Raw genomic sequence first — 55,457 nt, 5'->3', positions numbered from 1 at the left:
TCATAGACCAGGCGGGCGACGATCTGGCCGTGTTCCAGCATGAAGGGGGTGTCGTGGGTGCGGACCTCGAGCACGCCCTTGGAGCCCGCGCCGTGCGCTTCGTCGGTGCCGAAGCCGGGGTCGAAGAAGCCGGCATAGTGGACGCGGAACTCGCCGACCGAGGGGTCGATGGGGGTCATTTCGGCGGCCTGGTCGACCGGGATCTCGACGGCTTCGCGTGAGGCGAGGATGTAGAATTCGCCGGGGTCCAGCATCAGCTCGCCGCGCTGGGCGCGCAGCGGCTCCCAGAAGTCGGCGGGGTCGTGGCCGGCAACCTTGTCCAGGTCGATCAGGCCGGCGTGGCGACGCCCGCGATAGCCGACGATGCCGCCGTCCTTCTCGAAGGCCAGATCCACGCCGACGCTGCGGGTTTCCAGACGCGGCGGCTCGCCCGCCTTGAGGCGCAGCTGGTTCAGCCGGGTGCCGGGCCGGACGAGGACCGAGAAGGTCTGGGGCGCGATTTCCAGATAGAGCGGCCCGTCGTAGCCCTCGGCCACATCGTCAAAGGTGGCGCCCCGGTCGGTCATCAGGCGCACGAACACATCGACCCGGCCGGTCGAGCTTTTCGGATTGGCGCGGGCGACCACACCCCTGGGCAGGTTCAGCCGCTCCTGCAGCTTGACGATATAGACGCAGCCCTTTTCCAGCACCGCCCCGCCCGCAAGGTCGATGGTGTGCATGACCACGTCCTGGATGCGGGTCTCGACCGTGCGCTCGCCCGGCAGGAAGGAGGCGCGCACCCGCCAGCCCCGGTCGGACAGGCGCAGGTCCAGACTGGCGGGCTGGACCTGATCGGCGTCGAAGGGCGTGTCCGAGGTCACGGCGCCTGCGGCGATCAGGGTGTCGATGGCCTGGCAGGGCAGGATGCCGGGGCGGGGGGCGTCAAAGGTCATGGCCCCAGTCTTCCACGGATTTACGGGCGAGTCGTCAAGCCGAAACAGGCTTGCGGCGCGCGCGCGGCGGGGCGAGCATGGGGGCATGTATGAGAGTGCCGCCTATACCGCCGAAACCCGGGGCGTCCGCGTCAAGGTCCAGCCCAGTTATCTGGCCGGGCGCTCGAACCCCGATGAGGGCCTGTGGGTCTGGGCCTATCAGATCGAGATCGTCAATCTGACCGGGGTGCCGGTGCAGCTGTTGTCGCGCCACTGGATCATCACCGATGCCGCGGGCCGCGAGGAGGTGGTGATCGGCGACGGCGTGGTCGGCGAACAGCCGGTCATCGCGCCCGGCGACAGCCACAGCTATGCCTCGGGCTGCCCGCTGCCGACGCCCTCGGGCGCCATGCGCGGCACCTATGTGATGGAGACGCCCGACGGCGAACGGTTCGAGGCGGAAATCCCCGCCTTCAGCCTGGACGTGCCGGGGGCAAGGACGTTGAACTGACCTGCGCTCAAGCAGCGAGCCGCCGCGCGGCGAGCGTTAGCGCCCAAAATTTCGAGGCCGGGGCTGCGTCAACCCGGAGAACCGCAGCCCCGCCCCCCGAAGGCTCGCCCGGCGCGAATGCCCGGCGAGGGGGTGGTGGCCCACAAGGGGCGATCGTGAAAGCCTCAGGAGTGACGAGTGGCGAGTGGCGTGTGACGAGTAGTCAGACGCAGTCGGCGGCGAAGGCAGACCTCGCCACTCGCCACCCGTCACTCGCCACCCGTCACTCGCCACCCGTCACTCGCCACTCAGATATACCGTCGCAGCGAACGCGCCAGATCGGAGCTGCCGTCCTTGCCGCCGCGCTTGACCTGGGGCTGGTAGGCGACCCGGGCGTGTTCGACGCAATAGACGCCTTCCGAGGCGCGACGGCCGCAGAAGCTGAACTCGGTCGAGGACGGATCGCCGATCGGCCATTTGCACATATGGGCGCCCAGCGTCATGACCGTGGCCGTGCCGGGCATTTCCGGGGTCGGATCGGGACGGGTCGGCGGCACGGGGCGAGACTGGGCGGCCTCGATGCGGCGCGGGGCCGACGGCTGGGCCGGGGCGGGGGCCGCCGCGCGCGGGCGGGTGGGGCGATAGGTGGTGCGCGCCGGCTGGCTGGGCGCAGCCCGGCCCGACAGGCCCAGACGGTGCACCTTGCCGATCACGGCGTTGCGGGTCACGCCACCGCCCAGAGCCTTGGCAATCTGGCTGGCCGACTGGCCTTCAAGCCAGAGCTTGGTCAGTGCGCCAACGCGATCCTCGGTCCAGCCTGCGGTCATGCCATCCTCCCGGTTTGGTCGATTCAATATCTTGCGTCGGGAGCCCCTGCTGGCGCGCCTGACCCACAACCAGTCGTAAACCTCTCGTTAACAGACGCAAGATGTGCGATTCGGAGTGTCCACAGAAACCACATCTTGAATCAGTGTTCGCTGAAGGCCCCGGGGCCGCTGTGGCTTGAACCGGAGCCTCATCGGGCGCATCTGGCCGGACATGACCGAACACACGCCCTCGACCCTCGCCGACCTCGCCACCGCCGATGCGGCCAAGGGTCCGCCCGTGCCGCGCCGCTATGTCGGGATCAACGGCATCGGGGTCTGGACGCTGTATCTGCGCGAGGTCCGCCGCTTCTGGAAGGTGGGGGCCCAGACGGTCGCCGCCCCGGTGGTGACGACCCTGCTGTACATGCTGGTGTTCGTGGTGGCGTTCGAGGGTGGGCGTCCGCCGCTGCACGGCACGCCCTTTGCCGAATTCGTCGCGCCCGGCCTGATCATGATGGCCATGCTGAACAATGCCTTTGCCAACTCCTCTTCCAGCCTGATCCAGGCCAAGATCATGGGCACGGCCACCGACTTTCTCACGCCGCCGCTCAGCCCGCTGGAGCTGACCATCGGCTTTACGCTCGGCGCCGCCACGCGCGGCCTGGTCGTCGGCCTGGTGACCGCCCTGTGCGTGCTGCCGTTCGCCCAGCTTGAGATCCAGAACCTGGGCCTGATCCTGTGGTTCGGCCTGTGTGCCAGCCTGCTGATGGGCATGGTCGGGGTGCTGGCCGGCCTGTGGAGCGAGAAGTTCGACCAGCTGTCGGCCGTACAGAATTTCGTGGTCATGCCGCTGACCTTCCTGTCGGGGGCCTTCTATCTGGTCGAGCGCCTGCCCGAGCCGTTCGCCACCTTCAGCCGCTTCAACCCCTTCTTCTATCTGATCGACGGCTTCAGGGCCGGCTTCATCGGTCAGGCCGAGAGCAATCTGCTGATCGGCGGCGCGGCGGCGGGCGTGCTGACGGTCGTCTTTGCCGTCACCTGCTGGGCCGTGTTCCGCTCGGGCTGGCGGCTGAAGAGCTGATTGCAGCGCCACCGCCCGGTGTTGACTAAGCGGGGGCGGAGTCCGACAAGGCCAGACGTCTGTTTCATCGGTCCCGGTGCCGTTCTCGCGCCGGGGCTTTCGCGTTCTGGAGGTCCGATCCCGTGTCCAGCCATCTGATGGGTGTCTACAACCGCGCGCCGCTCGCTGTCGATCATGGCAAGGGGCCGCGCCTGTATGCGACCGACGGCACCGTCTATCTGGACTGCGTCTCGGGCATTTCGACCAATGCCCTGGGCCACGCCCACCCGCGACTGGTGCAGGCGGTCAAGGACCAGGCCGAAAAGCTGTGGCACGTCTCGAACATCTTCCAGATCCCGGGTCAGGAAGAACTGGCCGACCGGCTGTGCGCCGACAGTTTTGCCGATGCGGTGTTCTTCACCAATTCGGGCTCGGAAGCGGTCGAATGCGCGCTCAAGACCGCCCGCAAATATCATCACGCCAACGGCCAGCCCGAGCGGATCGAGATCTACGGCTTTGACGGCTCGTTCCACGGCCGCACCTATGGCGCCATCAATGCGGCGGGCAATCCCAACTATGTTGAGGGCTTCGGTCCGCGCCTGCCCGGCTATTCGCAGCTGACCTTCGGCGACCACGAGGCGATCAAGGCGGCCATCGCCCGGCCCGACACCGCAGCCATCATCCTCGAACCCGTGCAGGGCGAGGGCGGCGCGCGCTCGGTGCCCGAGGTCTGCCTGCGCGGCCTGCGCGAGCTGTGCGACGCGCACGGTGTGCTGATCATCTTCGACGAGGTCCAGTGCGGCATGGGCCGGACGGGCAAGCTGTGGGCCCACGAATGGGCCGGCATGGCGCCCGACATCATGGCCATCGCCAAGGCGCTGGGCGGCGGCTTCCCGGTCGGGGCGTGCCTGGCCTCGGAAAAGGCGGCCAAGGGCATGACGGTCGGCGTGCACGGCTCGACCTTCGGCGGCAATCCGCTGGCCATGGCCGTCGGCCTGGCCGCCTATGACGAGATTTCGAAGCCCGAGACGCTTGAGAATGTGCGCGAAATCGCCGGCTATCTGAAGCAGCAGCTGGCCGGCCTGCAGGAACGCTTCCCCGATGTGATCGAGGACGTGCGCGGCAAGGGCCTGCTGATCGGGATCAAGCTCAAGCCCAACAACCGCGAATTCATGGGCTGGGCCCGCGACGAAAACCAGCTGCTGGTGGCCGGCGGCGGCGACAACTGCGTGCGCATGCTGCCGCCCCTGAACTTCACCCGCGAAGACGCCGCCGAGGCCATCGAACGGTTCGAGAAGACCTGCGAGTTTGCGAGGGGTAAAATCGCGGGCTGACGGGTGAGGCAGGTTCGGTTCTTCACGGAGGACACGGTGGATGCACGGAGAGCACAGAGATCGCGAGCCGATCCCCGCCGCTGTGAACGACGTCGGCACCGCCGTTTTGAAGGCAGCCTTCTCTGTTCATGACTCTCTTGGGCCGGGCCTTCTCGAGTCAGTCTACGAGCATTGCCTGGTAGAAGAATTGCAGAGCGCGGGCTTGGCGACGGAGCGACAGGTAGGCGTACCCGTCAGCTATCGTGATGCTCGACTTGATGTGGGATTTCGCATCGATGTTCTGGTCGAGCGTTCGGTCGTCGTTGAAATCAAGGCGATCGACGCCCTGGCGTCGATCCATTCGGCTCAGGTTCTGACCTACCTTAGATTTTCAGGAGTGCGTCTCGGCTATCTGGTAAACTTCAACTCCGTGCGACTTAAGGACGGCATCCGCAGGCTCGTCCTTTGAGGTCGAGCGATACCTCCTTCAGTGCTCTCAGTGCCTCCTCGGTGTTCTCTGTGATGAACCCCTTCTACGACGCCCCCCTCCCTCTCGCTCGTGACCGCCCATGACCCGACACTTCCTCGACATCTCCCGGCTGCCGGCTGAAGACCTGCGGGGCATTCTGGATGATGCCCATGCCCGCAAGGCGGCGCGTCAGGGCAAGCCGAAGGGCTGGGTCGATGCCGATGCGCCGGCGCGCGATCATGTGCTGGCCATGATCTTCGAGAAGAACTCGACCCGCACGCGGTTCAGCTTTGATGCGGCCATCCGTCAGCTGGGGGGATCGTCGATCATCGCCACGGCGTCGGACATGCAGCTCGGCCGGGGTGAACCGGTCGAGGATACGGCGCGGGTGCTGTCGCGCATGGTTGATGCGGTGATGATCCGCGCCAATGATCACGAGGACGTCGAGCGCTTTGCCCGATTTTCAACGGTGCCGGTCATCAACGGCCTGACCGACCGCAGCCACCCCTGTCAGATCCTGGCCGATCTGATGACCATCGAGGAGCATCGGGGGCCGATTGCCGGCAAGACCGTGGCCTGGGTCGGGGACGGCAACAATGTCTGCCACAGCTTCATGCACGCCGCGCAAAAGCTGGGCTTTCACCTGAACGTCGCCTGCCCGCCGGAATACCATCCGGACCTGCGTGACCTGACCGTCGGCGGGCCGTCGGTGACGCTGACCGCCAATCCGCATGAGGCGGTGCGCGGCGCCGACGTGGTGGTCACCGACACCTGGGTGTCGATGGGCGATCAGGACTATGAAGAGCGGCTGGAGGCGTTCGAAGGCTATACGGTCGACGACGCCCTGATGACCGAGGCCGCGTCGGACGCCGTCTTTCTGCACTGCCTGCCGGCCCACCGGGGCGAGGAGGTCACCGATGCGGTGATCGATGGCCCCCGTTCGCTGGTCTGGGACGAGGCCGAGAACCGCATCCACGCGCAGAAGGCCGTGTTGGCCTGGTGCCTGGCGGGCTAGGCCCGCGGCTCATCCGGCGGGCCGCGGCGCTTGCTGAAGGCGCCCTTGTGCCAGGCGAGGATGCCGAGATAGCCGACGATGGCGCCGACGATCAGCCCGACAAGGCCGTCGAGGACCGCTGACCCGATCAGGGCGGCGGCAATCAGCAGCAGCCAGTCGACGGTGCGGAATGCCTTGAGGTGGGCGCGGATTTCGTCCATCAGCGCGTGCCCCCAAGATCGACGTCGGCGACGCCGCCGCTGTCGGGGGTGGTCTTGGTCAGATTGGCCTTGAGGATTTCATAGGCGAAGCCGAAGGCGCCCTTGTCGGCGACCCAGATGCGGCCGTCGCCGGGCGTGAACTGCAAGAGCACCAGATGGGGGTCGTCCTTGCCGTCCGGGTACCAGGCGGCGACGACCGGATTCCACCAGCGGTCGACCTTTTCGCGGTCATTGTGGCGCATCAGGGTGCCGTGGATACAGGCGAAGACATGCTGGTCCTTGGCCGCATAGGTGAACATGGCCGAGGCGCCGGTGCCGACATCATGGACCAGGTCGGTGTCGTCACGCGTGAAGAACCAGATGGTGTCCGTCTCCTCGTCGCGGAAGGCGGTCATCGGCTGGCTGTGATAGCCGGGCCGGTCCAGACCCAGCATGCCGGTGTTGGATTTCTTGAGATGTTTCCAGAACTCGGTTTCGGCTTCGGCGGGGCTGAGACGGGTATCGGCCATGAGGGGCTCCTGTTTCGGGGGGTTACCCGAAAGAACAGGGGAGGGCCGGGTCGGGTTCCGCTCAACCCGCGGGCGCGCCCGCGACCAATCGCACCAGGTGGACGATCAGGGCCAGGGCCACGGCGGCGGCCGCAATCATCAGGAACCGCCAGGGCACCAGGCGGGGCCCCCGGATCAGGTCGGGCGGACGCGCGCCGCGCCAGCCGGCAAACAGGCCAAAGCCGATCAGGACGGCCAGCGCAATGAGAGTCGGGATCAGGGGCATGACGGCCCGGTCCTTGCCAGAGGGTTAATCTTTACGAGGCGTTAACCGTGTCTGTTCACTAAATCACGTGCAGGAGGGCCCGCCGGGCCGGATGTCCACAGGAAGATGGCGTGATCGCTATATCTTGGGGTTAACCACACGTTTACACCCCTGATCTGGATCAGTAGCGTCAATGTCTAGAGGTCGGGAGGCGAATCAGTGAGCGCAGCCGCGCCGTGGAGCGTAAAGGGGATAGACCCCAAGGCTCGCGAAGTCGCCAAGGACCTTGCCCGCCGTTCAGGGATGACCCTGGGCGAGTGGCTCAATTCCATGATCATGGAAGGCGATGACGAGGACGGGATCGTCCCGCTGCCCCGCCGTGCGCATGTCGCCGACACCTATGAGCGCCGCAGCCGCAGCCGCCGTCTGGACGACGCCTATGGGCTGGGCGGCGACGACCCGGTCCAGCGTCTGTCGGCCACGGTCGAGATGATGGCCGAACGGCTGGAGGCGGCCGAGCGTCGCTCCACCATCGCCATTCAGGGTGTCGATCAGGCCGTCGCCGGTCTGGTGCGGCGTCTGGATGCCCAGGACGGACGCGACAACGGCGTGGTCCGCCGCATCGACGACATCGCCGAGGAGCTGCGCGAGGGCCACCGCCGCCTGCGCCGCTTCGAGCAGGAGACCGGGCCGAGCACCGCCGAGGGTTTCGCCAAGACCGAGACCGCCATCGGCGCCCTGTCCAGCCGCCTCTATGACATCGAGGAACGCCAGCGGATCGGCACCCATGAGCTGCGCCAGCGGCTGGATGCGGTCGAGAAAACCGCCGAGGCCAATCGCGGCGTCGAGATTCTGGACCACGTCGGTCGCCGGCTGGATGCCGCCCAGGCCCAGACGGGCGAGGCCCTGCGCGGTCTGGAGCGGGCCTTCTCTGAACTCGACCGGCGGCTGGGCCTGACCGAGGCGCGTGCCGAGGCACGCGGTCGCGGCCCGGATCCCGCCGAGCGCTATGAGGGCAAGCTGGAGAAGCTGGCCGAAGCCCTGACCCGTCAGGTCGAGGCCAGCCGCACCGAAATGCTGCACCGGCTGGACACGGCCCAGTCCGAAAACCGCATGGAGCGGATGGAGCGCGCGGTCGCCGCCCTGGGCGATCAGGTGCGTCAGGCCGAGCGCGGGTCGGCCCAGGCGGTCGAGGCCATGGGCCGCGAGGTGCTGCGCATCGCCCAGAACCTGAACGGCCGCGTCCAGAAGATGGAGGTCGACAGCCCGGCCCGCATGGACCGGCTGGAGCGGGATCTGGAGATCAAGACCCAGGGCGTCGAGCGTCGTCTGGTCGCCAGCGAGGATCGCCACGCGCTGGCGCTGGAGAAGCTGGGCACCGAGATCGGCCGGATTTCCGACCGCCTCAGCGAACGCATCGCCGAGTCCGAGCGCCGGTCCAGCCAGGCGCTGGACGAAATCGGGCAGAAGCTGACCGACAGCTCCTCTCGCATTGAACAGCACTATGACCGTGCCTCGGGCGAGCTGGCCGAGCGCATGCGCCAGAGCGAGGAACGCACCGCCCGCCTGCTGGCCGAGGCGCGCGAGAGCATGGCCCGCCGGGGCGAGCCGGAAGCGGCCAAGCCCGAACCGGTCGCAAGGCCTGAGCCCGTCGCCGAGCCCGAGCCGGCTGCCCCCGCCGCTGACTGGCGCGCCGGAGCCTTCGGCGTGGCGGCCATGGCCGATGATCCGATCTGGTCCAGCGATCCGCTGGACGGCCCGGCCGACCCGTTCCCGACCGGCGGCGCGACCGCCTCGGCCCCCGAACCCGCGGTAACCGTCCCGGACCCCGAGCCGCAGGACGAGCTGCAGACTCCCCGGTTCAGCACGCCGCGCGCCGAATCGGCCCCGTTCGGCAGTCCCGCAGCCGCCAATCCGGCCCCGGTGGCCCGTGCCCCGCAGGACTTCGGCGGGGCCGATGTCTCGGATGCCCTGGCGGCCACGGCCCCGGAAGACGACGAGTTTTCGGGCGATACCGATTTCGTCGACCCGCGCACCCTGCGGGCAGCGGCCGCCGCCGGCCGGGCATCCAGCTCGACGCGCGGCGCGGTCGAAGCGGCGCGCGCCGCCATGGCGACCCCGGAACCGGAACCGACCCGCTCGGCCTTTGGCCTGAAGCGCGGGGGCAAGTCGCGCCTGCAGGAGCGGATGGATCGTCAGGCCAGCCGCGATGGCTCGACGATGAAGAAGGCGCTGGGCGCCTCGGCGGTCGCGGTCACCCTGATGGGCGGCCTCTATGCCTTTACCGAACTGACCGGCCAGGCCATGCCCTGGGCCCCGGCCGACCCGAGCGATGCGGCGAGCGGGACGCCTCTGGTGGCCCTGGCGACGACCGCGGCGCCCCTGTCGGCCGAGACCGTCGCCCAGGCGACCGATCTGTTCGAACGTGCCATCACCGCCATCGAGGAAGACGATCCCGCAGGTCTCGATCTGCTGACCCAGTCGGCCGAGCTGGGCTATGGCCCGGCGCAGCTGATGCTGTCGGGGCTGTATGAAACGGGCGAGGCCGGGGCCCCGGTGGACATGGCCGAGAGCGTGACCTGGGCCCGGCGGTCGGCCGAGAGCGGCTATCCGCGCGGCATGTTCGCCTATGGCATGCGCCTGTTCGAAGGGACCGACGGCACGCCCGACCGGCCCATGGGTCTGGACTGGATCGAGCGCGCGGCGAAGGCGGGTCTGGTCGACGCGCAGTTCAACGCCGCCGTCATCCACGAGCGCGGCGAAGGCGGCATGCCGGTCAGCCCTGTCCAGGCCTATGCCTGGTACCGGGTCGCGGCCCGCTCGGGCGATGAACAGGCGGCCGCTTCGGTGACCCGCGTCGGCGCGCTTCTGAGCGAGGCCGAGCGCATCCGCGCCGAGGATATGGCCCAGGATTTCCTGCCGGGGACCCCGCCGGACGCCAGCTGATCCCCGGCCCCGCAAGGGGTTGGTCTTCACCTGTCGCGTTCATGCACTGGCCACGGTCGGTGCGCGGGTCTAAGCCCGGACGGTCACGCCGATTCCGGGTCCTGTTCCAGCCGAAGGTCGCCCTTTGGATATCTATCTGCCGATCGCCGAGGTTTCGGTGAACTGGCCTGTCCTGGTTCTTCTGGGAGGGGTGGTCGGCTTTGTCTCGGGCCTGTTCGGCATCGGCGGCGGATTCCTGATGGCGCCGATCCTGGTGTTCCTCGGCATCCCCCCGACCGTGGCGGTGGCCAGCCAGGCCAGCCACGTCGTCGCTTCCTCGACCTCGGGCGTGATCAGCTATTCCTCGCGCGGGGCGGTCGACTTCCGCATGGGCGGAATCATGGCCGGGGGCGGTATCCTGGGCGCCTTCGTCGGCGTCGAAATGTTCCGCTGGCTGCGCCTGATGGGTCAGGCCGATCTGGTGGTGGCCCTGGCCTATCTGCTCTTCCTCGGCGTTATCGGCACCCTGATGCTGAAGGAAAGTCTGGAGCAGATCCTGCGGCGCAGGCGGGGTCAGCCGGCACCCCGCAAACAGCGCCGCCGCCCGATGTGGCTTTACGGCCTGCCGTGGCGGATGAAATTCCCCAAGTCCGGCCTCTATATTTCGGCCATTCCGCCGATCGCCCTGGGCGGCGGGGTCGGCATCCTGTCGGCCATCATGGGCGTGGGCGGTGGCTTCATCCTGCTGCCCGTCATGCTCTACGTCCTGCGGATGAAGGCCTCGGTGGTCGTCGGCACCAGCCTGTTCCAGATCATCATCACCACGGCCATGACCACGGTGCTGCAGGCCGGCCGCAACCAGACGGTCGACATCGTCCTGTCGTCCCTGCTGCTGTTCGGCGGGGTCATCGGAGCCCAGTACGGGGCGCGTCTGTCGGGCCGCTTCCGGGGTGAGGAGCTGCGCGCCATGCTGGGGCTGATCGTGCTGGGCGTCGGCATCTATATGGGGCTGGAACTGTTCGTCCGGCCCAGCGACATGTTCGCCATCGCGCCGGGGGTCCCGGAATGATGATGCAGGACCTGCCCCCTCCGCCCCCCGCCGTGGTCGCCGAGGCGCCTGCCCCGGTGCAGGCGCGTGACCCCTCGGTCGCGACCGGCCGCATCCTGCGTATCTCGGCCGCCCTGACCGACACCGAGGTCCAGGTCGACTCGCGCTTCACCGGGGCGTCGATCGTCCTGTACGGGGCCGTGTTCAATCCGACCGACACGCCCGCCGATGTGGTCGTCGTGGTGCGCGGCCCGGATGCGCCCGTGCGCCTGGTGCGCAAGTCGCAGACGGCGGGCGTCTGGCTGAACAGCCGGCCCGTGCTGTTCGAGGGCGCCCCCGGCTTCTACATGACGTCGTCCACACGCCCGCTCAGCGACATCGCCAATTTCGGCCAGCTGCGGCGGCTGGGGGTGGGGCTGGACCATCTGCGCATCGCCGCCCCGGAAGAGCGCCGCACCGTCACCCGCTATGGCGTGCGCGACGTCGTGGTCAGCCGGTTGGGCGAGGACTATCTGGACTGGCGCCGGGCCGTCATCCGCCTGCGCGAGGACGAGGGCCTCTATGCCGCCGATCCGCAGGGCGTGCGCTTCGTCGACGACGGCCTGTTCCGGGCCGAGGTGGTGCTGCCGACCAGCGCGCCGACCGGCACCTATCACGCCGAGGTCTGGCTGTTTCAGGACGGCGAGCCGGTCTCCAGCGCCGAGCTGGAACTGACCGTCGAAAAGGTCGGCATCGAGCGCGGCATCTATGAGTTCGCCCACGGCCGGCCGTGGACCTACGGCATCCTGTGCGTGATCCTCGCCGCCTTCACCGGCTGGGGCGCCAGCCGGGTGTTCCGACGCAACTAGGGCCTAGCGCCGGAACGAGTTGGCGATATCGACAGGCGTGCCCGGCAAGGCGCGGCCGCGAGGGGAGGCCCCGTCACAGCCTATGGCTTGAGCCTCGGCACTGGGAGAGTCCGGGTAAATCGTTCGCCATTCATCGCCCGGCTCATACCTGCCCAGGAACGAGCCATCGGGCCCGAACCCGACCATGGTCGTTGTTAGCGTCGTGCCGTCGGCGCAGTTGATCTGAGATCGCACAGCCATATGCGAGAGGCCGTCCTCCACATCCTTGTAAGACCAGAAGGCCGTTACCCAAACGATGTCGTCATTATCCCTGTGTGGACGGAATGCGCCATTGGCGAGGTACATAACCATGGCTTCGTCCTCGTGCAGCAGGGTGTAGGGGCCACTCATCGGTGGCGCTCTCCTGCTGGGGTCAGACGTAACGGGAACGGGCGGGGGAGGGTAAACTGGCAGCTCAGAAGACCGAGCTTCTTGCGCTGAGGCGAGATCAGCGCCGAAGGAGGACATAGCCAGGGCAACCAATAGGGCGCAGGCGGCTCGACGCATGATGGCCTCCGTAGGGGTCCGAGGTGAATATTTGGATAGTCTACCGACGCATGCGTCATCGCCTTCGGTGCAGCCGAACCGGACGATGCGCCAACGGGCCATGGTCTCTACCCGCAGCCGCCGCGGCTGTTGACCGGGCCGACTTCGTGGCGGGCGCTGGTGGCATAGGCGGACTGATAGGCAATCACGCTCGTCTGGCCCGACGGCACGATCACCCACGGGTGTCCCGCGACACGGGCGCAGATGGACTGGCTGTGGGGGTTATAGGCCCGGTGCACGATCTGGGGATTGCCCAGAATGGCATCCTCCTCGCGATCCGTCATGAAGGCGACGCCCTGCATCTCGTGATAGTCGAGGCGCTGGGACATCATGGTGGCTTCGCAGCCGGACATCAGGGTCGCCGTCGCCAGGGCGGCAGCCAGAAACACGCGCTTGTACATGGAACCTCTCCTCCTTCGGGTCCCAGATTAGCCGGGACATCGGGGGGGGCAAGTCTCTGGCGTCGGTGCCGGGGCCCAAACCCTGGCTCGCCGCGAACTCGCTGAGGGCGTCGATGACGGCGCGGTCGCTGACCTATCTTGCGTCGCGCGGGGGCAAGGTGGTCGGCAGGGGCTCATCGCGCTCGCCGCGCTTGTTCCTCATGCGGTATTTGCTCTGATACTCGCGCCGCTGTTTGGCGATTTCGTAGAGGACGATGCCTGAGCTGGTCCCGAGATTCAGGCTTTCGATCATACCGAACATGGGAATCGAGACGCACATCTCTGAGCGCTCGACCGCCAGGTCGCTGATCCCGGTATTTTCACGCCCAAACCATACGGCTAGCTTCGGATAGGCGGTGTAATCGCCCTCGTTGAGAAAGATGCTGGCCTTGCCCTTCACGTGTGGCGACGTGACAATCGACCTGAAATTCTTTGCCTCGAGGTAGTCGAAACACGCTTCCGTGCTGTCGAAGCGTTTCACGAAGGTCCATTTGACCGCCGAGACGGACGTTTTCGAGATTGACCGGCGTTCCCGCAAGTCCTGCCAATCGTCCGGCAGCGAACGACGGGGGTCCACGACATAGACCTTCTCGACGCCCAGCGCGTTCACATTCCGGATGATCGTGCCGATGTTGGCAATGTCGGTCGGGTCCTCGATCACTGCGATCAGGTTCTTGCAGCGGAACGGCTTGATCTCATCCGCGCGCTGACGGACAGACCGCTTAGATTTCGGTTCGTCTTCCATGGCTATCAGCTCGCCGCGAACTCGCTCAGGGCGTCCATGACGGCGCGGTTCTGGTCGTCGGTGCCGATGGTGATGCGGAGGGCCTCGGGCAGGCCATAGCCGCCGACCGGGCGGACGATGATCCCCTTGGTGTTCAGATAGGCGTTTGCGGCCTGGCACTGGTCGACGTCCTTGAAGCGGACCAGCACGAAATTGCCGGCGCTGGGCAGGACCTGAAAGCCGAAGCCGCGGATGGCCTGGGTCAGGCGGGGACGCCAGGTCTGGATCAGCTCGCGCGAAGCCTGCTGGTGCGCTTCATCGCCCAGGGCCGCGACCGCCGCCTCGATCCCGGCGACCGAGACATTGAACGGCAGGCGGATGCGGTCGACCGCATCGGCCACCTTCAGCGGGGCATAACCGTAGCCGATGCGCAGGCCGCCGAGGCCGTGGATCTTGGAGAAGGTGCGGGTGACGACGATGTTGCCGCTGTCGCGGGCCAGGTCGAAACTGCTCTGCCAGTCCGGCTCGGTGACATATTCGGCATAGGCCTCGTCGATCACCAGAATGATGTCGGGCGACAGGGCGGCGTGCAACTGGCGGATTTCCTCGGCGGTATTGTAGCTGCCGGTCGGGTTGGACGGGCTGGAGACATAGACGATGCGGGTGCGGTCATCGACCTGGGCGAGGATGGCCTCGGGCGTGAGCTTGTAGTCAGGCTCAGCCGCCAGCTTGACCTCGGCCTGGTTGGCCCTGGCCGAGATGCGATAGGCGAGGAAGCCGTACTGGCCCGAGACGATATTGTCGCCGGGCGTCAGATAGGTCTGGTTCAGAAGCGCAAACACCTCGTCCGAACCGTTGCCGAAGATCAGCCGCTCGGGCTCGAGGCCCATCTTGTCGGCCACCGCCGAGCGCAGCCTGGCCGCCCGGCCATCGGGATAGATGTGGATGCCGCTGACCGCATTGGCATAGGCCTCGCGCGCCTTTTCACCGGCGCCCAGCATGTTCTCGTTCGAGGACAGCTTCATCGGCTGGGCCACGCCGTCGATGTTGGACTTGCCGCCGACATAGGGGGCGATGTCGAGAATGCCGGGCTTGGGGGCGGGGGCCTTGGAGTCGGTCATGGGGTCCTCGCGGGGTCAGAATTTCAGAAGAGGGGAGCAGCGCCGATGACGCCGGTCAGGGTGCCGGGCAGGCCGTCCAGCCGCCCGTCGTCGGCCTGCACATAGCCTGCGATCATCATCAGCTTCAAGCCGCCGGTTGCGATCAGCGGCGCGGCGGCGAGGCCGTTCAGGCCCAGAACCTCGACCAGGCGGGTCTCGGGCAGGGGCGAGTCCGTGACCCAGAAGGTGCGGTCGTCGCCGGTCGGCTCGGGGGTGCCACGCCCGATCATCAGGGCCTGGGGCAGGCGGGCGGCCGTGTCGGGCAGGGCGCCGATCACGCGAGCGTCGGGTGTGGCCAGCAGCCGGCCCCACCAGGCCGTGACCCCGGCCAGATCCATCAGCACCCGGGCACCGGCGGCGGCCTGCTTCAATCCATCCTCGGCCTTCGCCACGCGCTCGAAGCCCAGGCCGAACCGGTCGGCGGCCAGCAGGGCCGACAGCCCGCCGTGCACATGAAGGGGGCCGGACGCCGCACGATCCAGACGCCCCAGCACGGCGCGAACCGTGGTCTTCTGATCGGCGGGCAGGGCAGTCAGGGCGCGGCGCAGGTCCGCAATGGCCTCGCCGTCGGCGGACGGGGGCGTCAGGTCCGAGAGGGCCTGCACCAGTCGCGTGAGGTCGTTCCCGTCCATCAGAACAGCCGGGGCGCGGGCGCCAGGGTGAAGGGCCCCAGCCAGGTGCGCCCCTCGCGGAACTCCAGCGTCAGCGAGACCGGCGCGCGTTCGGCCACGGCGGCGGCCCCCGCAGCGGCGGTGGCCTGGGCCCGGTCGACCATACTGTCCTCGGTGGTCGCCAGACCGGCCAGCGCCGGCGCGGCGCGTTCGGCCCGCACGCTCAGACTGCCGTTCAGCCGGCCGCCCTCATCGGCGACCAGCGGCCCGCCGGTCAGCAGGGCGCGGCTGTCGCCGGACTGCAGCTCGACCCGCACATTGGCAAAGCGCCCCCCGGCCTGCGTCCAGGTGTCGAAGACCCCGGCGCTGTCCATGCCGGTCAGGGCGCTGGCGCGTTCCAGGGTGACCTCGGTGCGTACGCTCAGCCGGCCCTCGCCGGTCAACCGGTCGACGGGGCCATCGGTGCGGCCACGGCCCTCGACCATCTGGAACAGCACGTCCAGGTCATCGGCGGCAGGGGCCGGCGCCCCGGCGTCCCGGGGCCGGGCCGTTGCCGGGCGCGCCTCCAGCGTCAGGCGTTCGGCGGCGGAAATCGGGAAGGCCTCGGCGTCCCGCTCGGCGCGGAAGGTGGGTTCGATCAGCTCGAGTGCCATCTGCGGCCAGGCCTCGGAGACGTCGCGCACGCTCATGCGGATGGCCTCGGCGCGCACGAACACCCGGCCCTTGTCGCCGCGCAGCATCGTCAGGCCGTCGGGGGCGATGACCACCCAGTGCAGCGGGGCATAGGCATTGGCCTCGGCCACCAGTTCCGGCGCGCGGGCCCCGTGACCCGACGGGGCCACCACCTCGACATCGCGCAGGGCCAGCCGGGCACGGAAGGGCCAGCCGTCGATCTCGATCCGGCCATGCTGGATGGTCCACCCGGACTCGCGCAGGCCTTCGGCGCGGGCCAGAACCTCCTGCTCGATCCTCTGGGTCAGCACGAACCACCAGCCGGTCCAGGCGACCAGCAGGGCCAGCACCACGATCAGCGGAAGGAACAGGCCCCGGCGGCTGTGGCGACGGGCGGGCGTGTCAGCGGTCATACAGACGTCCTGTGATCTTCGGGGCCGAGGAACCGGGAAAGGGTGGCGACCGCTTCGGCCAGCTCCATACGCTCGACCTCTACACCGGGGGGCAGGCCGCCGAAAAGCCGCGTGGGACAGGCCGCATCCAGCATGACGAACACCCCCTTGTCGTCGGCGCGCCGGATCAACCGGCCAAAGGCCTGGGCCATGCGCCCGCGCGCCAGCGCATCGTCATAGGTCCGGCCCCCGCCTGAACCGTCGAGGCTGGCGAACCGTTCCCGCCGCGCCCGGTGCAGCAGGTCCGGCCGGGGCCAGGGCACGCGGTCAAACACCAGCAGCCGCAGCGACCGGCCGGGCACATCGACGCCGTCGCGGATGGCGTCGGTGCCCAGCAGACAGCTGTCGCGCTCGGTGCGGAACACATCGACCAGTGCCCCCACATCCAGCGGGTCGATATGCTGGGCATAGAGCGGCAGGCCGGCGCGGCCCAGCTCGGGCCCCAGTAGGCCATAGACCGCCTTCAGCCGGCGGATGGCGGTGAACAGGCCGAGCGCCCCGCCGCCCGAGGCCAGGAAGAGCGCCCGCATGGCCGCCGCCGTGCGGCGCGGATCGTCGCGCGGCACGTCGGTGACCACGATCACCTTCGACTGGCTGGCATAGTCGAACGGGCTTTCGACCTTCAGGGTGCGGACCGGGGTCTCCAGCCGCCCGGTGGCCGAGCGCAGCCGCGCCAGATGGAAGGGGTCGGCGCCGAAATCCGGATCGGTCAGGGTGGCCGAGGTGACCAGCACCCCGTGCGAGGGGCGGATCACGGTCGCTTCCAGCGGCTGGGTCGGATCGACCCAATGGCGGCGCAACGACACATCGGACAGCCGGCCAAAGGCGCTCTCGGCCGACAGCCAGTCGACAAATTCGGGATCGCCGGCCGCATCACCCGACGCCAGATCATTCAGCATGGCCCGCCACGACGGCAGGGTCATGCGCGCCCGCCGGTCCAGCCCGCGCAGCGCCCCCTCGATCCGCGCCCGGGCCCCGCCGTCCAGCGTCTCGGCCTCTTCGGTCAGCACATCCTCGAGATGCCGCGACAGGGCGAGCAGCGGCGCCTCGACCGCGGCCAGGGCCTCGGCGGCCTTTGCGGCGGCGGTGATCAGGTCGGGGATGGCGGGGCGGGCGGCGCACTCCATGCCCTGATCTTCCGAGCCCCCGCGCGGGTCGGCCCGCGCGCGCAGCTGGTCCAGGGCCGCCGCCAGAAACACCTCGACCGGCCCGGTCGGCGCCCCCGACTCCGAGCCCCGCAGGATGCGGCCTTGAGCCCCCTCGCCCGGCAGGCGGGTGGCCGCCGCCAGCACATCGCCCATCGCCTTGCGCGCCGGGCTGTCGTCGCCGATCAGATCGCCCAGCCGCTGCTCCAGCCCGCGCCCGCGTCGCGCCCGCGTCTCCGGCCCCCGGATCCAGCGGCGCAGCTCGGCGGCCTCCTGACCGGACAGGCTGGAGGAAAAGGCGCTGTCGGCGGCTTCGAACAGATGATGGCCCTCGTCAAAGACGATGCGCTTCAGGGCGGCGGTCTCGCTGTCGCCGGCGGGCTGGCGGGCGGCGCGCGCCCCGTCAAAGGCGGCCTGCACCATGACCAGGGCGTGGTTGGCGATCACCACATCGGCGTGGCGCGCAGCCCGCACCGTCTTTTCCACGAAACAGCGGCGATAGTGGGGACAGGCGGCATGGATACATTCGCCGCGCCGGTCGACCAGATTGGCGGGCGTCGGCTGGTGCGCGGCCGGCGCAGCATAGAGCCCCGGCAGCCAGGCCGGAAAGTCGCCGCCCGTCATGTCGCCATCGGCACAGGCCCCGGCCCAGCGCGCCGTCAGGCCAAGCCCCACGACATCGCCCGCGCCCAGCTGGGCCTGCTGCACCATCTCCTGCAGGTTCAGCAGGCAGAGGTAGTTTTCGCGCCCCTTCCTGACCACCACCCGCCGCCGCGTCTGCCCCTCATGGTCGGGCAGGGCCAGACCCTCGCGCGCGATCTGGCGCTGCAGGGCGCGGGTATAGGTCGAGACCCAGACGGTGCCGTGGTTGCGCTCGGCCCACAGGCCGGCGGGCGCCAGATAGCCCAGCGTCTTGCCCGTGCCGGTGCCCGCCTCGGCCAGCAGGGCGCGCGGCTGGTCCTTGTGATCGCGCGGGGAAAAGGCAAAGGCGGCCTCGGCGGCGTAATCGGACTGGGTGGGGCGCGCCTCGTCCAGCCCCAGCCCTTTCAGCATATGGTCCAGCCGGATGCGCGCGCTCTCGCTGTCGACCGGGTGCGAGCCCGCCTCGCCGCGCGGCGCGACCTCTTCCCACTCGGACAGTCGGTTCCAGACATCCAGCCCGGTGCCCGGTTCGCGCCGGTCGCGGGGATTGCGCCCCGCTGCCAGAAGCCCGGCCCGCAGGGCCTGATCAACCCGCTCGCCCCAGCTCCAGCCCGCGCGGGCCAGCGTCCCGTTCAGCGTCAGCGCCGCTTCAAGGTCGGGATAGTCTGCCGCCGAGAGCTCGGCCAGCAACCGCCCGGCGACCGCGCGCAGGGCCTCGGCCTGGGCCACCGCGCCGACCGGCTCGTCCAGCCCCAGCGCAATGGCCAGCCCCGTGGGCGTCGGCGCACAGAAGCGCGCGGGCCGCACAAAGACGAACAGCTCCAGCACATCCAGCAGGTGCGGTGCCCGCGCCGGTGCCTCCAGCCCCAGCCGCCGCGCCGTCAACCCGGCATGGGCGACCAGCACCGGCGCGGGGCCACAGAACAGCCCCTCGGCCGCCCCCCGCCCGATGGCCCGTGCGCCCTCGGCATCCGCCACCGCCCCCGCGCCCGGTGGCGTGGCCAGTGCAGGCGGCAGGTCGAGGATCAGCGACGAAGGAGGAGCAGCAACGAGGGACACCCCCTCTCATACCCGCGCGCGCGTCGAAACGGAACGGGAACAGGGCACAGTTCTCGTCATCCTCTGGCTTGACCAGAGGATCGGTCGGGGCAGGCCGTTTCGGTCGGAACATGCAGAGGGTGACACCGACCCTCGGATCAAGTCCGAGGGTGACGAGGGAGAGGGGGTGAACCGCACGCCCTCGCTGTGTCCTTTGTGGCTTTTCTTCGCTGTGTTCTCTGTGATGAACCCTGGACCGACAACCTCACCCCTTCGGCATCAGGGCGTCGTCGATTTCGCTGGCGCGCAGATAGGCCGGGCGGGCGCGCAGGCGGTCGGCATAGGCGACGAAGGCCGGGCGGTCGGGGATGCTCTTGAACATCAGGCCCCAGTTGATCTGCGAGCCGACATAGACGTCCGCGGCGCTGAACCGGTCGCCAAGGATCCTCGGTCCGTCGCCGGAAACCGCGCCCTCCAGGGCGTCGATGGCGGCCTCGAAGGTGCCATAGCCCAGCGTCCCGGCCTTGTCGGCGGGGGCCAGCAGGTTCATCGATTTGGCGGTGACCGCGGCCTCCAGCGGGCCGGCGGCAAAGAACATCCAGCGCAGGAATGTGCCGCGCCCGGCCTCCTGCGGGCCGGGGGCCAGTCCGGCCTCGGGAAAGCGGTCGGCGAGGAAGGTGCAGATGGCGGCGCATTCGGTGACCACCTCGCCGTCACAGACGATGGCCGGCACCTTGCCCATCGGGTTGATGGCCAGATAGTCGGCGCCCTTCATGGTGGTGCCATAGTCCAGCAACTCGGTGCGGTAGGGGCGACCCACCTCTTCCAGCATCCAGCGCACGATGCGCCCGCGCGACATGGGGTTGGTGTAGAAGGTGATGTCGTCGGCCATGGTGTCCTCCCGGGTTTTCCGCAGACTAATGCGGGATCGTGACGCGCGTCACGCAACTGTGGTTTCGCGATACGGCAAAGTCGGGGATAGTCGGCGGATGACTCGTCCCGACAGGCCACTGGCGCTCGGTCGCCTCGAAATCTGGCGTCACCCCTGGCCGGTGCGGCTGACCCATTGGGTGAACGTGGTCTGTCTGGTCTTCCTGCTGATGACCGGCCTGCAGATCCTGAAGGCGCACCCGCATCTGTACTGGGGGCTGGACTCGACCTTCGATGACGCCTGGCTCAGCTTCGGCACCATCCCCGGCTGGATGACCCTGCCCGGCTATCGCGATCTGGCGGCGGGCCGGAACTGGCATTTCTTCTTTGCCTGGATCTTCGTCGCCAACGGCATGATCTATCTGCTGTACATCCTGTTCTCGGGGCGGCTGGCCCGGATGATAGAGCCCAGCCGCGAGGAGCTGGCCCACCTCCCCGACAGTGTGATCGAGCATGCCCGGCTGAAGTTTCCGGAGGGCGAGGCGGCCCGCACCTACAATGTCATCCAGAAGCTGACCTATCTGGTCGTGCTGCTGGTGCTGCTGCCGATGATGCTGGTCACGGGGCTGGGCATGTCGCCGATGATGAATGCCGCCATCCCCGAACTGCTGCCGGTCCTGGGCGGGCGCCAGTCGGCCCGGACCCTGCATTTCATCGCCGCCATGGGCATCACCGCCTTTGCCGTCGTCCATGTGCTGCTGGTGTTCCTCAGCGGGCCGGTGAACAATCTCAGGGCCATGATCACCGGCTGGTATGTGATCCGCACCGAGCCCGAACCGCCGAAGGAGACGCCCGATGACCGTGATCCGTCCTGATCGCCGTCACCTGCTGCTGGCCGGCGGGGCGCTGGCCCTGTCGGGCTGTGACAGTCTGGTCCGCAATGCCCAGGCCCAGTGCACGGTGAAGAAGGCCGAGCAGGTGTCAAAGCGCACCCAGCGCGCCCTGGCCCGCGATGCCCTGGCCCCCGAATACGAGGAAAAGGACATCTCAAAGGACTTTCGGGCCAATGGCTCGGTCGATCCGTCCGCCGCCGAATACCGGGCGCTCAAGGCCAATAATTTCCGCGACTATCAGCTGATCGTCGACGGCCTGGTCGAGACCCCGCTGGCCCTGTCGCTGGCCGAGCTCAAGCGCCTGCCCTCGCGCACCCAGATCACCAAGCACGACTGCGTCGAGGGCTGGACCTCGATCGGCAAGTGGAAGGGGGCGCGCCTGTCGGCCGTGCTGGACCGCGCGCGTCTGAAGCCCGAGGCGAAGTTCGTGGTCTTCCACTGTTTCGACGCCCTGGATCAGACCGAGAACGGCGAGCGCTATTACACCTCGGTCGACATCCGCGAGGCGTACCATGAGCAGACCATTCTTGCGTACGAGATGAACGACGAGACCCTGCCCATCAAGCACGGCGCGCCGATCCGCCTCAGGCTGGAGCGCCAGCTGGGCTACAAGATGGCGAAGTACATCAAGCGGATCGAGGCCGTCGAGAGCTTCGCCCACATCGGCCGGGGCAAGGGCGGCTATTGGGAAGACCGCGGCTATGAATGGTATGCGGGGATCTAGGATGCAGGGTGCGGGGATCGCCGCGGGGATCGCCGCCGTGATTGCCCTCGGGCCGACCGCGCTGTGGGCCCAGACGCCCGCCGGAGCGCCGCCACAACCGCCGCTGTGCGAGGGTACCGCAAGCCGCCTCGGCCCCGCTGCTCGCCCCGCGCCCGCGCCGGAGCTGTGGCCGGCCTCGACCTTCGAGGCGACCGGGCGGGAAGATGAAGCCCTCGATGATGTGCTGATGCGGGCATCGGGCGCCATGGGGGCAGACTCGGTGGGGGCCGCCGTGCTGGACGCCGACGGCCTGTGGTCCGGCCGGACCGGGGCGGAGGACGCCCCCCTGTTCTGGTGGGCCAGCGCGGGCAAGCTGGCGGTCGCCGTCGCCGTGCTGCAACTGGTCGAGGAAGGGGCGGTGGCGCTCGACGACCCGGTCTCGCGCTGGGTCGAGGACGTGCCGCTGGGTGAGCGCATTACCCTTGGCATGCTGCTGGACCACACCTCGGGCCTCTACAGTTCCAATGAGGCGGCGTCGGTCCGGGCCGATCCCCGCTTCCGCACGCTCGACGAACTGGTCGCCGTCGCGCGCGACGAGGGCAGCCTGTTCTGTCCCGGGCAGGGCTGGCGCTATTCCAACACCAACTACTGGCTGCTGGGCGCGGTACTGGAGGCGGTCGAGGGGCAGCCGCTGGACCAGATCCTGACCCGGCGGATCGTCGACCGGGCCGGCCTGTCCGGCGTGCGGTTCGTGACACCGGACGATGCCCTTTCGGAGATGCAGCCCCTGCCGCCGCCGGACGAGGCCCGGGGCGAGGTGGAGGTCCACCCGGCCTGGGTGGGGGCCGCCGGGCCGATGCTGGCGACGCCCGAGGGGGCCGTGGGCCTGCTGCAGGCGGTCCTGACCGGACGTCTGCTACCGTCGGAGCGGGTGCGGAGCATGCTCGACCAGCCCTGGCCCATGTTCGACCAGCCGATGGCCTATGGGCGCGGCCTGATGCTCTACGAGGTGCCGGAGCCGGGCCGACCGCTGACCTGGATCGGCCATTCGGGCGGCGCCAGCGGGGTCAAGGCGGCCCTGGTCTGGTCGCCGGTGGATCGGGCCTATGTGGCGGTGGTGCTGACGGGACCGGGGTCGGCCGAGGCCGCGGCCAATGCCCTGCTGCGCGCGCGGGGACGCCGCTGACGCCGCCTCCGGGCCGTTGCAAGGCAACCGGAATTCCCCTCTAGATGCGTCAGGCGATCGGGGGATCGCGAGGGGGATCGGAACATGCGCAGGATCGGAACGCGGTTGCTGGTACTCGCGGGGCTGCTCGCCCTGGCGGCCTGCGAGATGGGGCCGGAGATCACGCCGGCCAAGATGGTCCAGACGCCCGATGCGGAGCGGATCCGCGCGGCCTATCCCACCTTTGCCCGGATCGCGCAGATCGAGGGCAAGGTCTGGATGCGCTGTGCCTATACGCTGGATGGCCTGGTGGAGCGCTGTCGCAAGCGGGGCGTCGCGCCGGAAGGCCTGAACTTCGACAAGGGGATTCCCGGCCTGCTGGCCGACTATATCGTCGAACCGCAGACGATTAACGGCCGGCGGGCGCCCGGGGAGATCGACTTCCTCATCCACTTCGCGCCACCCTCCGCCCCGCCGACCTGGGAGGGTGAACCGGTCACCGATGATGAGAGGCGGGCGGCCCGTCGCCTGGTGACGGCGCAGCTGGGATTGGTCGACCGCTATGGCGACCGCGGCAATGCCCACCGGACGGTGGCCATTGATCGCTATCAGGCGGTGGCGGACATGCTGGACCAGGCCTTCGCGGCGGAGGGCGACGCCCGCAACGAAGCCATGGCGTACGCGCTCATCCAGGCCATGACTCCCGAGGAACGCCGCGCTTTCCGGCGGGGTGGATTCGGGGGCGCCTCGACCTATGAGATGGAGGCCGTCAGCCCCGAGCTGTTCGCCGTCAACGCCCGTATCGCCAAGCGGATTCGCGACGAATACTGCGCGGCCTACCCTTGCGCGGCGACCCGGCCGGGGACCTAGAGCCTGATCGGTTGAGGTGGAATCGCCTCGCGATTCCGCCGATGCCGTGAATCAGGCTCCCGCATAATACTGGACCGAAATCCGAGCCCGGTCGGACATGCGTCCGACTGAACCGACTTCAGTCTAGTCCTCGACCGTTTCCTTGCGGCGTTTGACCATCAGGTCGAAGCTGTCCCAGACGCCGTCGGCGCCGTGCCAGGCGCCCTTGGTCGCGGCCTTGGAGTATTCCGTGGCGCGGGCCTCGAAGAAGTTGGCGTGCTCGACGCCCGACAGCAGGGACTGCAGCCACGGCAGGGGGTTTTCGCGCTGGCCGCCGAACAGCTCGGGCAGCTGCAGCTGGCGTAGGCGCCAGTCGGCAATGAAGCGGATGTAGGCCTTGATGTCATCGGGCGTCATGCCGTGTACCGGACCCATCTCGAAGGCCAGGTCGATGAACTTGTCCTCCATCTGCACCACGGTGCGGCAGCATTCGACGATATCGTCAGCCACGGCCTTGGTGACCGCGCCGGTCTCCTTGTTGAAGGCGTGGTACAGCTTGATGATGCCTTCGCAGTGCAGGCTCTCGTCGCGCACCGACCAGCTGACGATCTGGCCCATGCCCTTCATCTTGTTCTGGCGGGGGAAGTTCATCAGCATGGCGAAGCTGGCGAACAGCTGAAGCCCCTCGGAGAAGCCGCCGAACATGGCCAGCGTCCGGGCGACGTCGGCGTCGGTCTCGACCCCGAACTGGCCCATATAGTCGTGCTTGTCCCGCATGGCCTCATATTCCATGAAGGCGCCGAACTCGCTCTCGGGCATGCCGATGGTCTCGAGCAGCAGGGCATAGGCCGCGATATGGATGGTCTCCATGTTGGCGAAGGACGCCAGCATCATCTTGACCTCGGTCGGTTTGAACACCCGACCGTATTTCTCCATGTAATTGTCCTGCACCTCGATGTCCGCCTGGGTGAAGAAGCGGAAGATCTGGGTCAGCAGATTGCGCTCGGCGCTGGTCAGATTGGCCGCCCAATCCTTGCAGTCCTCGCCCAGCGGCACCTCCTCGGGCATCCAGTGGACCTGCTGCTGCTTCTTCCACATGTCGAAGGCCCACGGATAGCGGAACGGCTTGTAGGCGGCCGAGGGCGTCAGCAGGCCGGGCAGGCTGCCGGCAGACTTGGCGGGCGTGATCGGGCTGTGGGCGTTCATGCGCGTCTCGTGAACTGGAGGGGTCATCGCTGAAGGGCGAGCCCTCACAATGCGCGGACATCAGCCCCCTGCCAAGGGGGTGCGGCGCTGGATATTGTGATTGTGATCGTCTCTGCCCCCAAATCTTGTGGTTAATCGCCGCAGGGCTGGGGACGAATGAGGGGGCGGGTGCTTCTCCTTTCGGGAGAGAATGTCCGAAGTCCACTATCTTCGCTAGAATTTTCGAGAACCGACGTTATAGTTCGCGTGTGGGGGGAAAACGTCCCGGCACGCTTGGCCGAGGTCTCCCCGCGTTATGGACGCATCGTCCGAACAGGGAGGCTAACGATATGAAGCGACTGAAACTCCTGGCCCTCGGGGCCACAGCGGCCCTCGGCCTCAATGCGGCCGTCAGTGCGCCGGTGCTGGCCCAGGCTGCCGAACCCTTCGTGGGGCAACTGGTGCTGTTTCCGATGAACTGGTGTCCGCGTAACTGGGCCAAGGCCAACGGGGCCATACTGCCGATCGCCCAGTATCAGGCCCTCTACTCGCTGTACGGCACGACCTATGGGGGCGACGGCCGGCAGACCTTCGGCCTGCCCAACCTGGAGGGCCGGGCCCCCGTCAGCTATTCCAGCAACATGCCTCTCGGAATGATGACGGGAAGCTCGACGGCGACGCTGACGGTCAACCAGATGCCGGCGCACAACCACATGATCCTGGCCGCATCCACCGGGCCGACCAGCAACAATCCCGCGGGCGGAAGCCTGGCGACCTTCCCGGACGGCTCGCCCATCTATGCGTCATCCGCCGAGGTTCCCTCGGTGGCGATGCACCCGAATGTCGTGACGCCGACCGGCAATAATCAGCCCTTCTCGACCCAGAGCCCGATCCTGGCCATGAACTGGTGTGTGTCCCTGCAGGGCATCTACCCGTCGCGGTCATAAAGGGATGAAGCGCATGACCAAGACAGGAAAACTGGCGGCCCTGGTCGCCGGTGTCGCGCTGGCGGGCAGCTTTGCCTCGTCTGCGACGGCACAGGACAACTTCGTGGGTGAACTCCAGCAGTTTGCCACCAACTGGTGTCCGGACGGATGGCATCGGGCGGATGGCAGCCTGATGGCCATTGCCCAGTACGAGGTGCTCTTCAGCCTGATCGGCACGACCTATGGCGGCAATGGCATCCAGACCTTTGGCCTGCCGGACCTGCGTACCCGGATGCCGGTCGGCTACGACAATCAGTTGCCGATCGGGGCCATGACCGGCACCTCCTCGACCACCCTGCTGCAGTTCAACCTGCCGAGCCACAGCCACAATCTGCAGGGCGATGAGACCGGTCCGGTGAGCAACAGCCCCGCGGGAGCCATGCTCGGCACCTTCCCGGCGTCGTCACCCATCTACAGCAGTGGTGCGGGCGCATTTCCCCTGAACATACGCGTGGTGGAGCTTGCGGGCGGCAATCAGCCGGTTCAGATCCAGAGCCCGATCCTGGCGACCAACTGGTGCATCGCCCTGTACGGGATCTACCCCTCGCGCCCCGACTAGGATTCCGTCAGCGAGACCTTCGCCCCGCCGGACAGCGTCCGGCGGGGCTTTTTTCGACTCAGTCGAACAGGATGACGGCCAGCCCCGTCAGGGCAAAGCCCAGCGCGGCCGCGATGCGGATCCAGGTCATGGGCAGGCGGGTAGCCGCCTTCTCGCCGAGGAAGACGGCCGGCGTATTGGCCAGCATCATGCCCAACGTCGAGCCGATCACGACCGGGATCAGGGCTTCGAACCGAACGGCCAGGGCGGCCGTCGCGATCTGGGTCTTGTCGCCCATTTCGAGAATGAAGAAGGCCGCCGTGGTCGTCAGGAAGATGCCGCGCCAGGTGGTCTCCTTCGGGGCGGGGCGCTCCTCCAGACGGTCGGGAATCAGGGTCCAGGCGCCAAAGGCCAGAAAGGTCAGGCCGATGACCCATTTGACCCAGGGCCCTTCGGCAAAGCTGGCGAGGACGGAGCCGGCGATCGCCGCCACCGCATGATTGGCGATCGTCGCCACCAGTATGCCGGCCAGGATGGGCACGGGCCGCCGCCAGGCCGCCGCCAGCAGAACGGCCAGCAGCATGGTCTTGTCGCCGATCTCGGCCAGGGCCACCAGCCCGGTCGATACAGCCAGGGCCTCCCAGAAGGGGCCGTCCGCAAAAGGAATCACAACAGGTCACTCGGGCGGGGGCGACGGGCGAACCGACGGTCATCGCGAACGCCCCCGCATGGATGCGCCCCGCGATGCCAGCGGTCTTGTCAAACAGCTCCGCGACCCTGAGGTCTGCCGGAGCCCCGCACGCGCCATTCCCTCCGGGCGAGGGAAAGTGTGTTGACGCGCGCCCCACTTTTGCGTGGGCGACTACTCCCCGATGACGAGGGGGTCGCTTTACGCCGGAGGGGCCTGTCGCGCAAGCCGGGCCTCGCGGTGCCGCCCGTATCGTTCCAGCGCCCAGGCGGCCAGCCACAGGCTCATGGCCCACGCCGCCCCCACGCACCAGCCGGCCAGAACGTCCGACAGCCAGTGCGCGCCCAGATAGACCCGGGTCAGGCCGACGGTCAGGGCCAGCAGCACGGCGGCCCCCAGCACCCAGATCTTTTCCCGTCGCCGCGTCAGCCCCTGCGCCACCAGCGTCCCCAGGCTCAGGTAGAAGACCGTGGCCAGCAAGGCGTGGCCCGAGGGAAAGCTGGCATTCAGGGTCTCGACCGCCTGATAGGCGACGGGTGGCCGCTCGCGCTCGAAGACGGACTTCAGGCCTTCGCTGAGGCCGACGGCGCCGATCAGGCCCAGAACCAGCCGCAGGGCGGCCCCCCGGTGGCGCTGCAGCAGCAGATGGGTAACGGCCAGCAGGGTGAACAGCGACAGGACCGATATGCCGCCGAGCGAGGTCAGGTCGGCGGCGGCCTCCTCGACCCACCAGGGGCCGATCGGGTTGCCGACGTCGCCCGGCACGCGCAGCGCCTCCAGCACCTGATAGTCCAGGCCCCGGTCGCCCTGTTCGGCCATCTCCTCGGCCAGATCGAGGAACAGAAGCCCGCTCATGGCCATCACCAGAAAGGCCCCGAGCGCCGCCGCCTCGGTCCGCGCCAGCCTGAGTGTGCGCACCGCCAGAGGGGGCAGGAATTCGGTCAGTCGATGGCGGAGCCCGGCGAAGGTCATCGCCCCGAAACGGCCAAGGTTGGACGGCGTTCCGACGGGCCGGCCGGGCGATCACGTTTCCGTGATCGGACCCCTGGTGTCATCCCGCTGTCACGGGCCTTTCCACAGTCTGGACCGGCTTGCCCCCGGCTTTGTGAAGAATGTGATCGCCAGCCCCGTTGACGGGTCGTTAGGTATCTGTGCCCCATATGTGGCGTCGGGACCTGCTTCGGCCACTAGATCATGTGGTCGTGCAGGAGGCGCTGTTGCATTGGCATTCGGGGATTATCGAGCATTATGGCTGGCGTGGAAGCAATGAAAGCGGCGGAAATGAAGACGGCTGAGACGTCCGGGACGTCTGTGGGCGCGACCGCTGAACGACCGCATCTGAAGGTGGTGCCCTCCATCATTCTGGATCGCTCGCGGGACGCGCTGCTGACCGAATTCGGCAAGAAGACGCTGGAAGACCGCTATCTGCTGGCGGGCGAAAGCTATCAGGACATGTTCGCGCGGGTCGCCAATGCCTTCGCCGACGACGCCGAACATGCCCAGCGCATCTATGACTATATGAGCCAGCTGTGGTTCATGCCGGCGACGCCGGTGCTGTCGAACGGCGGCGCCAATCGCGGCCTGCCGATTTCCTGCTTCCTGAACGCGGTCGGCGACAGCCTGGACGGCATCCAGTCGGTCTGGAACGAGAACGTCGCCCTGGCCTCGAACGGCGGCGGCATCGGCACCTACTGGGGCGGCGTCCGCTCCATCGGCGAAAAGGTCAAGGGCGCGGGCCAGACCTCGGGCATCATCCCCTTCATCCGCGTGATGGACAGTCTGACGCTGGCGATCTCGCAGGGCTCGCTGCGCCGGGGCTCGGCCGCCGTCTATCTGGACGTGCACCACCCCGAGATCGAGGAGTTCCTCGAGATTCGCAAACCGTCGGGCGACTTCAACCGCAAGTCCCTGAACCTGCACCACGGCATCAACATCACCGACGCCTTCATGGAGGCGGTCCGCGACGGCAAGACCTTCGACCTGCTGTCGCCCAAGGATCAGGCGGTCATGAAGACCGTCGACGCCCGCGGCCTGTGGCAGAAGATCCTCGAGATCCGCCTGCAGACCGGTGAGCCCTATCTCATCTTCTCGGACACGGTGAACCGCCAGATGCCGCGTCACCAGCGCGAGCTGGGCCTGTCGGTCAAACAGTCGAACCTGTGCTCGGAAATCATGCTGCACACCGGCCGCGACCATCTGGGCGTCGACCGGACGGCGGTCTGCTGCCTGTCGTCGGTCAATGCCGAGACCTTCCTCGAGTGGAAGGACGAGCCGCGCTTCATCGAGGACGTCATGCGCTTCCTCGACAATGTGCTGGAAGACTTCATCCGCCGCGCGCCGCCGGAAATGTCGGCCGCCGTCTATTCGGCCAAGCGCGAGCGGTCGGTGGGTCTGGGCCTGATGGGCTTCCACTCCTTCCTGCAGGCCCAGGGCGTGGCCTTTGAATCGGCCATGGCCAAGTCGTGGAACATGCGGCTGTTCAAGCACCTGCGCCGCGAGGCCGACAAGGCCAGCCGCCTGCTGGCCGAGGAAAAGGGCGCCTGCCCCGACGCCGAGGAGCGCGGCATCATGGAGCGCTTCAGCCACAAGCTGGCCATCGCCCCGACCGCCTCGATCTCGATCATCTGTGGCGGCACCTCGGCAGGCATCGAGCCGATCCCGGCCAACATCTATACGCACAAGACCCTGTCGGGCTCGTTCGCGGTCAAGAACCCCTACCTGGAGCAAATCCTGGACGGAAAGGGTCTGAACACCGACGCCATCTGGAACTCGATCCTCGAGAACGAAGGCTCGGTCCAGCATCTGGACGAGCTGACCGAGGACGAGAAGGCCATCTTCAAGACCGCCTTTGAACTGGACCAGCGCTGGGTGGTCGAGCTGGCCGCCGACCGCACCCCCGAGATCTGCCAGGCCCAGTCGGTCAATCTGTTCATTCCCGGCGATGTCGAGAAATGGGACCTGCACATGCTGCACTGGTCGGCGTGGGAGCGGGGCCTGAAGTCACTGTATTACCTGCGGTCCAAGTCGGTGCAGCGCGCATCGTTCGCCGGTTCCGAGGACAAGGCCGAGGCGGAAATCGATCCCAACCAGCCTGATCTGTTCTCGGTGGCGCGCACCGACTACGACGAGTGTCTGGCCTGCCAGTAGGGCAGGGCCCCGGCGAGAGGGAACGCGGGACACTGTCTGTCCGTTAGGAGGACAGAGCCGCGTCGCCGAAAAGTCATTTGTCGGACGCGGGCGAATGTAGCATGCTCAAGCGCATAACGCTGCGTAAGGGCACGGTGAGGGGCCTGTGAAGCGATCGACGTCCATACTGGTCGGGTGTGTCCTGGCCACCGGTTTCGGGGGAGCTGCCTTTGCACAGGCGGGCCCGTCGACGACGGCGTCGCTCAACTCTGCCGACCCGTGGGAAGACAGCTGGGAAGCCCAGCGGCGCGACCGCGAAATCACCACCCGCCTGAATGCCGACACCACCTATACCGCCCGGGTCCAGACCGTGGCCGGTCCGGCCTATGTGCCGGACAGCCGGACTGTCGAGGTCCGCCCCGCCGAGGTTGAGCGGGGCTCACCCTGGGTGGCGACCAGCCGCGAGGTCTGGCGCGAGACGGATGCCTATACCGAAAGCCTGAGGGTCGACAGCGTCGGAACCCTGCGCCGGGCCGACGGCGGCCCCCTGCCGCCGGGTGCCGGTGACGCCGTGGCGGTCGAGGACCAGCGCTATGGCCTCAGCTATCGCCGGGGGTGGCCCTCCACGCTCGGTTATACGGCTTCGGGCCTCGAAGTGACCCTGACGCCCCACGCCGGTGTCGGCCTGACCCCGCTGGGCCCTGTGGCCGAGGCCGGGGCGACCCTGTCGATCGGCTCGGACGTCGACCGCATGGTGCCCGAGGGCCAGGAGGTCTTTGGCGACCGGGCGCGCTGGTATCTGTTTGCCGCAGGATCCGGCCGCGCGGTGGGCTATAATTTCGCCCGCACCCGCGACGGCAACTACGCCCGCTCGGGCTATAGCCACGATTCCGGGGCCTTTCTCGGCGATGCCTCGATCGGTGTCGCCTACCGCCGCGGCGACGTCCACAGCTCGGTCGGCCTGGTCTATCGCGAGATCGAGCCCGGCGGCATGCGCGACATGAGCGACGGCATCGAGGCCGATGTGACCGAAGGCATGGTGGCCTTCCAGTTCTCGATCAAGCCCGACTGGTAAGTCCCTAGCGGGTTGCGACCACGCCCTCGCGCCGATCGTCAGCCCCGCCGTCCCAGGCCCAGCCGTCCGGCCCCAGCCGCCACAGGCCGCCGTGCAGGCCCGAGTTCTCGCTGGCGTTCGGCCGCAGCCGCAGACCCCGCTCCGCCAGGGCCGCCTGGAGCTCCGGCGAGAACCGTTCGGTGTCCGCCCCCAATCCCGACCCGCGCGCCACCAGATTGGGCAGGTCAAAGGCGTCCTGCACGCCCAGCCCCCAGTCGAGCGTGCCGATCAGCGCCTTGGCGTTATAGGCCAGGATCGACGATCCGCCCGGTGAGCCCAGCCCGCCGACCAGCCGACCCTCGCGGTCGAAGATCAGCACCGGCGACATCGAGGACCGGGGCCGCTTGCCGCCCGCCACCGCATTGGCCACCGGCCGTCCCAGATCATCGACCGGCTCGAACGAGAAATCGGTCAGCTGGTTGTTCAGGAAGAAGCCGCCGCTCATCCGGCCCGAGCCGAACACGCTCTCGACCGTGGTGGTCATGCTGACGGCATTGCCCCACGGGTCGACGATGAAGAAATGCGAGGTGCCGGCGGGCTCGGTCGTGGCATCGGTGCCGACAGCGACGATCCCGGGGGGGCTCCCGGCCTCTGCGGCCCCGGTCAGGCCGGGCACCAGGGCGGCGCGTTCGGCCACATAGGCCGGGTCCAGCAGGCCCGCGACCGGGACAGAGACAAAGTCCGCATCCGCCACATAGCGATCGCGGTCGGCATACATCAGCCGCTGCAGACGGGCGAAGGCGACCCAGGCCCCCGCGTCATCCGGTCCGGCCGAGACCGCCGGCACATGCTCGGCCATGGCCAGCAGCTGCAACAAGGACACGCCGCTGGAGGGCGGCGGCGGCACACAGACCACATAGATCCGGTAGGGGCGGCACAGGGCCTCGCGCACCTTCGGCTGATAGCCGGCCATGTCCTCCAGCGTCAGCGCGCCCGGGCGCGGCGCGGCGCCGACCGTTTCGACAATCCCTTCGGCGATCGGGCCTTCATACAGGGCCCGCGCCCCGCCGGCGACCAGTCTCCGCACCGTCTCGGCATAGGCCGGATTGGTCAGCACATCGCCGGTCTCGAGACGCTCCCCGTCGGCCCCGGTGAAATAGGTATTGGCCCAGTCGCTGCGGGCCTGTCCGCGGGTCGAGGCGATGAAACCGCCCAGCCGGGGGCTGATCTCGAACCCGTCCTCGGCCAGCCGCTCGGCGTCGTTGAAAAGCTCTGACCAGGCCAGCCGACCGTGCCGCGCCTGCGCCAGACCCAGCATGGCCACCGCCCCCGGCACGCCGGTCGAGCGCCCCGACATCACGGCATCGGCAAAGCCCAGTGGCTTGCCGTCCTGCCAGAACAGTTCGGGCGTGGCGGCGGCCGGCGCCGTCTCGCGCCCGTCATAAACGGTGACCTCGCCGCTTTCGGCATCGAACCACATCATGAAGGCGCCGCCGCCGAGCCCCGACGACTGGGGCTCGACCAGGCCCAGGACCGCCTGCACCGCCACCGCCGCATCGGCGGCCGTGCCGCCCCGCTCGAGCACCGCCATGCCCGCCGCAACCGCATGGGGATTGGCGGCCGAGACAAAGGGACCGACCGCCCGAGGGACCTCGGCTGCGACCGGCGCCGCCGCGTCGACCGGCCGGGCCTCCGGCTGCATCGCACAGGCGGCACTGACCAACATCAGTCCGGTCAGGGCGCCGGCAGGCAGGAAGCGCAGGAGGTTCGACACAGGCATGGGAAGGGCAGGTCCGTCGCGACGTCTCGGGGAGTTTGATCCGGCCTAGCCCATTTTGGCCCGCCGTTCGACGATGACGTGCCCGCCCGACAATTTCTCGCCCCTTCCGGTGCCCGCAGGCCTTGCGCCCGCGAAATCCAGCGGCTAGAGAACCGCCCCTGTCCCGCAAGGGTCAGATCCGCACCCGTAGCTCAGCTGGATAGAGCACCAGACTACGAATCTGGGGGTCGGGCGTTCGAATCGCTCCGGGTGCGCCATTTTTTGTCTGATGTCCCAACAAGTTGGACCCCGACAGGGAACACCGGACCTGACGGCCGTCGTGGTGGCCAGCGGGTCTGACGGTTGAGCGCCGGCGACTGAAGCGAATGGCCTACCGACTCGCACTTTTCGATTTCGACGGGGTTCTCGCTGACAGCGCAGCGTGGTTCATCGATCAGCTTCCCGACCTTGCCCGGCGACATAAATTCCTGGCGCCGGACGCCGCCGAGATCGCGCGGCTTCGGCGGCTCCCGACCCGCGAGGTCGTGAAGGCGCTGGGTGTTTCACCGCTCCGGTTGCCCGGGATCGCGACGGACCTGCGAAAACGCATGGCGTCGGACGCAGGGCAGATTCAGCTGTTTGACGGCGTGCCCGCGATGCTGCGGCGACTGCATGACCACGGCACTCGCATCGCCGTCGTCAGTTCGAACAGCGAGTCAAACGTTCGTGCGGTCCTGGGACCCCATGCGTCGATTGTTTCGTCCTTCAGCTGCGGTTCGTCGCTGTTCGGCAAGAGCCAGCGCTTCGTTTCACTGCTGAAGGCGCTGAAACTTGAGCCGGCACAGGCCTGCGCCATTGGGGATGAGGTCCGGGACGTCGAAGCGGCACGCAAGGCGGGGATCGCTGCGGTGGCGGTTTCGTGGGGCTATGGCGCCACCGAAGCCCTCTCCGGCGCCGGCCCGGATTTCGTCGCCCGAACGCCTGCTGACGTCGCTGATTTCATTGTCGGCGAGGCGGCTCCGCGCCACTAGCGGACATTGGCGCCCACCTGTGACCGGACGGTCCGGCGCGCCCGTCCGCGGATTTGATCCATCTCAATGCGCGGTGGGGGCGGGCAGGGGCATGTCGGCGCCATGACCTGTGTGCTTTCTCCTGACCGCCTGCGGGCGCCCACGCCGCGCTACACCAGCTATCCGACGGCCGTGCATTTCAACAGCGAGGTCGGTCCGGACCAGAGCGGGGCGTGGATCGCCGGCCTGCCGGAGGATGCAGCCCTGTCGCTGTATGTGCACATCCCCTTCTGTCGCGCCCTGTGCTGGTACTGCGGGTGCGCGACGACGGTGGTGAACACCCCGGCGCCGATCGCCGGCTATCTCGCGGCGCTGGAGGCCGAGATCGGGGCGGTCGCCGACCTGCTCGGAACGCGACGGCGGGTGACGCATCTGCACTGGGGCGGCGGCTCTCCCAACAGCCTGTCGCCGGAGCAGATCCTGGCTTTGGCCCAGCGCCTGCGGGCGCGCTTTGACCTGGCCGAGGATGCGGAGTTCGCCGTCGAGATCGATCCGCGCTTCATGGATGCAGCCCGGGCCGACGCCTTTGCGCAGGCAGGCGTCAACCGGGTGTCGATCGGCGTCCAGGACTTCAGCCCCGAGGTGCAGGCCGCCATCAACCGGCAGCAGTCGTTCGACACCACGCGGCGGGTGGTCGAGGATCTGCGCCGGGCGGGCATCGGGGCGCTCAACGTCGATCTGGTCTATGGCCTGCCGCATCAGACAGAGGCGCGGCTGTCCGACACCCTGGACCAGGCGCTCGCGCTTCGGCCGGACCGGCTGGCGGTGTTCGGCTATGCCCATCTGCCGGAGCGGATCCGCCATCAGCGGCTGATCCCCGACGCCGCCCTGCCGGGGTTCGAGGCGCGGCTGCGTCTGGCGGAGCTGGCCACCCGGCGGCTGGTGGACGCAGGCTATGTGCGCATCGGGCTGGACCATTTCGCCCGTCCGGACGACCCCCTGGCCCGGGCTCCGGCGCATCGCAATTTTCAGGGCTATACGACCGACCGGTCGGACGCGCTGATCGGGCTGGGCGCCTCGGCCATCAGTCGTCTGCCGCAGGGCTATGCCCAGAACGCGACAGGCGTTGCCGACTATCGGGCGCGGGTCGCCGCAGAAGGCCGGGCGACGGCGCGCGGCGTGGCCCTGAGCGACGACGACCGACTGCGGGCCCATGTCATCGAGCGCCTGATGTGCGACCTCACCTATTCGGATGCCGGCCTGCGCCGGCGTTTCGGCGACCGGGCCCGGTCGCTGGCCGGGATCGTGGCCGGCATGGACGACCTCGAGGCCGAGGGCCTGATCGAACGGACGGCGGACGGCTTTCGCATCCCCGAAGCCGCCGCGCCCTTTGTCCGGACCGTCTGTACGCGCTTCGACGCCTGGCTGGCCCGGACCGACGCGACCCACGCCCCGGCCGTCTGACCGGGGTCAGGTGCCCGGCTGGATATAGGGGATGCGGGCGAACCAGGCGCGTTCGGCGCCGCGGGGGTCGTTCTCCATCCGCGGCGGCCAGTCGATCATCAGGGTCTCGCGCCGCGCCAGCGAATAGGGCGTCCAGTCCGGCAGACCCGCGCCATTGGGGTCGCCGCTCGCGGCATAGCGGGCGACGAAGCCGCTCATCAGATCGGCAACGCCCTGGGCCTCCGGCCCGATGGCGCCGGATCCCTCGGCCGCCAGGGTGTCGAACACCAAGGGAATGTCCGAGGTGTGAAAGGCCCCGGTCCGGCCATTGGCGAGGCGGGCGGGCCAGTCCAGCTGATAGACCCGGGCGGGGCTGCCCTGCCGCGCGCGTTCCTCGGCCTCGATCACCGCGGCGCGCCAGGATCGACCTGCGGTGGTGGCCCGGATCAGCACCTCGTCGGGCGACATCTGCGGATAGAGGCCGCGGTAAAAGGCGATGACCTGTTCCGGGGCCACATCGATCCGCAACTGGGCGGGAGTCAGCCGCGCGGGCAGGCTGTCCCACGTCAGGTCGCGATTGGCGGGGTCATTGCCGAGGAAGGCCAGCGTCTCCTCGCGCGTATTGCCGATGATCATGGGGATGTCGGCCGACAGCGCAGGCGCGTCGGGATAGAAGGGGTGGCGCGTCAGCACCCGGTCATCCAGCACCGGTCCGAAATAGAGGCTGCCGCCCAGGACGGGGTCCTCGGCCCGTGTGGCCTCGATCAGCCGTTCGGCGGGCAGGGTGCGCAGCTGGCCGATCTGGTGCGGGGCGAGGCCCAGGGCGTCCAGCCAGACCTCGGCCCGGCGGGTGGCGTTCAGCGGGCCCGCGGCGGTGACCTGCTGGCCGCTCATGGTCATGACCCGGTGGAACAGCCCGCGCGCCTGGGGCATGGCCATCAGGGTGGCGATCTTGGCCCCGCCGCCCGACTGCCCGACCAGGGTCACGCGCGCGGGGTCGCCACCGAAGGCCGCGATACTGTCGCGCACCCATTCCAGTGCCAGCACCAGATCCAGCTGGCCCAGATTGCCGCTGTCCTCAAAGCCGGCGATCCCCTGACCCGCCGCCAGCCGCGCCAGATAGCCATAGCCCAGCGCATTCAGCCGGTGATTGACCGTCACGACGACCAGACCCTGTCGACGCGCCAGGCGCGCCCCGTCGGTCAGGGGACTGGAGCCCGAGCCGGTCGCATAGGCCCCGCCGTGGATATAGACGACGACCGGGCGCGGTTCCTCGGCGCGCGCCGGTGTCCAGACGTTCAGGCGAAGGCAGTCCTCTGACGTCACTCCCGCCTCGGCCCGCTGCGGGGCCGAGGGGCCATAGGCGGTGGCCTCGAAGGGTGTGGTCCAGGGCGCGGGCGGGACCGGCGGGGCGAACCGCCGGGGGCCGGTATCGGCGCCGTAAGGGATGCCGAGGAAGGCGCGCACATCCTGATCGACAAAGCCCCGCACCGGACCATGCCGGGTCTGAACCGTCGGATGATCGCCTGGGTGGGCAGCGGCCATCCCGGGCACGGCGGCCACCAATCCCGCGCCGATCAGTACGCCCCGGCGCGAGGTCCAGGGTCCGCCCCGATATGCCATTCCGTATCCCTCCACCGGTCGAAGGCGGAGGCTGTCACGGCTTCACACCGGCATCAATCGATCTGTGGTCGGATGCGTCAGTTGCCGGCGCAGGCGGCGCGGTTGCCGCGTTCACAGGCCGCGACCTGATCGCGCCAGCGGGCCTGACGGGCTTCGGCGGCGGCCACCTCGGCGCGGTATTCGGCCATGCGGGTCTCATAGGCGGCCCGTTCGCGGGCGGCCTCGGCCTCTATTTCGGCGATCCGGGCCTCGCGCTCGGCGACGGCGGCCTCATAGGCAGCGCGTCCCTGGGCCTCGATGGCGTCCGCGCCCTCAAGCTGGGTCAGAACCCGGGCGTTCAGCCGGTGGGTTTCGTCATTGCCCGAGTCCTGCGCGACGACGGGGTCCTGCACCGGCGGGCGCGCGGGATCCTGAACCACGGGGTTGCCCAGCAGCAGGACGGCGGAAACGGTCAGAAGCGAAATCATGGGATCCTCCGAAGGAACACACATAGCCCATACCGAACGGTCAAGCCTGTGAAAGTTTCCTCATGCGGACTCAGGCGTTCAGCACCAGTTCGAACACCGTGCCCTGCGGCCCGGTCGAGACCAGCCCCAGCGTGCCGCCCTGGGCCTCGGCCAGTTCGCGCGAAATGGTCAGGCCCAGCCCGGATCCCTCGCGCCCGGCCCCCGAGACAAAGGCCTGGAACAGACGCTCTTCGACCCGGGGCGGAATGCCCGGACCATTGTCTTCCAGCCGGATGTGGACCCGCGTGCCCCGGGCCTCGGCCGCGATCTTCAGGCGCGGCGGTCGGGTGCCGCTGACGGCCTCGGGCGTGTCACTCAGGGCCTGACGGGCATTGCGCATCAGATTGACCAGGATGCGGTGCAGCTGGTCCGGGTCGGCGGTCACGGTCAGCCGGGCGGGCAGGGCGCGCACCAGTTTGATGTCGCTGTGCTCCAGCCCCGCATCCTGGACAGCGGCGGTCACGGCGGGGCCCAGGGTCACCCGGCGCAACTGGGGCTCGGGCTCTTCGGTCTTGCCATAGTCCAGCACATTACGGGTCAGGGCCGTGGCCCGGCCCAGCGCCCGCTCCAGCCGCGGCAGGGCGCGCGCCACCGCCGGATCGGCGGAATCGGCCATCCGGTCCGAGGCGATCTGGGCGGCGCTGAGCATATTTCTCAGGTCGTGATTGATCTTGGCCACCGCCTCGCCCAGCGCCGCCAGACGGGCGCGGGACCGCAGGGCCAGCCGCACCTCGCCCTGCATGCGGGCCAGTTCGCGCTCGACCTGACCGATCTCGTCACGGCGGTTGGACGGGGGTTCCGGATCGGACTCGGGATCCCCGGCAAAGCGCTCGATCGAGCGCGTCACGCGATTGAGCGGTCGCAACACCAGCACCGCCAGGGCCGCATACAGCAACAGGCCCGCGAGCCCCGCGACCAGCACGGCGGTGATCAGACTGTTGACCAGGGTGGCGCGCAGTTCCTGCTTGAGCGGCTCGGCGGGGGCGAGGATTTCCACATAGTCGCCGGAGCGATAGCGCGGCCGGGCCTGCACCCGGATCGACCGGTCGGGGTGTCCGAACAGGGTGCGCCAGGGCTCGACCACGCGCGCCCAGGTGCCGCGCCCCCTCAGGTCGATGACATCCGGCGTCCGCGGCAGATTGGGGGCCTGCAGCAACAGGCGGCGCACGCCCTGGTCCCCGACCACCACGGCCTGCACCCCGCCGATGGTCATCAGCTGCTCGGCGACCTCATCGTCGACCATGCTGTAAGGCAGGGCCTCGACCGCCGTGGAGGCCAGCTCGGCCGCCTGCAGCCGGTCGCGCAGCCAGCGCTCGTGAAAGCTGGCAGCATTGGGCACGATGATCAGGGCGCCGACGGCAAAGGTGAAGATGACCGTCAGCAGCAGCAGGCGGAAGGCCAGCCCCGAGATGATCCGCGGTCCGGCGTGCGCCACGGCAGGCGCATCGGCGCGCGCCTTCAGGGCCGTCAGGGGCTTTACCGCCCAGCGATAGACCCTGTCCGCGGTCGCCGTCATGCCATCCTCTTCTGCCGGCTCTTGTACCACGCCTGACCGCCCTTGATCAGGATGGGCAGAAGGATTGACAGGAAGGCGACCCCCATCAAGGGCCAGAAGAATTTCGAGACCAGCATGTTCAGGTCCGGCTGAACCCCCTGCTGCAACAGATCACCCAGCCCCGATCCGATCCAGGTATAGATGTAGGTGGAGGGCAACAGGCCCAGAAAGGTCGCGACGATATAGGGGCGCAGCGGGGCGGCGACCATGCCGGCCGTGGCATTGATCAGCACGAACGGCACACTGGGGATCAGCCGCAGGGTCAACAGGGTGACAAAGGCATTGCGGTCGATGCCGGTGGCGATCTTGTGCATCATGCCGGCGTCCGCCTCGAACTTGGCGCGCAGCCAGGTGCCGATGGCGCTGCGATACAACATATAGATGGCGATCGAGCCGAGGGTCGCTCCGGTCGCCTGGGCCAGGGCCCCGACCAGCGGCCCGAACATCATGCCCCCCAGCAGCGTCAGGAACACCGGCCCCGGAATGGTGCTGGCGGTGGCTAGGGCATAGACGGCGATGAAGATGATCAGCGCCAGCAGGAACTGTTCGGCGGCAAAGGCCTGAAGATTCAGCCCGTGCTCGCGCAGCAGCTCCATCGACAGATATTTGTTCCAGCCCATGGCAAAGGCCAGGATGACCAGCCCCGCCAGCGCCAGGATGGGCGACAGGCGCAGGGCCCAGTCGCGCGCCGAGCGGGGTGTGTGACTGCTCACCGCCGCCTCGGCCACCGGTGGAAGGGCCGGGTCCATCCCCGGGTCGGCCTCGGGATCGGCAGGAATTCGGGGCTCGGTCATGGCTCCACGGTCTCTTTCTGGGGCCCGGTAGCACGCCGACGGCGTTGACACCCGCGCCCCGGGGTCTTATACGCCCGCCCTCCTGCGGTGGACGCCATCAAGTCTGCCGCTTCACTGCTAGATATATGGAGCCGACCGTGAAGCGGACCTATCAGCCGTCGCGACTCGTACGCAAGCGCCGTCACGGTTTCCGTTCGCGGATGGCCACGAAGAACGGTCAGAAGATCGTTCGACGCCGTCGCGCCAAGGGCCGTAAGCGCCTGACCGCCTGATGCGTCGGGTCTCTCCGTCCGGAGAGACCGTGTGGCTATGACCCGCATTGAACGCCTTACTTCGCGGCCCCAGTTTCTGGCGGCCGCGAAAGGCATGTCTGAAGCCCGGGGCGGAGTCGTCGTCCAGCGACGCGACCGGGGCGACGGTGATCCGCTGATCGGTGTGGGCTTTACGGCGACGCGCAAGGTCGGCGGGGCCGTGGTCCGCAACCGCGCGAAGCGCCGTCTGCGCGAGGCGGCGCGCCTGCTGATCCCCGAACTGGGACGGCCCGGATCCGACTATGTATTGATCGCGCGCATGGGCACGGTGGACCGCGCCTGGCCACGTTTGCTTGACGATGTGAAATGGGCCCTTACAAGGCTCGCGACCCCGCGCCCGCCGCGGCCGGATGCGCCCGTCGGGCCTTCGGCTTCGCCCGAGCCCTGATTTCTCCGCCAGACCAGGCCAGGACTGCCGATCCATGAACCTCGACAACAATCGGAACACGATCATCTTCATCGTGGTCACGGTGATCTTCCTGTTCGCCTATCAGGCCTTTGTGCTCCAGCCCCAGGCGGACCAGCGCAAGGCGGCCCTCGATGCCCAGCGCGAAACGGTGGCCGAGCAGAGCCAGCCGGGCGTCGCCCTGCCGACCGATTCCGCCGACATCCCGGCCAATCCGCCCGTCTTCATCACCGACCGCCAGGCGGCCCTCGCCGGGGCCAGCCGCGTCGCCATCGAAACCGACACGCTGACGGGCTCCCTGTCGCTGGACGGCGGCAAGATCGATGACCTGTTCCTGCTGGGCTATGACCAGACGCTGGGCTCGGACCAGCCGGTCGAGCTGTTCCGGCCGCAGGGCATGGAGTTTGCCTATTTCGCCCAGTTCGGCTGGCTGGGCACCAATGTCGCCGGCGGCGTGCCCGGGATCAACACGCCCTGGCGTCTGACGTCGGGCGATACCCTGACACCCGCAACGCCCGTCACCCTGACCTGGGACAACGGCCAGGGCCTGCGCTTCACCCGCGTCATCTCCATCGACGAGCAATATCTGTTCACCATCACCGACACGGTCGCCAACTTCAGCGCCCAGCCGATCACGGTGGCGCCGTACGGGTCGGTCCAACGCCAGGGCGTGCCGCCGACGCTGGGCCGCGAGATGATCTCGCACGAGGGGGCCATCGGCACCTTTGGCGAGAACGGCGGCTATTCCACCGAACAGCACAAATACAAGGACTGGGCCAAGAAGCCGCCGATCCGCAAGGAATCCACCGGGGGCTGGCTGGGCATCACCGACAAATTCTGGCTGGCCGCGCTGATCCCGGATCAGGACGAGGCCATCGAGGCCGAGTTCCGCACCCGCGAGCAGGGCAATGTCACGTCCATGCAGGCCAATATGCTGGGCGAGGCGGTGACCATCCAGCCGGGCTTCCAGATCAAGGAAACCCGCCATCTGTTCGCCGGGGCCAAGCGCAACGAAATCCTCAAGAGCTACGAGGAGCAGCTGGACCTGCCGCGCTTCATCTATGCGATCGACTGGGGCTTCCTGTTCTTCCTGACCCGCCCGATCTTCCTGATCGTCGACTTCTTCTATGGCGTGCTGGGCAATTTCGGTCTGGCCATCCTGGCCCTGACCGTGGTCGTCAAGCTGGTCATGTTCCCGCTGGCCAACAAGGCCTATGAGAGCATGTCCAAGATGCGCAAGCTCCAGCCCAAGATGGAGGAGATCAAGAAGAAGCACGAAGGCGACGTGCAGAAGCAGCAGCAGGAAACCATGGCGCTGTACCAGCGCGAAAAGATCAATCCGCTGGCGGGCTGTATCCCGATCCTGATCCAGATCCCGGTCTTCTATGCCCTGTACAAGGTGCTGTTCGTCACCATCGAGATGCGCCACGCGCCCTTCTTTGGCTGGATCCAGGACCTGTCCTCGCGCGATCCCACGAACATCTGGACCCTGTTCGGCCTGATCCCGTGGGATCCGGGCAGCCTGCCCCTGCTGGGCGGTCTGCTGGTCGGCACGCTGGGCCTCGGTATCCTGCCGATCTTCTACGGCCTGACCATGTGGCTGCAGATGGCCATGAACCCGCCGCCGCCCGACCCCATGCAGCGCAAGATCTTTGCCTTCCTGCCGTTCGTCTTCACCTTCATCATGGCGCCGTTCGCGGCCGGCCTGCTGGTCTACTGGGCGTGGAATAACATCCTGTCGATCATCCAGCAGTACATCATCATGCACCGCTTCAAGGCCGAGAACCCGATCGACAGCTTCATCGATCGCTACTTCAAGAAGAAGGCCGCGTGACCGACTTCACCGAGGAAGAGCTGGAGGCCGCGCGGGTGCTGTTTGCGCGGCCCGCCACCTTCATCATGGGCTGCGCCAAGATCGAGCAGCTGCCGCCGCCCGACTGGCCCGAGATCGCCTTTGCCGGCCGCTCCAACGTCGGCAAGTCCAGCCTGATCAATGCCCTCGTCGGCATGAAGGGGCTGGCCCGCGCTTCGAACGAGCCGGGCCGCACGCGCGAGGTCAATTTCTTCGAACTTGATGGGCGCATGCGTCTGGTCGACCTGCCCGGCTATGGCTGGGCCAAGGCGTCCAAGGGCGAGGTCAAACGCTTCCAGAACCTCGGCCGCGACTACCTCCGGGGTCGGGTGACCCTGAAGCGGGTCTATCTGCTCATCGATGCGCGCCACGGGCTGAAGGCGGTCGATACCGAGGCGCTCGACGCCCTGGACCTGGCCGCCGTCAGCTATCAGATCGTGCTGACAAAGGCCGACAAGCTGAAATCCGGCGAGGGCGAAAAGCGGGTCGCGGAAACGCTCAAGGCCATTGCCAAACGGCCGGCCGCCTATCCGCACGTGGCCCTGACCTCGTCGGAAAAGGGCACTGGCATGGCCGAGCTGCGCGCCTTCGCCATGACCGCCGCCGAGGTTACGCCCTAAGCGTCCGTGGGAAGCGACAGGGCCAGATCGATCAGCTCGACCAGCGTGCCCTCCGCCCCCTCCAGCGCCGCGTCCAGACGTGTACAGGCCACCAGCACCCGCGACGCCTCGCGCACCTCTGCGACCTCATGCGCCTCGCCCAGCCGGTCCCGCTCCAGATAGCGCCAGCCACTGTCCGGCGCATGGGCCCGGATCAGGTCCCAGCGTGCCCCGGCGTCCAGGTCATCGGCCAGCCGCGTCCAGCGCTTGGCGCGGGGCCCCTTGCGGTAAAAGCCGGCCTTTGTCGGCAGGTCATGCGTCCGATAGACCGCCAGTGCCGACGCCCTCAGCGCCGCCAGCCGCGCGGCTGCGGGACTGTCAGTCAAGGTTGAGGGCGCTGGTGACCGAGACGTCATAGACCACCCGCGTCACGCTCTGGACCAGCTCGAAGAACTCGCGCAGCTCGGTCGATCCCGCGCGCGGCACAAACACCAGATCATCCGGCCTGATCTCGAAATCCGAGGCGACGAACATCCCATAGGGCCCCGACAGATCGAGCCGATAGACGACCGGCACCCCGCGCGGGCTGGGCGGCTGGTTTACGCCCAGCGCCCGGGCAACTGCCGGGCTCTCGAAACGGAACACCAGCACCGACCGGGCATCGGCGGTATTCGGATTGGGCCCCCCGGCGCGGGCCAGCGCCGCCGCCAGCGTCAGCGAGCCCGGTCCCATCTCGGCCTGCGACACCGCCCCCAGCGCGCCCATGACGCTGTAGCGGCGCGGCCGGTATTCCAGGCTGACCCGGTCGCCCGGGGCCAGCCGCACATTCTGGTCAAAGCGGGTCGTCACGGCGGTGTAGGGCGCGCGCCAGGTCGTCCGGCCCCGGCTGACGGCCACCTCGATTTCCTCGGGGCTGCGCGACGACCCGCCGCTGGCGGCGATCACATCCAGCAGACGATCGCGGCTGACCGACAGGGGCACACGGCCCGGCGTGCGGACCTCGCCCAGTACCGTCACCCCGGTCGAGGGGGCTTCGGCGCGTGTCACCGTCACCTGCGGATTGCCGACCCGCCCGATCAGGGCGCGGCGCACGGCGGCCCCGGCCTCGGCGGCGGTCAGGCCCTCGACGGCGACGGCCCCGGCAAAGGGAATCTGGATGGTGCCGCTGTCGGCGACCACAGCCGGGGGCAGGGTCTGGCTGGCACCCTGCACCGTGCCGCCGCCGCCGCGCGCGCCGAACAGGGCCCCGCTGGGTTCATAGATCGAGACCGACAGCGTATCGCCGACCCCGATCCGGTCGAGCGGGGCGGTGCTCTCGGCTCCGGCCAGCGAGGCGCCGGCCTCGACCGGCACGGCCCGCAGCATCTGGCTGACCCCTGCGTCCAGCTCGACCACGGCATAGGTCTGGCCGCCCGCCTGTCCGGTCACATCGCGCGCCGACGGTCCCTCGACCGGCAGGGTGGAGCAGGCGGCCAGCGCCAGGGCGGTCAAAAGGGCGGGGAGGGCAAGACGGTGGACCATGCCCCAGACTTACCGGCCTTTCAGCAGGCGCGCCAGTCACGCCCCACGGTCAGATGCCGGGCTTCATCGCCAGCGCTTCGGCCACGATCTGGAAATGGGTGCGCCAGCTCGGCGGCTTGTAGGGCGGGGGCTGCACGTCGCCGCGCGCCGCCCGGTCCAGCGCCTTCAGCCAGCCGGGGCCGTCCAGCGGGTCGATCAATCTGGCCTTGGGCACCAGCTCGCGGTGAGCCGCAATGTCCGAGGCGATCAGCGGCACGCCCATGGCCATGGCCTCGACCGCCGGCAGGTCGAAGCCCTCCACTGCCGAGGGGGCCACGACGCCGCGCGAGGCTCGCATCAGGCGCGACAGGGCCGCATCCGGCAGTTCCGACGCCTGATGCACCAGTCCCTGCAGCGGGGGCGACCGCTCCAGATGGTCCATGACGGACTCATTCTCCCAGCCGCTTCGCCCGATCAGCACCAGGGCCGGGGTTTCGGCGCCCCTCAGTTCTTCCAGCCGCCGCCACAGGGTCAGCAGGAAGGTCAGGTTCTTGCGCGCCTCGACCGTGCCGACATGGACGAAATAGGGCCGCTCGGCGGGCCGCCAGCCGGGTTCCGCGAATGCCGGCTCCAGCCCCAGATGGGCGACCACGACGGTGGGGGGCGCCAGCCCCTCCCGCCCGGCAAACGCCTTGAGCACCTCGGCGGTCGTTTCCGAATTCACGACCAGCACCGACCCCTGTTTCAGGGCCAGCCGCATGCGCGTCCGGTGCCGCGCCGCCTCGCCCGGGCGGCAGTATTCCGGATGGGTGATGGGGATCAGGTCATGGACCATCAGCACCGACCGGGCCCCGTCCTCCGCCAGCTTCGACAGCAGGCGCGGGCTGGTCAGGCCGCTGTGGCCGACATTGACGTACAGGGTGTCGCGGGTGACGTCGGGCAGGGCGCGGGACATCAACAGCCGCGTCATCGCCTGTCGCCGGGGCTCGCGTTCGCGGCTGATCGGCCCGGAGAGCGAGCGCGCGCCGCGTGGCCGGGCCAGCAGGTCGGTCAGGGTCTTTTCGGCCTCGCCCACGCCATTGCCGGTCCAGCGCTCGCGCAGGGAGGCCGCCAGCTCACCGAACCATTTCCGGTCCAGGGCCCTCAGGTTGTCGCCCCGGCTGCGAACCGGGACGAAGCGCACATCGGGATGCCCCATCAGCCATTCGGCATAGGCCAGGCAGACCCGGTCCACCCCGGTCGGAGTGGTGCGCCCGCTCCGCTGCAACAGGCGCCCGGCATCGAACAGGACGGTTCGGGTCATGCCGTCAGGCCAGTTTGGCGTACATGGTGCGCAGGCGTTCCTGATAAGCCTCGGGGCTGAACTTCGCGGCCTGCACCCGCCCCCGGGCCGACAGTTCGGCGCACAGGTCATCGTCCGACGCCAGGGCGAGGATATGCCGGGTCATGGCGTGGACATCATAGGGGTCGACCATCAGGGCAGCGTCGCCGGCAACCTCGGGCAGGGAGGAGACGTTCGAGGTCATGACCGGCGTGCCCAGAACCATCGACTCAAGAACCGGCAAACCAAACCCCTCATACAGCGACGGGAACAGGGTGCCGCGTGCCCCCCGGATCAGCGAGACCAGCACCGAAAAGGGCAGATACTGGAAGAATTTCAGCTTCTTCTTGCGGACCTTCTTGTCCTGCCGCGCCTGGTGCATCAGCTGCACCTCGTCTTCTTCCAGCCAGGCCCGGCCTCCGACGATCACCAACGGCATGTCGATATTGGCGGCCAGATAGGCCTCCACGACGCGCGCCAGGTTCTTCTTCGGCTCGAGGGCACCGAACCACAGGAAATAGCCCTTCCACGGCAGACGGAAGACGCCCTCCAGCTCGCGCGCGACCTCTTCCTCGGTGCGGGCCAGATGTTTCGGCGGCACGGAGACGGCTTGCCAGGTGTTGGTCACCCGGTCCTCCGGCACCCCCAGCAGGGTGATGACGTCGCGGCGCGTCGCTTCGGATACGACGGCGATATGGTCGGCACGGCGGGCAATGTCACGAGCGATCCGCAGGAAGCGACGTTTGTTGTCCAGCGTGGCGTGAGGCAGCTTGAGCGGGATCAGGTCGTGGATGGTGTAGAGATTGGCTACGCCGCGCGCCCGCAAGGGCATGACGGTGGTCCAGTGCATGATGTCGGGAACCCGGGTCTCGCCGGATCCCTGGAAGCTGACGGGGGTGAAGCCCTTGGTCAGGCCCCACCACTGGTCCGCCCGTCCGAACAGTCGCGGGGCGCTCCAGAAGTCCTGGACCTTGGGACGTCCGCCGCCGCGCACGGGCCAGACGACATTCTCGGAGATCGGGACGGGCCGCGCAGTGGCACCAAGGGGGGTGAGGATCAGCTCGCGTCGGTCCCGCCACTTCTTGCCCTTGGCGGCGACCGGATCGACCAGGGCGATCTCGTTCAGGATCGGTCGCTTGGCATAGTTATGGCCGGGGCCATACAGGATCTGGCTCTCGAAGCCGGCCCCGTTCAGGCCTTCGATCAGATTGCGGCCGTAGGTGGCAATGCCTGAGCCCTTGGCCAGGCCGATGTTCATGGCGTCAATGCAAACACGGGTCATGTCAGGAGACGTAGCCCGCCTGCATCAGTTCGGCGAGGTGGATAATCGCCACCGGCCGGTGGTCCTCGACCACCAGCAGGGTCGAAATGCGGTTCTGGGTCAGGATGTCGACGGCATCGCTCATCCGGGCATCGGGCGACACCTGTTTGGGGCTGGCGCTCATCAGATCGCCGGCGGTCAGGTCCTTCAGCGAGGTCGGCTCGCGGCCGAAGGCGCGGCGCACATCGCCGTCGGTGACGATTCCCGCCAGCCGTCCGTCGGCCTCGACCACGGCGGTGGCGCCCTTCATCCCCTCGGTGATGGCCGAGATGACCTCGGCAAAGGGGGTGTCGCGGGTGACGGCGGCCACCTTGCGCGGGCGGTCGCCCATCCAGTCGCGGACGCTCTGCAAGCTCATGCCCAGCTTGCCGCCCGGGTGGTGCAGGCCAAAGGCCTCGGCGGAAAACCCGCGGCGCTCCATCAGCACCATGGCCAGGGCATCGCCCAGCGCCAGCGTCATCAGGGTCGAGGTGGTCGGTGCCAGATTGTTCGGGCAGGCCTCGGCCACCTGCGGCAGTTGCAGCAGGACGGCACTGTTGCGGCCCAGGAAGCTCTGCGGGCGCTGGGTCATGCCGATCACCGGAATGCCGCGCCGCTGGCAGAAGATCAACGGGTCGCGCAGTTCGCGGCTCTCCCCCGAATTGGAGATGGCCAGCAGGGTGCAGTCGTCGCGCAGCATGCCCAGGTCGCCGTGGCTCATCTCAGCGGGGTGGACGAAAAAGGCGTTTGTGCCGGTCGAGGCCAGGGTCGCCGCCAGCTTGCCGCCGATGTGGCCCGACTTGCCCATGCCGGTCACCACCAGATAGCCGGGCCGCGACAGAATGACGGAACAGGCGCGCGCCACGCTGTCGTCCAGCCCGTTCTCCAGAGCGTCCAGCGCCTCCCGGTTCAGCCGGATCACCCGGCGCGCATGGTCGGTAATGGCCTGGGTGGTGTCGGCATCGAAGGGGGGCTGGGTCATGTCACGCGCGTCAAATCGGCCGTCAACGGCCCGCCGGATAGGAAGCCGCAGGATGTGCCGCATCCCGCCTCTTTTCACAATGCCGGACCCCGTCCCGGCGATCCCGACGCCCGGCGGTTTGACCTGACCGCAGTTAGGCGACAACCTTTGCCGCAGCGGGGCGTTAGCAGGACCGCAAGCCCGAGCTGACCGTCTTCCTCCCCCGTTGGACGGTTCCTCCCGATCGTGCGGGCACCCGTTCCGGTGTTGCCCTCTGCCCTGAGAAAGATCCGACCCGACCTGATGACAGCCGTGATCGCTCCGACCGACCCCCGAGACCTCGCGCCGCCGCCGGCGCCGGCGTCCCTGATCCGGAATCGGGGGCCGCTGGCCCTGTTCCTGGATCTCGACGGCGTGCTGGCTCCGATCGAGTCCCGGCCCGAAGACGTCGGCCCTGACTCCCGCCGCTCGCGCCTGCTGGAGGCCCTGACCGAGGCTCTGGACGGTCGCGTGGCGGTGCTGAGCGGTCGCGCCCTGGCCGATGTCGACCGCATCCTCGAGGGCCGCGTCATCGCGGTGGCGGGGGTCCATGGGCTTGAGCGCCGCTCGGCCGATGGCCGGGTCGAAACCCAGGGCGCCGAGGCCGATGTGGCCCTGGCGGTTGAAGGCCTGACGCGGTCCCTCAGCGCCGAGATCGCTGACGGCGTCGAGATCGAGAACAAGGGCGTGGGTGTCGCCGTCCACTACCGCAACGCCCCCGACCGGGCGGCCGGTGTTCGCCACGCGACAACCACGCTGGCCCGTGACCACGGCCTGCATCTTCAGCCCGGCCATATGGTGGTCGAGCTCAAGGGCGGCGACGCGGACAAGGGCCGGGCGCTGGCCGCCTTTCTGGCCGAGCCGCCGTTTGCCGGGGCCCACCCTGTCATGATCGGCGACGACCGCACGGATGAGGCCGCCTTCCGCGCGGCCGAGGCGGCGGGTGGCTTCGGCATACTGGTCGACCCCCGCTGGGTCAGCGCCGCCCGCTATGGTCTGGCCGATACCCGCGCCGTCAGCGACTGGCTGACGCAGCTGGCAGAGGCCGCCCGATGAAGCCGTCCGTCGACCTCGCCCCCATCGGCAACTGCGCGGTCAGCGCCCTGATCGATCGTCAGGGCCGCTATGTCTGGGCCTGTGCGCCGCGCGTCGACGGCGATCCGCTGTTCTCGGCCCTCATGGACGGCAGCGATCCGGACCACGGCTTCTGGGATATTGTGCTGGAGGATCAGGTCAGCGCCGAACAGGACTATGTGCGCAACACGCCGGTTCTGCGCACGGTTCTGCATGCCGCCGATGGGGCCTCCCTCGAGATCATCGACTTCTGTCCGCGTCATGCCCAGCTGGAGCGCACCTATCGCCCCCTGGCCTTTGGACGGCTGATCCGGCCCCTGTCCGGCACGCCGCGCATTACGGTTCGGCTGCGCCCGGCCGCGAACTGGGGCGAACGGCGTGCCGAAAGCACCCACGGCTCCAATCACATCCGCTATCTGTGCACCGGGGCGACCTTCCGCCTGACCACCGACTGCCCCGTCAGCCACGTGATCAGCGAACGGACCTTCCGGCTGGAAAAGCCGATGGCCTTCTTCTTCGGGCCCGACGAAGCCTACGACCAGGACGTCGGGCCCGGCATGACCGCGGCGCGCGACCGGACGGTCGCCTATTGGCAGCAGTGGGTGCGCAAGCTCTACCTGCCGCTGGATTGGCAGGAGGCGGTGATCCGCGCCGCCATCACCCTGAAACTGTGCGCCTATGAGGAAACCGGGGCCATCGTTGCCGCCCTCACCACCTCTGTGCCCGAGTTCCCGGGCAGCGGCCGCAACTGGGACTATCGCTACTGCTGGATCCGCGACGCCTATTACACGGTGCGCGCGCTGAACCGCCTCGGCGCCGTGGACATCCTTGAGAACTATCTCGTCTATCTGCGCAATCTGGTCGATCAGGCCGATGGCGGCCACGTCCAGCCGGTCTATGGCGTCGGCCTGGAAGAGGATATCGACGAACGGATCACAGACACCGTCGAGGGCTATCGCGGCATGAAGCCGGTGCGCGTGGGCAATCAGGCGCGCGAGCACCTGCAGCACGACGTCTACGGCCAGATCGTCCTGCCGCTCGTTCAGGCCTTCTACGACCAACGCATGATCCGGCCCGGCACGCTGGAGGACTTCCACGCCCTCGAAAAGGTCGGCCAGCGGGCGTTCGACATGCACGATCAGCCCGACGCCGGCCTGTGGGAGTTCCGCACCTTCGCCCGGGTCCACACCTATTCTGCGGTGATGTGCTGGGCAGCCTGCGACCGGCTGGCCAAGGCCGCACTTCATCTGAACCTCAAGGATCGCGCCGCCGACTGGGCCGACAAGGCCCGCATCATCCGCGAGCGTATCGAGAGCGAGGCCTATCTGCAGGAAGACGGCCATTTCGCCGCCAGCTTCGGTGGCACCGAACTGGACGCGTCGCTGCTGCAGCTGACGGATGTGGGTTTCCTGTCCCTCGACGACCCGCGCATGGCCCGCACCTTCGCGGTGATCGAACGCGACCTCAAGAAGGGGCCCTTCCTGTTCCGCTATGTCGAACCGGATGATTTCGGCGAGCCCGAGACGGCCTTCAACTTCTGCACCTTCTGGTTCATCGAGGCCCTGCACCAGAACGGCCGCGACGAAGAGGCCCGCGCCATCTTCGAGGAGATGCTGGCGAGGCGCACCCACGCCGGTCTGCTCAGCGAGGACATTGCCGTCGAGTCCGGCGAGCTGTGGGGCAACTATCCCCAGACCTACTCCCTGGTCGGCATCATCAACTGCGCCATCCTGCTCAGCCGCTCGTGGACGGACGTCCGATGAGCCGGCTGATCGTCGTTTCGAACCGCGTCTCGGCGCCCACCGACCCTTCGGCGGGGTCGGCCGGGGGGCTGGCCATGGCCCTGTCGGCGGCGCTGCGAAAGTATGATGGCCTGTGGTTCGGCTGGTCCGGAAACACCACGCCCGAGTGGAAACCCGAGGCCCAGATCGAGGACCGGGCGGGCGTCACCGTGGCCCTCGTCGACCTCGAGCCCCAGGACGTTGACGAGTATTACAACGGCTATGCCAACAAGACGCTGTGGCCGCTGTTCCACCACAGGGTGGACCTCTCGGCCTATGAGCGCTCGTTCGGCGAGGGCTATGAGCGCACCAATGACCGGTTCGCCGAGGCCCTGGCGCCGCTGATCCAGCCCGACGACCTGATCTGGATCCACGACTATCACATGATCCCGCTGGCCCGGGATCTCCGGCGGCGCGGCATCAAGAACCGGATCGGCTTCTTCCTGCACACGCCCTGGCCGGTGCGCCAGTTGCTGGTGACGCTGCCCTATCACCGGCGGCTGGTGGAATCGCTGTTCGACTTTGACCTGCTGGGCTTTCACACCCGCGAGTGGCTGGACCTGTTCCGCGACTATGTGGCCTCAGAGCCGGGCATCCACGGGCGGCTGCTGCCCAATGATGCGCTGATGGCTTTCGGCAAGACAGTCCAGACCGGCGTCTTTCCGATCGGCATCGACGTCGATGGCTTCCTCGAGGCGCGGAACTCCGCGCTCGGTGTGCGCACCTACGACCGGATGGCGGCGTCGGCGGCCTTTCGCTCCATGATCGTCGGGGTCGACCGGCTGGACTATTCCAAGGGGCTGGAACAGCGGCTGCTGGGCTATGAGCAGTTCCTCAAGGACAAGCCGGACCAGCGCGGCAAGGTCTTCCTGCTGCAGGTCACCCCCCTGTCCCGCGACGAGGTCGACGCCTATCAGGACATCCGGGGCCGCCTCGACAGTTTGGCTGGTCACGTCAACGGCACCTATGGCGATGTCGACTGGCAGCCGGTCCGCTATCTGAACCGCACCTATCGGCGCGACCAGCTGGCCGGCATCTATCGCGCGGCCCGGGTCGGTCTGGTCACCCCGTTGCGCGACGGCATGAACCTGGTCGCCAAGGAATATGTCGCCGCCCAGGACCCCGAGGACCCCGGGGTGCTGATCCTGTCGCGCTTTGCCGGCGCGGCCGAGGAGATGACCGAGGCCCTGCTGATCAACCCGTTCAGCCGCGAAGAGATTTCCGATGCCCTGAGCCGCGCGCTCGCCATGCCACTGGCCGAGCGCAAGGACCGCTGGCAGGCCCTGATGCAGATCGTGCGCGATTCCGACGTCGCCCTGTGGCGCGACCTGTTCGTCTCGACCCTGCGGGCGATCCCCCTTGGCGGGGCGAAACCTGTGCCCGAGATCTAGTAGATCTCGAACAGGCCGGCCGCGCCCATGCCGCCACCGACGCACATGGTGACGACGCCATACTTGGCCCCGCGGCGCTTGCCCTCGATCAGCACATGGCCGGTCATGCGCGCGCCCGACATGCCATAGGGGTGGCCGATCGAAATGGCCCCGCCCGACACATTCAGCCGGTCGTTGGGAATGCCCAGTTTGTCGCGGCAGTACAGGACCTGGACGGCGAAGGCCTCGTTCAGCTCCCAGATGCCGATGTCATCGACGGTCAGGCCGTGGCGCTTCAGCAGTTTCGGCACGGCAAACACCGGCCCGATGCCCATTTCGTCCGGCTCGCAGCCCGCGACGGCCATGCCGCGATAGGCGCCCAGGGGTTTCAGGCCGCGCCTTTCGGCTTCCTTGGCGTCCATGATGACCGAGGCCGAGGCGCCGTCCGACAGTTGGCTGGCGTTGCCGGCGGTGATGAACCGGCCCTGCTCGATCTTCTCGCCGCCGCCGAACACGGGCTTGAGCGACGACAGGCCTTCCAGCGTGGTCTCCGGCCGGTTGCCCTCGTCCTTCGACAGGGTGACCTCTTTCGCCGAGGTCTGGCCGGTGGCCTTGTCCATCACCTGCATGGTGGTGGTCATCGGCACGATCTCGGCATCCAGATGCCCGGCCGCCTGGGCGGCGGCGGTGCGCTGCTGCGACTGCAGGGCGTATTCGTCCTGGGCCTCGCGCGAAATGCCATAGCGGTCCGCCACCACCTCGGCGGTCTCGAGCATCGACATATAGATGTGCGGCGCCTGCTTCAGCAGGGCCTCATCCTTGAAGCGGTGCAGGTTCATATGCTGGTTCTGGACCAGAGAAATGCTCTCCAGCCCGCCGCCGACCGCGACCGTCTGGCCGTCGACCATCACCTGTTTCGCGGCCGTGGCGATGGCCATCAGGCCCGAGGCGCACTGCCGGTCCAGGCTCATGCCCGCTACGCTCGCGGGCAAGCCCGCAGCGAGGGCGATCTGGCGCGCGACATTGGTCGAGGTCGAGCCCTGCTGCAGGGCCGCGCCCATCACCACATCCTCGATCTCGGCCGGATCGACCCCTGACCGTTCGACCGCATGACGCACCGCATGGGCGCCCAGCTGCTGCGCCTGGGTGTCGTTGAACGCCCCGCGATAGGCGCGCCCGATCGGGGTGCGGGCGGTCGAGACGATGACGGCTTCACGGGACATGGTGTTCCTCTCCTGAGTGTTGGGGCCAGCTAAGCGCGTGACCCCGCGTCAAGGCAAGTCTCATTCACGCACGCGTTAGCAAGTCGGCCGTTCAGCCCTTCATCGCCGCCTGCAGCTTGCCCAGTTCGATCATGCCCTGGGCCGCGCCCATCTCCGGCACGATCTCGTCCGAGCGGTCGGAGATGGCGTCGAAACGGGCGGCAATCTGCTCGCGGGCGTCGGCGCCGGTCGCGCGGATGCCTTGCGTCAGGGTCACATAGGCGCGCTCGAACCCGCCGGCCCCGGCGGCCAGGATGCAGCGCGTCGGGGCATCCTCGGCGACCAGATGCACCAGCCCGGGCGACACCAGTTCCGGCCCCAGCTGATCGAGGGGCAGGGCCGCGCCCAGGTCCTCGGTCATGCGGGTGTGGGCTGTGGGCGCCAGACAGTTGACGCGGATGTCGTTCTTCTGGCCCTCGATCGACAGGGTCTGCATCAGCCCGACCAGCGCCATCTTGGCCGCGCCATAGTTGGACTGGCCAAAGTTGCCGTACAGGCCGGAGGAGGAGGTCGTCATGACGATCCGCCCGTAGTTCTGCAGGCGCATGATCTCCCACACCGCCTTGGTGCAGTTCACGGCTCCCATCAGGTGGACGTCCATGACAAAGCGAAAGTCGTCCAGATCCATCTTGGCGAAGGACTTGTCGCGCAGCACCCCGGCGTTGTTGACCAGAATGTCGACGCGGCCCCAGCGCTCCATGGTCCGGGCCACCATGGCCTCGACGGCCGCGTAGTCGGTCACCGAGGCGCCGTCAGCCATGGCCTCGCCGCCCAGGGCCTCGATTTCCTTGACCACACCCTCTGCCGCGGTTGCCGATCCGCCGGTCCCGTCGCGGGCGCCGCCCAGATCATTGACGACGACCTTTGCCCCCCTTTCGGCCAGGGCCAGGGCATGACAGCGGCCCAGTCCGCCGCCCGCACCGGTGACAATCGCCACCCTTCCGTCGAATTCCTGCCGCATCCCAACGCCTCCGATAATGCTGAATGGTCTCTCCTAGCAGGAGATTGGTACCCCGAAATGGGGATTAGTGTTGAAATCAGGCCACAGTCGCGCCACCGATGCGTCAATTCCGGAACTCGAACGGCATAATCCCGTTCGATGCTTCGAGCCGCCCGTGTAAGCAGGGGCACACTGTCAAGTTTGACGAACAGAATTTAGAGGGATGAGCATGAAGGTAAAACTTCTCGCAAGCGTCGCCGCAGCCGGCATTTTCGCCGCTGGTGCGGCTTCGGCTGAGCCGAATGGCTGGTATGGCGCGATCGACGCGGGCTGGCACAATGTCAACGACGTGTCGGCGTTCGATACGACGGACCTTCAGAGCTACGAGTTTGAGGTTGAGGACAGCTGGGCGGCGTTCGGTCGTCTGGGCTACCGCTTCGACCAGAACTGGCGTGTTGAACTGGAAGGCGGCTATCGCATCGGTGAGCTGGCCGAAGTGACCAGCCCGGGTGCGGGTGCCATCTGCCAGCCGGCCCCGGCCGGTGCGTGCGATGTGCCCCAGGGCAGCCTGGATGTCTCCAGCCTGATGGCCAATGTCATTTACGACTTTGGTGATGCGTCCTGGTCCGTGCGTCCGTTCATCGGCATGGGTGCCGGTGTGGCCCGCATCGACAGCGACTTCCGGGG

Annotated in this window: 54 protein-coding genes, 1 tRNA gene and 1 riboswitch (1 of these 56 running past the window's edge); of the genes, 27 read left to right on the top strand and 28 right to left on the bottom strand. The window is 68.2% G+C overall.

The annotated features are described in order from the left end of the window. A protein-coding gene (locus V7672_RS12225; RefSeq protein WP_335624878.1) for a 2'-deoxycytidine 5'-triphosphate deaminase crosses the window boundary here: on the bottom strand, positions 1–932 show its 5' portion. 94 nt of this gene lie to the left of the window's left edge; the window shows 932 of its 1,026 coding nt (coding positions 1–932); the start codon lies at positions 930–932; the stop codon falls past the left edge of the window. Between the two features lie 85 nt (positions 933–1,017). Here V7672_RS12225 and apaG point away from each other — a divergent pair, with 85 nt between their 5' ends. Further along, a complete protein-coding gene (gene apaG, locus V7672_RS12220; protein ID WP_335624877.1) occupies positions 1,018–1,422 on the top strand; it encodes a Co2+/Mg2+ efflux protein ApaG in 405 nt (134 codons plus the stop codon). A gap of 287 nt (positions 1,423–1,709) precedes the next feature. On the opposite strand, the gene gcrA is transcribed toward apaG, so the two are convergent. Beyond that, positions 1,710–2,228, bottom strand: a complete 519-nt coding sequence (gene gcrA / locus V7672_RS12215) for a cell cycle sigma 70 cofactor GcrA (protein ID WP_335624876.1) — start codon at positions 2,226–2,228, stop codon at positions 1,710–1,712. Positions 2,229–2,439: 211 nt separating this feature from the next. On the opposite strand from gcrA, the gene V7672_RS12210 reads away from it, so the two are divergent. The 4 genes from V7672_RS12210 (at position 2,440) to argF (ending at position 6,064) form a co-directional block, all read left to right on the top strand. Further along, a complete protein-coding gene (locus V7672_RS12210) occupies positions 2,440–3,288 on the top strand; it encodes an ABC transporter permease (protein ID WP_335624875.1) in 849 nt (282 codons plus the stop codon). A gap of 137 nt (positions 3,289–3,425) precedes the next feature. Continuing rightward, positions 3,426–4,601, top strand: a complete 1,176-nt coding sequence (locus tag V7672_RS12205; RefSeq protein ID WP_335624966.1) for an aspartate aminotransferase family protein — start codon at positions 3,426–3,428, stop codon at positions 4,599–4,601. Positions 4,602–4,641: 40 nt separating this feature from the next. Next, complete coding sequence (locus V7672_RS12200; RefSeq protein WP_335624874.1) at positions 4,642–5,049, top strand: GxxExxY protein; 408 nt, start codon at positions 4,642–4,644, stop codon at positions 5,047–5,049. A gap of 100 nt (positions 5,050–5,149) precedes the next feature. Continuing rightward, positions 5,150–6,064 (top strand): ornithine carbamoyltransferase, encoded by a 915-nt coding sequence (gene argF / locus V7672_RS12195; RefSeq protein WP_335624873.1) that lies wholly within the window; start codon positions 5,150–5,152, stop codon positions 6,062–6,064. On the opposite strand, the gene V7672_RS12190 is transcribed toward argF, so the two are convergent. The 3 genes from V7672_RS12190 to V7672_RS12180 all read right to left on the bottom strand — a co-directional run bounded on the left by V7672_RS12190 (position 6,061) and on the right by V7672_RS12180 (position 7,038). Next, on the bottom strand, positions 6,061–6,264 hold the full coding sequence (locus V7672_RS12190) for a hypothetical protein (RefSeq protein WP_335624872.1): 204 nt from the start codon (positions 6,262–6,264) through the stop codon (positions 6,061–6,063). The two genes, argF and V7672_RS12190, sit on opposite strands and share 4 nt — an antisense overlap. Then, entirely contained in the window at positions 6,264–6,773 is a 510-nt protein-coding gene (locus V7672_RS12185) for a pyridoxamine 5'-phosphate oxidase family protein (RefSeq protein WP_335624871.1), read from the bottom strand. Before V7672_RS12185 ends, V7672_RS12190 begins: the two co-directional genes overlap by 1 nt. Before the next feature lie 61 nt (positions 6,774–6,834). Further along, entirely contained in the window at positions 6,835–7,038 is a 204-nt protein-coding gene (locus tag V7672_RS12180; RefSeq protein WP_335624870.1) for a hypothetical protein, read from the bottom strand. A 198-nt stretch (positions 7,039–7,236) separates the two neighbouring features. Between V7672_RS12180 and V7672_RS12175 the strand changes: the two genes are divergently transcribed. The 3 genes from V7672_RS12175 to V7672_RS12165 all read left to right on the top strand — a co-directional run bounded on the left by V7672_RS12175 (position 7,237) and on the right by V7672_RS12165 (position 11,838). Next, entirely contained in the window at positions 7,237–9,963 is a 2,727-nt protein-coding gene (locus V7672_RS12175; protein ID WP_335624869.1) for a tetratricopeptide repeat protein, read from the top strand. 124 nt (positions 9,964–10,087) lie between these two features. Further along, positions 10,088–11,011, top strand: a complete 924-nt coding sequence (locus tag V7672_RS12170) for a sulfite exporter TauE/SafE family protein (RefSeq protein WP_286692886.1) — start codon at positions 10,088–10,090, stop codon at positions 11,009–11,011. Continuing rightward, positions 11,008–11,838, top strand: a complete 831-nt coding sequence (locus V7672_RS12165) for a TIGR02186 family protein (RefSeq protein WP_335624868.1) — start codon at positions 11,008–11,010, stop codon at positions 11,836–11,838. The genes V7672_RS12170 and V7672_RS12165 overlap by 4 nt, the downstream gene beginning before the upstream one ends. 3 nt (positions 11,839–11,841) lie before the next feature. Here V7672_RS12165 and V7672_RS12160 read toward each other — a convergent pair whose 3' ends face one another. The 8 genes from V7672_RS12160 to V7672_RS12125 all read right to left on the bottom strand — a co-directional run bounded on the left by V7672_RS12160 (position 11,842) and on the right by V7672_RS12125 (position 20,199). Continuing rightward, the gene (locus V7672_RS12160) at positions 11,842–12,228 is read right to left on the bottom strand and encodes a hypothetical protein (RefSeq protein WP_335624867.1); all 387 of its coding nucleotides are present in this window, start codon (positions 12,226–12,228) and stop codon (positions 11,842–11,844) included. Positions 12,229–12,491: 263 nt separating this feature from the next. Then, positions 12,492–12,824, bottom strand: a complete 333-nt coding sequence (locus V7672_RS12155; RefSeq protein WP_335624866.1) for a hypothetical protein — start codon at positions 12,822–12,824, stop codon at positions 12,492–12,494. 133 nt (positions 12,825–12,957) lie between these two features. Further along, positions 12,958–13,608, bottom strand: coding sequence for a TrmH family RNA methyltransferase (locus V7672_RS12150; protein WP_335624865.1), 651 nt, complete (start codon positions 13,606–13,608; stop codon positions 12,958–12,960). Positions 13,609–13,613: 5 nt separating this feature from the next. Next, entirely contained in the window at positions 13,614–14,708 is a 1,095-nt protein-coding gene (gene hisC / locus V7672_RS12145; RefSeq protein ID WP_335624864.1) for a histidinol-phosphate transaminase, read from the bottom strand. 23 nt (positions 14,709–14,731) lie between these two features. After that, positions 14,732–15,379, bottom strand: a complete 648-nt coding sequence (locus V7672_RS12140; protein WP_335624863.1) for a hypothetical protein — start codon at positions 15,377–15,379, stop codon at positions 14,732–14,734. Next, positions 15,379–16,443 (bottom strand): DUF2125 domain-containing protein, encoded by a 1,065-nt coding sequence (locus V7672_RS12135; RefSeq protein ID WP_335624862.1) that lies wholly within the window; start codon positions 16,441–16,443, stop codon positions 15,379–15,381. The genes V7672_RS12140 and V7672_RS12135 overlap by 1 nt, the downstream gene beginning before the upstream one ends. Then, positions 16,440–19,328: an ATP-dependent DNA helicase gene (locus tag V7672_RS12130; RefSeq protein ID WP_335624861.1), complete on the bottom strand. Its 2,889-nt coding sequence runs from the start codon at positions 19,326–19,328 to the stop codon at positions 16,440–16,442. The genes V7672_RS12135 and V7672_RS12130 overlap by 4 nt, the downstream gene beginning before the upstream one ends. A gap of 244 nt (positions 19,329–19,572) precedes the next feature. After that, the gene (locus V7672_RS12125; RefSeq protein WP_335624860.1) at positions 19,573–20,199 is read right to left on the bottom strand and encodes a glutathione S-transferase family protein; all 627 of its coding nucleotides are present in this window, start codon (positions 20,197–20,199) and stop codon (positions 19,573–19,575) included. A 97-nt stretch (positions 20,200–20,296) separates the two neighbouring features. Between V7672_RS12125 and V7672_RS12120 the strand changes: the two genes are divergently transcribed. The 4 genes from V7672_RS12120 to V7672_RS12105 all read left to right on the top strand — a co-directional run bounded on the left by V7672_RS12120 (position 20,297) and on the right by V7672_RS12105 (position 23,808). After that, on the top strand, positions 20,297–21,052 hold the full coding sequence (locus V7672_RS12120) for a cytochrome b/b6 domain-containing protein (RefSeq protein ID WP_335624859.1): 756 nt from the start codon (positions 20,297–20,299) through the stop codon (positions 21,050–21,052). After that, complete coding sequence (locus V7672_RS12115; protein WP_335624858.1) at positions 21,033–21,794, top strand: molybdopterin-dependent oxidoreductase; 762 nt, start codon at positions 21,033–21,035, stop codon at positions 21,792–21,794. Before V7672_RS12120 ends, V7672_RS12115 begins: the two co-directional genes overlap by 20 nt. A gap of 1 nt (position 21,795) precedes the next feature. Next, complete coding sequence (locus V7672_RS12110; protein WP_335624857.1) at positions 21,796–22,959, top strand: serine hydrolase domain-containing protein; 1,164 nt, start codon at positions 21,796–21,798, stop codon at positions 22,957–22,959. An 84-nt stretch (positions 22,960–23,043) separates the two neighbouring features. Further along, a complete protein-coding gene (locus V7672_RS12105) occupies positions 23,044–23,808 on the top strand; it encodes a hypothetical protein (RefSeq protein ID WP_335624856.1) in 765 nt (254 codons plus the stop codon). A 123-nt stretch (positions 23,809–23,931) separates the two neighbouring features. Here the strand turns inward: V7672_RS12105 and V7672_RS12100 are convergent, their stop codons facing one another. Beyond that, a complete protein-coding gene (locus V7672_RS12100) occupies positions 23,932–24,993 on the bottom strand; it encodes a ribonucleotide-diphosphate reductase subunit beta (protein ID WP_335624855.1) in 1,062 nt (353 codons plus the stop codon). A gap of 329 nt (positions 24,994–25,322) precedes the next feature. Here V7672_RS12100 and V7672_RS12095 point away from each other — a divergent pair, with 329 nt between their 5' ends. Next, positions 25,323–25,919: a phage tail protein gene (locus tag V7672_RS12095; protein ID WP_335624854.1), complete on the top strand. Its 597-nt coding sequence runs from the start codon at positions 25,323–25,325 to the stop codon at positions 25,917–25,919. 13 nt (positions 25,920–25,932) lie between these two features. After that, complete coding sequence (locus V7672_RS12090) at positions 25,933–26,517, top strand: phage tail protein (protein ID WP_335624853.1); 585 nt, start codon at positions 25,933–25,935, stop codon at positions 26,515–26,517. 58 nt (positions 26,518–26,575) lie between these two features. Here V7672_RS12090 and V7672_RS12085 read toward each other — a convergent pair whose 3' ends face one another. Continuing rightward, positions 26,576–27,166 (bottom strand): TMEM165/GDT1 family protein, encoded by a 591-nt coding sequence (locus V7672_RS12085; RefSeq protein ID WP_335624852.1) that lies wholly within the window; start codon positions 27,164–27,166, stop codon positions 26,576–26,578. A 95-nt stretch (positions 27,167–27,261) separates the two neighbouring features. Then, a riboswitch (yybP-ykoY riboswitch) is annotated at positions 27,262–27,379 on the bottom strand. A 6-nt stretch (positions 27,380–27,385) separates the two neighbouring features. After that, entirely contained in the window at positions 27,386–28,156 is a 771-nt protein-coding gene (locus V7672_RS12080) for a phosphatase PAP2 family protein (protein ID WP_335624851.1), read from the bottom strand. Between the two features lie 222 nt (positions 28,157–28,378). On the opposite strand from V7672_RS12080, the gene V7672_RS12075 reads away from it, so the two are divergent. Together V7672_RS12075 and V7672_RS12070 are read left to right on the top strand one after the other, a co-directional pair. Next, positions 28,379–30,331, top strand: coding sequence for a ribonucleoside-diphosphate reductase subunit alpha (locus V7672_RS12075; RefSeq protein WP_442889381.1), 1,953 nt, complete (start codon positions 28,379–28,381; stop codon positions 30,329–30,331). Between the two features lie 145 nt (positions 30,332–30,476). Beyond that, positions 30,477–31,385 carry a lipid A-modifier LpxR family protein gene (locus V7672_RS12070; protein WP_335624849.1) on the top strand — a complete coding sequence of 303 codons (909 nt, stop codon included), beginning with the start codon at positions 30,477–30,479 and terminating at the stop codon, positions 31,383–31,385. Between the two features lie 4 nt (positions 31,386–31,389). On the opposite strand, the gene V7672_RS12065 is transcribed toward V7672_RS12070, so the two are convergent. Then, positions 31,390–33,144 carry a gamma-glutamyltransferase family protein gene (locus V7672_RS12065; RefSeq protein WP_335624848.1) on the bottom strand — a complete coding sequence of 585 codons (1,755 nt, stop codon included), beginning with the start codon at positions 33,142–33,144 and terminating at the stop codon, positions 31,390–31,392. Between the two features lie 180 nt (positions 33,145–33,324). Here V7672_RS12065 and V7672_RS12060 point away from each other — a divergent pair. From V7672_RS12060 to hemN, 3 genes are all read left to right on the top strand, one after another. Then, positions 33,325–33,401: transfer RNA gene (locus tag V7672_RS12060), tRNA-Arg, on the top strand. 108 nt (positions 33,402–33,509) lie between these two features. Then, entirely contained in the window at positions 33,510–34,154 is a 645-nt protein-coding gene (locus V7672_RS12055; RefSeq protein ID WP_335624847.1) for an HAD hydrolase-like protein, read from the top strand. A 102-nt stretch (positions 34,155–34,256) separates the two neighbouring features. After that, positions 34,257–35,597, top strand: coding sequence for an oxygen-independent coproporphyrinogen III oxidase (gene hemN / locus V7672_RS12050; RefSeq protein WP_335624846.1), 1,341 nt, complete (start codon positions 34,257–34,259; stop codon positions 35,595–35,597). A gap of 6 nt (positions 35,598–35,603) precedes the next feature. On the opposite strand, the gene V7672_RS12045 is transcribed toward hemN, so the two are convergent. The 4 genes from V7672_RS12045 to V7672_RS12030 all read right to left on the bottom strand — a co-directional run bounded on the left by V7672_RS12045 (position 35,604) and on the right by V7672_RS12030 (position 40,054). Continuing rightward, entirely contained in the window at positions 35,604–37,199 is a 1,596-nt protein-coding gene (locus V7672_RS12045) for a carboxylesterase/lipase family protein (RefSeq protein ID WP_335624845.1), read from the bottom strand. A gap of 77 nt (positions 37,200–37,276) precedes the next feature. After that, the gene (locus V7672_RS12040) at positions 37,277–37,666 is read right to left on the bottom strand and encodes a hypothetical protein (RefSeq protein WP_335624844.1); all 390 of its coding nucleotides are present in this window, start codon (positions 37,664–37,666) and stop codon (positions 37,277–37,279) included. A 70-nt stretch (positions 37,667–37,736) separates the two neighbouring features. Next, entirely contained in the window at positions 37,737–39,221 is a 1,485-nt protein-coding gene (locus V7672_RS12035) for a sensor histidine kinase (RefSeq protein ID WP_335624843.1), read from the bottom strand. Continuing rightward, positions 39,218–40,054 (bottom strand): TVP38/TMEM64 family protein, encoded by an 837-nt coding sequence (locus tag V7672_RS12030; protein ID WP_335624842.1) that lies wholly within the window; start codon positions 40,052–40,054, stop codon positions 39,218–39,220. Before V7672_RS12030 ends, V7672_RS12035 begins: the two co-directional genes overlap by 4 nt. Before the next feature lie 137 nt (positions 40,055–40,191). Here V7672_RS12030 and rpmH point away from each other — a divergent pair, with 137 nt between their 5' ends. The 4 genes from rpmH to yihA all read left to right on the top strand — a co-directional run bounded on the left by rpmH (position 40,192) and on the right by yihA (position 43,243). Next, positions 40,192–40,326 (top strand): 50S ribosomal protein L34, encoded by a 135-nt coding sequence (gene rpmH / locus V7672_RS12025; protein ID WP_335624841.1) that lies wholly within the window; start codon positions 40,192–40,194, stop codon positions 40,324–40,326. Between the two features lie 94 nt (positions 40,327–40,420). Continuing rightward, positions 40,421–40,753, top strand: a complete 333-nt coding sequence (locus tag V7672_RS12020; RefSeq protein ID WP_442889376.1) for a ribonuclease P protein component — start codon at positions 40,421–40,423, stop codon at positions 40,751–40,753. A gap of 34 nt (positions 40,754–40,787) precedes the next feature. Next, a complete protein-coding gene (gene yidC, locus V7672_RS12015) occupies positions 40,788–42,605 on the top strand; it encodes a membrane protein insertase YidC (protein ID WP_335624840.1) in 1,818 nt (605 codons plus the stop codon). After that, positions 42,602–43,243, top strand: coding sequence for a ribosome biogenesis GTP-binding protein YihA/YsxC (gene yihA, locus V7672_RS12010; protein ID WP_286692867.1), 642 nt, complete (start codon positions 42,602–42,604; stop codon positions 43,241–43,243). The genes yidC and yihA overlap by 4 nt, the downstream gene beginning before the upstream one ends. Here the strand turns inward: yihA and V7672_RS12005 are convergent. The 5 genes from V7672_RS12005 to V7672_RS11985 are packed head-to-tail and all read right to left on the bottom strand — an operon-like array spanning position 43,240 to position 48,325. Next, complete coding sequence (locus tag V7672_RS12005) at positions 43,240–43,608, bottom strand: hypothetical protein (RefSeq protein WP_335624839.1); 369 nt, start codon at positions 43,606–43,608, stop codon at positions 43,240–43,242. The two genes, yihA and V7672_RS12005, sit on opposite strands and share 4 nt — an antisense overlap. Then, positions 43,601–44,743 (bottom strand): polysaccharide biosynthesis/export family protein, encoded by a 1,143-nt coding sequence (locus V7672_RS12000; RefSeq protein ID WP_335624838.1) that lies wholly within the window; start codon positions 44,741–44,743, stop codon positions 43,601–43,603. Before V7672_RS12000 ends, V7672_RS12005 begins: the two co-directional genes overlap by 8 nt. 49 nt (positions 44,744–44,792) lie before the next feature. Further along, a complete protein-coding gene (locus V7672_RS11995) occupies positions 44,793–46,025 on the bottom strand; it encodes a glycosyltransferase family 4 protein (RefSeq protein ID WP_335624837.1) in 1,233 nt (410 codons plus the stop codon). A 4-nt stretch (positions 46,026–46,029) separates the two neighbouring features. After that, positions 46,030–47,325 carry a glycosyltransferase family 4 protein gene (locus tag V7672_RS11990; protein WP_335624836.1) on the bottom strand — a complete coding sequence of 432 codons (1,296 nt, stop codon included), beginning with the start codon at positions 47,323–47,325 and terminating at the stop codon, positions 46,030–46,032. 1 nt (position 47,326) lies between these two features. After that, entirely contained in the window at positions 47,327–48,325 is a 999-nt protein-coding gene (locus tag V7672_RS11985) for a KpsF/GutQ family sugar-phosphate isomerase (RefSeq protein WP_335624835.1), read from the bottom strand. Between the two features lie 282 nt (positions 48,326–48,607). Here V7672_RS11985 and otsB point away from each other — a divergent pair, with 282 nt between their 5' ends. The 3 genes from otsB to V7672_RS11970 are packed head-to-tail and all read left to right on the top strand — an operon-like array spanning position 48,608 to position 52,589. Continuing rightward, complete coding sequence (gene otsB, locus V7672_RS11980; protein ID WP_335624834.1) at positions 48,608–49,399, top strand: trehalose-phosphatase; 792 nt, start codon at positions 48,608–48,610, stop codon at positions 49,397–49,399. Beyond that, positions 49,396–51,180 carry a glycoside hydrolase family 15 protein gene (locus V7672_RS11975; RefSeq protein WP_335624833.1) on the top strand — a complete coding sequence of 595 codons (1,785 nt, stop codon included), beginning with the start codon at positions 49,396–49,398 and terminating at the stop codon, positions 51,178–51,180. The genes otsB and V7672_RS11975 overlap by 4 nt, the downstream gene beginning before the upstream one ends. Beyond that, positions 51,177–52,589: an alpha,alpha-trehalose-phosphate synthase (UDP-forming) gene (locus tag V7672_RS11970; protein WP_335624832.1), complete on the top strand. Its 1,413-nt coding sequence runs from the start codon at positions 51,177–51,179 to the stop codon at positions 52,587–52,589. The genes V7672_RS11975 and V7672_RS11970 overlap by 4 nt, the downstream gene beginning before the upstream one ends. Here the strand turns inward: V7672_RS11970 and V7672_RS11965 are convergent. Both V7672_RS11965 and V7672_RS11960 read right to left on the bottom strand, forming a co-directional pair. Next, the gene (locus V7672_RS11965) at positions 52,586–53,791 is read right to left on the bottom strand and encodes an acetyl-CoA C-acyltransferase (RefSeq protein WP_335624831.1); all 1,206 of its coding nucleotides are present in this window, start codon (positions 53,789–53,791) and stop codon (positions 52,586–52,588) included. The genes V7672_RS11970 and V7672_RS11965 overlap by 4 nt on opposite strands. A 91-nt stretch (positions 53,792–53,882) precedes the next feature. Then, positions 53,883–54,791: an SDR family NAD(P)-dependent oxidoreductase gene (locus tag V7672_RS11960; protein ID WP_335624830.1), complete on the bottom strand. Its 909-nt coding sequence runs from the start codon at positions 54,789–54,791 to the stop codon at positions 53,883–53,885. A 208-nt stretch (positions 54,792–54,999) separates the two neighbouring features. Between V7672_RS11960 and V7672_RS11955 the strand changes: the two genes are divergently transcribed. Beyond that, positions 55,000–55,457: outer membrane protein (locus V7672_RS11955; RefSeq protein WP_335624829.1), on the top strand; the 458-nt coding region annotated here is incomplete at its 3' end.

Origin of the sequence: Brevundimonas sp. (assembly GCF_036963785.1) — a bacterium.
Classification (GTDB): domain Bacteria; phylum Pseudomonadota; class Alphaproteobacteria; order Caulobacterales; family Caulobacteraceae; genus Brevundimonas.
Note: the sequence above shows the minus strand (reverse complement) of the source record. Positions and strands in the feature narration are given on the sequence as shown.

Excerpts from the sequence above, each read along its gene's own strand:
- V7672_RS12155 (WP_335624866.1), bottom strand. The coding sequence starts at position 12,824 with ATGTACAAGCGCGTGTTTCTGGCTGCCGCCCTGGCGACGGCGACCCTG.
- V7672_RS12185 (WP_335624871.1), bottom strand. The coding sequence starts at position 6,773 with ATGGCCGATACCCGTCTCAGCCCCGCCGAAGCCGAAACCGAGTTCTGG.
- V7672_RS12135 (WP_335624862.1), bottom strand. The coding sequence starts at position 16,443 with ATGACCGCTGACACGCCCGCCCGTCGCCACAGCCGCCGGGGCCTGTTC.
- yidC (WP_335624840.1), top strand. The coding sequence starts at position 40,788 with ATGAACCTCGACAACAATCGGAACACGATCATCTTCATCGTGGTCACG.
- V7672_RS11995 (WP_335624837.1), bottom strand. The coding sequence starts at position 46,025 with ATGACCCGAACCGTCCTGTTCGATGCCGGGCGCCTGTTGCAGCGGAGC.
- V7672_RS12020 (WP_442889376.1), top strand. The coding sequence starts at position 40,421 with ATGTCTGAAGCCCGGGGCGGAGTCGTCGTCCAGCGACGCGACCGGGGC.
- V7672_RS12180 (WP_335624870.1), bottom strand. The coding sequence starts at position 7,038 with ATGCCCCTGATCCCGACTCTCATTGCGCTGGCCGTCCTGATCGGCTTT.
- V7672_RS12165 (WP_335624868.1), top strand. The coding sequence starts at position 11,008 with ATGATGATGCAGGACCTGCCCCCTCCGCCCCCCGCCGTGGTCGCCGAG.
- apaG (WP_335624877.1), top strand. The coding sequence starts at position 1,018 with ATGTATGAGAGTGCCGCCTATACCGCCGAAACCCGGGGCGTCCGCGTC.
- V7672_RS11965 (WP_335624831.1), bottom strand. The coding sequence starts at position 53,791 with ATGTCCCGTGAAGCCGTCATCGTCTCGACCGCCCGCACCCCGATCGGG.
- V7672_RS12160 (WP_335624867.1), bottom strand. The coding sequence starts at position 12,228 with ATGAGTGGCCCCTACACCCTGCTGCACGAGGACGAAGCCATGGTTATG.
- V7672_RS12080 (WP_335624851.1), bottom strand. The coding sequence starts at position 28,156 with ATGACCTTCGCCGGGCTCCGCCATCGACTGACCGAATTCCTGCCCCCT.
- V7672_RS12065 (WP_335624848.1), bottom strand. The coding sequence starts at position 33,144 with ATGCCTGTGTCGAACCTCCTGCGCTTCCTGCCTGCCGGCGCCCTGACC.
- argF (WP_335624873.1), top strand. The coding sequence starts at position 5,150 with ATGACCCGACACTTCCTCGACATCTCCCGGCTGCCGGCTGAAGACCTG.
- V7672_RS11990 (WP_335624836.1), bottom strand. The coding sequence starts at position 47,325 with ATGACCCGTGTTTGCATTGACGCCATGAACATCGGCCTGGCCAAGGGC.
- V7672_RS12210 (WP_335624875.1), top strand. The coding sequence starts at position 2,440 with ATGACCGAACACACGCCCTCGACCCTCGCCGACCTCGCCACCGCCGAT.
- V7672_RS11985 (WP_335624835.1), bottom strand. The coding sequence starts at position 48,325 with ATGACCCAGCCCCCCTTCGATGCCGACACCACCCAGGCCATTACCGAC.
- V7672_RS12090 (WP_335624853.1), top strand. The coding sequence starts at position 25,933 with ATGACCAAGACAGGAAAACTGGCGGCCCTGGTCGCCGGTGTCGCGCTG.
- gcrA (WP_335624876.1), bottom strand. The coding sequence starts at position 2,228 with ATGACCGCAGGCTGGACCGAGGATCGCGTTGGCGCACTGACCAAGCTC.
- V7672_RS12140 (WP_335624863.1), bottom strand. The coding sequence starts at position 15,379 with ATGGACGGGAACGACCTCACGCGACTGGTGCAGGCCCTCTCGGACCTG.
- hisC (WP_335624864.1), bottom strand. The coding sequence starts at position 14,708 with ATGACCGACTCCAAGGCCCCCGCCCCCAAGCCCGGCATTCTCGACATC.
- V7672_RS12200 (WP_335624874.1), top strand. The coding sequence starts at position 4,642 with ATGCACGGAGAGCACAGAGATCGCGAGCCGATCCCCGCCGCTGTGAAC.
- V7672_RS11975 (WP_335624833.1), top strand. The coding sequence starts at position 49,396 with ATGAAGCCGTCCGTCGACCTCGCCCCCATCGGCAACTGCGCGGTCAGC.
- V7672_RS11970 (WP_335624832.1), top strand. The coding sequence starts at position 51,177 with ATGAGCCGGCTGATCGTCGTTTCGAACCGCGTCTCGGCGCCCACCGAC.
- V7672_RS12205 (WP_335624966.1), top strand. The coding sequence starts at position 3,426 with ATGGGTGTCTACAACCGCGCGCCGCTCGCTGTCGATCATGGCAAGGGG.
- V7672_RS12105 (WP_335624856.1), top strand. The coding sequence starts at position 23,044 with ATGCGCAGGATCGGAACGCGGTTGCTGGTACTCGCGGGGCTGCTCGCC.
- V7672_RS11960 (WP_335624830.1), bottom strand. The coding sequence starts at position 54,791 with ATGCGGCAGGAATTCGACGGAAGGGTGGCGATTGTCACCGGTGCGGGC.
- V7672_RS12000 (WP_335624838.1), bottom strand. The coding sequence starts at position 44,743 with ATGGTCCACCGTCTTGCCCTCCCCGCCCTTTTGACCGCCCTGGCGCTG.
- V7672_RS12190 (WP_335624872.1), bottom strand. The coding sequence starts at position 6,264 with ATGGACGAAATCCGCGCCCACCTCAAGGCATTCCGCACCGTCGACTGG.
- otsB (WP_335624834.1), top strand. The coding sequence starts at position 48,608 with ATGACAGCCGTGATCGCTCCGACCGACCCCCGAGACCTCGCGCCGCCG.
- V7672_RS12055 (WP_335624847.1), top strand. The coding sequence starts at position 33,510 with ATGGCCTACCGACTCGCACTTTTCGATTTCGACGGGGTTCTCGCTGAC.
- V7672_RS12115 (WP_335624858.1), top strand. The coding sequence starts at position 21,033 with ATGACCGTGATCCGTCCTGATCGCCGTCACCTGCTGCTGGCCGGCGGG.
- V7672_RS12035 (WP_335624843.1), bottom strand. The coding sequence starts at position 39,221 with ATGACGGCGACCGCGGACAGGGTCTATCGCTGGGCGGTAAAGCCCCTG.
- V7672_RS12120 (WP_335624859.1), top strand. The coding sequence starts at position 20,297 with ATGACTCGTCCCGACAGGCCACTGGCGCTCGGTCGCCTCGAAATCTGG.
- V7672_RS12075 (WP_442889381.1), top strand. The coding sequence starts at position 28,379 with ATGTGGTCGTGCAGGAGGCGCTGTTGCATTGGCATTCGGGGATTATCG.
- V7672_RS12040 (WP_335624844.1), bottom strand. The coding sequence starts at position 37,666 with ATGATTTCGCTTCTGACCGTTTCCGCCGTCCTGCTGCTGGGCAACCCC.
- V7672_RS12095 (WP_335624854.1), top strand. The coding sequence starts at position 25,323 with ATGAAGCGACTGAAACTCCTGGCCCTCGGGGCCACAGCGGCCCTCGGC.
- V7672_RS12100 (WP_335624855.1), bottom strand. The coding sequence starts at position 24,993 with ATGAACGCCCACAGCCCGATCACGCCCGCCAAGTCTGCCGGCAGCCTG.
- V7672_RS12150 (WP_335624865.1), bottom strand. The coding sequence starts at position 13,608 with ATGGAAGACGAACCGAAATCTAAGCGGTCTGTCCGTCAGCGCGCGGAT.
- hemN (WP_335624846.1), top strand. The coding sequence starts at position 34,257 with ATGACCTGTGTGCTTTCTCCTGACCGCCTGCGGGCGCCCACGCCGCGC.
- V7672_RS12110 (WP_335624857.1), top strand. The coding sequence starts at position 21,796 with ATGCAGGGTGCGGGGATCGCCGCGGGGATCGCCGCCGTGATTGCCCTC.
- V7672_RS12125 (WP_335624860.1), bottom strand. The coding sequence starts at position 20,199 with ATGGCCGACGACATCACCTTCTACACCAACCCCATGTCGCGCGGGCGC.
- V7672_RS12030 (WP_335624842.1), bottom strand. The coding sequence starts at position 40,054 with ATGACCGAGCCCCGAATTCCTGCCGATCCCGAGGCCGACCCGGGGATG.
- V7672_RS12045 (WP_335624845.1), bottom strand. The coding sequence starts at position 37,199 with ATGGCATATCGGGGCGGACCCTGGACCTCGCGCCGGGGCGTACTGATC.